This is a genomic window from Streptomyces sp. NPDC041796 (assembly GCF_055590785.1).
The window spans coordinates 341,243-398,913 of record NZ_JBVJAH010000005.1 but is presented as its reverse complement, the minus strand read 5'-3'; the positions used below and the strand labels follow the sequence as shown (position 1 = coordinate 398,913).

The 57,671-nt window shown below is 70.7% G+C and carries 45 protein-coding genes and 2 tRNA genes (2 of these 47 running past the window's edge); 13 read left to right on the top strand and 34 right to left on the bottom strand.

What is annotated here, in order from left to right:
• On the top strand, window positions 1–1,146 hold the 3' portion of the coding sequence (locus tag ACZ6C1_RS12615; protein ID WP_469240383.1) for a glycosyltransferase. 231 nt of this gene lie to the left of the window's left edge; the window shows 1,146 of its 1,377 coding nt (coding positions 232–1,377); the start codon falls outside the window, past its left edge; its stop codon occupies window positions 1,144–1,146.
• On the top strand, window positions 1,143–3,275 hold the full coding sequence (locus ACZ6C1_RS12610) for a glycosyltransferase family protein (RefSeq protein ID WP_469240250.1): 2,133 nt from the start codon (window positions 1,143–1,145) through the stop codon (window positions 3,273–3,275). The genes ACZ6C1_RS12615 and ACZ6C1_RS12610 overlap by 4 nt, the downstream gene beginning before the upstream one ends.
• Window positions 3,276–3,333: 58 nt before the next feature.
• Here the strand turns inward: ACZ6C1_RS12610 and galE are convergent, their stop codons facing one another.
• The 19 genes from galE to ACZ6C1_RS12515 form a co-directional block, all read right to left on the bottom strand.
• On the bottom strand, window positions 3,334–4,302 hold the full coding sequence (gene galE, locus ACZ6C1_RS12605) for a UDP-glucose 4-epimerase GalE (RefSeq protein ID WP_469240249.1): 969 nt from the start codon (window positions 4,300–4,302) through the stop codon (window positions 3,334–3,336).
• Between the two features lie 81 nt (window positions 4,303–4,383).
• On the bottom strand, window positions 4,384–5,667 hold the full coding sequence (locus tag ACZ6C1_RS12600) for a nucleotide sugar dehydrogenase (protein ID WP_469240248.1): 1,284 nt from the start codon (window positions 5,665–5,667) through the stop codon (window positions 4,384–4,386).
• Complete coding sequence (locus ACZ6C1_RS12595) at window positions 5,664–7,292, bottom strand: glycosyltransferase family 2 protein (protein WP_469240247.1); 1,629 nt, start codon at window positions 7,290–7,292, stop codon at window positions 5,664–5,666. Before ACZ6C1_RS12595 ends, ACZ6C1_RS12600 begins: the two co-directional genes overlap by 4 nt.
• Window positions 7,289–8,302, bottom strand: coding sequence for a Gfo/Idh/MocA family protein (locus ACZ6C1_RS12590; RefSeq protein ID WP_469240246.1), 1,014 nt, complete (start codon window positions 8,300–8,302; stop codon window positions 7,289–7,291). The genes ACZ6C1_RS12595 and ACZ6C1_RS12590 overlap by 4 nt, the downstream gene beginning before the upstream one ends.
• On the bottom strand, window positions 8,299–9,420 hold the full coding sequence (locus ACZ6C1_RS12585) for a DegT/DnrJ/EryC1/StrS family aminotransferase (RefSeq protein WP_469240245.1): 1,122 nt from the start codon (window positions 9,418–9,420) through the stop codon (window positions 8,299–8,301). The genes ACZ6C1_RS12590 and ACZ6C1_RS12585 overlap by 4 nt, the downstream gene beginning before the upstream one ends.
• A gap of 395 nt (window positions 9,421–9,815) precedes the next feature.
• Window positions 9,816–13,640: an Rne/Rng family ribonuclease gene (locus ACZ6C1_RS12580; protein ID WP_469240244.1), complete on the bottom strand. Its 3,825-nt coding sequence runs from the start codon at window positions 13,638–13,640 to the stop codon at window positions 9,816–9,818.
• 183 nt (window positions 13,641–13,823) lie between these two features.
• Window positions 13,824–14,606, bottom strand: coding sequence for a TIGR03936 family radical SAM-associated protein (locus ACZ6C1_RS12575; protein ID WP_469240243.1), 783 nt, complete (start codon window positions 14,604–14,606; stop codon window positions 13,824–13,826).
• A gap of 123 nt (window positions 14,607–14,729) precedes the next feature.
• Window positions 14,730–15,743, bottom strand: coding sequence for a hypothetical protein (locus tag ACZ6C1_RS12570; RefSeq protein ID WP_469240242.1), 1,014 nt, complete (start codon window positions 15,741–15,743; stop codon window positions 14,730–14,732).
• Between the two features lie 71 nt (window positions 15,744–15,814).
• Window positions 15,815–17,737, bottom strand: a complete 1,923-nt coding sequence (locus ACZ6C1_RS12565; protein ID WP_469240241.1) for a TIGR03960 family B12-binding radical SAM protein — start codon at window positions 17,735–17,737, stop codon at window positions 15,815–15,817.
• 59 nt (window positions 17,738–17,796) lie between these two features.
• Complete coding sequence (locus tag ACZ6C1_RS12560; RefSeq protein WP_469240240.1) at window positions 17,797–19,305, bottom strand: CYTH and CHAD domain-containing protein; 1,509 nt, start codon at window positions 19,303–19,305, stop codon at window positions 17,797–17,799.
• Window positions 19,306–19,343: 38 nt separating this feature from the next.
• Window positions 19,344–20,543 carry a rod shape-determining protein RodA gene (rodA, locus tag ACZ6C1_RS12555; protein ID WP_469240239.1) on the bottom strand — a complete coding sequence of 400 codons (1,200 nt, stop codon included), beginning with the start codon at window positions 20,541–20,543 and terminating at the stop codon, window positions 19,344–19,346.
• Between the two features lie 6 nt (window positions 20,544–20,549).
• Window positions 20,550–22,739, bottom strand: coding sequence for a penicillin-binding protein 2 (mrdA, locus tag ACZ6C1_RS12550; RefSeq protein ID WP_469240238.1), 2,190 nt, complete (start codon window positions 22,737–22,739; stop codon window positions 20,550–20,552).
• Window positions 22,740–22,758: 19 nt separating this feature from the next.
• On the bottom strand, window positions 22,759–23,424 hold the full coding sequence (gene mreD / locus ACZ6C1_RS12545; protein ID WP_469240237.1) for a rod shape-determining protein MreD: 666 nt from the start codon (window positions 23,422–23,424) through the stop codon (window positions 22,759–22,761).
• 2 nt (window positions 23,425–23,426) lie between these two features.
• Window positions 23,427–24,377: a rod shape-determining protein MreC gene (mreC, locus tag ACZ6C1_RS12540; RefSeq protein ID WP_469240236.1), complete on the bottom strand. Its 951-nt coding sequence runs from the start codon at window positions 24,375–24,377 to the stop codon at window positions 23,427–23,429.
• Between the two features lie 132 nt (window positions 24,378–24,509).
• Window positions 24,510–25,529: a rod shape-determining protein gene (locus tag ACZ6C1_RS12535; protein ID WP_073751217.1), complete on the bottom strand. Its 1,020-nt coding sequence runs from the start codon at window positions 25,527–25,529 to the stop codon at window positions 24,510–24,512.
• A gap of 263 nt (window positions 25,530–25,792) precedes the next feature.
• Window positions 25,793–26,206: a nucleoside-diphosphate kinase gene (ndk, locus tag ACZ6C1_RS12530; protein ID WP_469240235.1), complete on the bottom strand. Its 414-nt coding sequence runs from the start codon at window positions 26,204–26,206 to the stop codon at window positions 25,793–25,795.
• Between the two features lie 288 nt (window positions 26,207–26,494).
• Window positions 26,495–26,830 carry a DUF4233 domain-containing protein gene (locus ACZ6C1_RS12525; protein ID WP_469240234.1) on the bottom strand — a complete coding sequence of 112 codons (336 nt, stop codon included), beginning with the start codon at window positions 26,828–26,830 and terminating at the stop codon, window positions 26,495–26,497.
• Window positions 26,831–26,839: 9 nt separating this feature from the next.
• Window positions 26,840–28,348, bottom strand: a complete 1,509-nt coding sequence (gene folC / locus ACZ6C1_RS12520) for a bifunctional tetrahydrofolate synthase/dihydrofolate synthase (protein WP_469240233.1) — start codon at window positions 28,346–28,348, stop codon at window positions 26,840–26,842.
• A 93-nt stretch (window positions 28,349–28,441) separates the two neighbouring features.
• The gene (locus tag ACZ6C1_RS12515) at window positions 28,442–31,063 is read right to left on the bottom strand and encodes a valine--tRNA ligase (protein WP_469240232.1); all 2,622 of its coding nucleotides are present in this window, start codon (window positions 31,061–31,063) and stop codon (window positions 28,442–28,444) included.
• 137 nt (window positions 31,064–31,200) lie between these two features.
• On the opposite strand from ACZ6C1_RS12515, the gene ACZ6C1_RS12510 reads away from it, so the two are divergent.
• The gene (locus tag ACZ6C1_RS12510) at window positions 31,201–32,127 is read left to right on the top strand and encodes a hypothetical protein (RefSeq protein WP_469240231.1); all 927 of its coding nucleotides are present in this window, start codon (window positions 31,201–31,203) and stop codon (window positions 32,125–32,127) included.
• A 74-nt stretch (window positions 32,128–32,201) separates the two neighbouring features.
• Here ACZ6C1_RS12510 and clpX read toward each other — a convergent pair whose 3' ends face one another.
• The 5 genes from clpX to ACZ6C1_RS12485 form a co-directional block, all read right to left on the bottom strand.
• Window positions 32,202–33,485: an ATP-dependent Clp protease ATP-binding subunit ClpX gene (gene clpX / locus ACZ6C1_RS12505; RefSeq protein WP_073751205.1), complete on the bottom strand. Its 1,284-nt coding sequence runs from the start codon at window positions 33,483–33,485 to the stop codon at window positions 32,202–32,204.
• 136 nt (window positions 33,486–33,621) lie between these two features.
• Window positions 33,622–34,296 carry an ATP-dependent Clp protease proteolytic subunit gene (locus ACZ6C1_RS12500; RefSeq protein ID WP_344355836.1) on the bottom strand — a complete coding sequence of 225 codons (675 nt, stop codon included), beginning with the start codon at window positions 34,294–34,296 and terminating at the stop codon, window positions 33,622–33,624.
• A 45-nt stretch (window positions 34,297–34,341) separates the two neighbouring features.
• Window positions 34,342–34,959, bottom strand: a complete 618-nt coding sequence (locus ACZ6C1_RS12495) for an ATP-dependent Clp protease proteolytic subunit (RefSeq protein ID WP_469240230.1) — start codon at window positions 34,957–34,959, stop codon at window positions 34,342–34,344.
• Between the two features lie 252 nt (window positions 34,960–35,211).
• Window positions 35,212–36,597: a trigger factor gene (tig, locus tag ACZ6C1_RS12490; protein ID WP_469240229.1), complete on the bottom strand. Its 1,386-nt coding sequence runs from the start codon at window positions 36,595–36,597 to the stop codon at window positions 35,212–35,214.
• A gap of 175 nt (window positions 36,598–36,772) precedes the next feature.
• A tRNA-Pro gene (locus tag ACZ6C1_RS12485) sits at window positions 36,773–36,849 on the bottom strand.
• A gap of 133 nt (window positions 36,850–36,982) precedes the next feature.
• Here ACZ6C1_RS12485 and ACZ6C1_RS12480 point away from each other — a divergent pair.
• Window positions 36,983–37,056: transfer RNA gene (locus ACZ6C1_RS12480), tRNA-Gly, on the top strand.
• A 62-nt stretch (window positions 37,057–37,118) separates the two neighbouring features.
• On the opposite strand, the gene ACZ6C1_RS12475 is transcribed toward ACZ6C1_RS12480, so the two are convergent.
• Both ACZ6C1_RS12475 and ACZ6C1_RS12470 read right to left on the bottom strand, forming a co-directional pair.
• Window positions 37,119–37,484 carry a cupin domain-containing protein gene (locus ACZ6C1_RS12475; protein ID WP_469240228.1) on the bottom strand — a complete coding sequence of 122 codons (366 nt, stop codon included), beginning with the start codon at window positions 37,482–37,484 and terminating at the stop codon, window positions 37,119–37,121.
• 69 nt (window positions 37,485–37,553) lie between these two features.
• On the bottom strand, window positions 37,554–37,748 hold the full coding sequence (locus ACZ6C1_RS12470; protein WP_469240227.1) for a hypothetical protein: 195 nt from the start codon (window positions 37,746–37,748) through the stop codon (window positions 37,554–37,556).
• Window positions 37,749–38,146: 398 nt separating this feature from the next.
• Between ACZ6C1_RS12470 and ACZ6C1_RS12465 the strand changes: the two genes are divergently transcribed.
• Window positions 38,147–39,259, top strand: a complete 1,113-nt coding sequence (locus ACZ6C1_RS12465; RefSeq protein ID WP_469240226.1) for an acyltransferase family protein — start codon at window positions 38,147–38,149, stop codon at window positions 39,257–39,259.
• On the opposite strand, the gene ACZ6C1_RS12460 is transcribed toward ACZ6C1_RS12465, so the two are convergent.
• Entirely contained in the window at window positions 39,246–39,695 is a 450-nt protein-coding gene (locus ACZ6C1_RS12460; RefSeq protein WP_469240225.1) for an HD domain-containing protein, read from the bottom strand. The genes ACZ6C1_RS12465 and ACZ6C1_RS12460 overlap by 14 nt on opposite strands.
• Window positions 39,696–39,705: 10 nt before the next feature.
• On the bottom strand, window positions 39,706–40,851 hold the full coding sequence (locus ACZ6C1_RS12455; protein ID WP_469240224.1) for a SpoIIE family protein phosphatase: 1,146 nt from the start codon (window positions 40,849–40,851) through the stop codon (window positions 39,706–39,708).
• A gap of 106 nt (window positions 40,852–40,957) precedes the next feature.
• On the opposite strand from ACZ6C1_RS12455, the gene ACZ6C1_RS12450 reads away from it, so the two are divergent.
• A complete protein-coding gene (locus ACZ6C1_RS12450) occupies window positions 40,958–42,187 on the top strand; it encodes a GNAT family N-acetyltransferase (protein ID WP_469240223.1) in 1,230 nt (409 codons plus the stop codon).
• Here ACZ6C1_RS12450 and ACZ6C1_RS12445 read toward each other — a convergent pair.
• A complete protein-coding gene (locus ACZ6C1_RS12445; RefSeq protein ID WP_469240222.1) occupies window positions 42,175–42,984 on the bottom strand; it encodes an Fpg/Nei family DNA glycosylase in 810 nt (269 codons plus the stop codon). The genes ACZ6C1_RS12450 and ACZ6C1_RS12445 overlap by 13 nt on opposite strands.
• A gap of 394 nt (window positions 42,985–43,378) precedes the next feature.
• Window positions 43,379–43,867, bottom strand: a complete 489-nt coding sequence (locus tag ACZ6C1_RS12440) for a ribose-5-phosphate isomerase (RefSeq protein WP_469240221.1) — start codon at window positions 43,865–43,867, stop codon at window positions 43,379–43,381.
• 149 nt (window positions 43,868–44,016) lie between these two features.
• On the opposite strand from ACZ6C1_RS12440, the gene ACZ6C1_RS12435 reads away from it, so the two are divergent.
• Window positions 44,017–45,450 (top strand): amino acid permease, encoded by a 1,434-nt coding sequence (locus tag ACZ6C1_RS12435; protein ID WP_469240220.1) that lies wholly within the window; start codon window positions 44,017–44,019, stop codon window positions 45,448–45,450.
• Between the two features lie 112 nt (window positions 45,451–45,562).
• Here ACZ6C1_RS12435 and ACZ6C1_RS12430 read toward each other — a convergent pair whose 3' ends face one another.
• A complete protein-coding gene (locus tag ACZ6C1_RS12430) occupies window positions 45,563–46,147 on the bottom strand; it encodes a biotin transporter BioY (protein ID WP_469240219.1) in 585 nt (194 codons plus the stop codon).
• Between the two features lie 250 nt (window positions 46,148–46,397).
• On the opposite strand from ACZ6C1_RS12430, the gene ACZ6C1_RS12425 reads away from it, so the two are divergent.
• The 4 genes from ACZ6C1_RS12425 to ACZ6C1_RS12410 all read left to right on the top strand — a co-directional run bounded on the left by ACZ6C1_RS12425 (window position 46,398) and on the right by ACZ6C1_RS12410 (window position 51,275).
• Window positions 46,398–47,783: an amino acid permease gene (locus tag ACZ6C1_RS12425; RefSeq protein ID WP_469240218.1), complete on the top strand. Its 1,386-nt coding sequence runs from the start codon at window positions 46,398–46,400 to the stop codon at window positions 47,781–47,783.
• A 161-nt stretch (window positions 47,784–47,944) separates the two neighbouring features.
• On the top strand, window positions 47,945–49,354 hold the full coding sequence (locus ACZ6C1_RS12420; RefSeq protein ID WP_469240217.1) for an amino acid permease: 1,410 nt from the start codon (window positions 47,945–47,947) through the stop codon (window positions 49,352–49,354).
• Between the two features lie 145 nt (window positions 49,355–49,499).
• The gene (locus ACZ6C1_RS12415) at window positions 49,500–50,552 is read left to right on the top strand and encodes a glycerophosphodiester phosphodiesterase family protein (protein WP_469240216.1); all 1,053 of its coding nucleotides are present in this window, start codon (window positions 49,500–49,502) and stop codon (window positions 50,550–50,552) included.
• Window positions 50,553–50,630: 78 nt separating this feature from the next.
• Window positions 50,631–51,275, top strand: coding sequence for a superoxide dismutase (locus ACZ6C1_RS12410; protein WP_469240215.1), 645 nt, complete (start codon window positions 50,631–50,633; stop codon window positions 51,273–51,275).
• A gap of 121 nt (window positions 51,276–51,396) precedes the next feature.
• Here ACZ6C1_RS12410 and ACZ6C1_RS12405 read toward each other — a convergent pair whose 3' ends face one another.
• Window positions 51,397–52,038 carry a mycothiol-dependent nitroreductase Rv2466c family protein gene (locus tag ACZ6C1_RS12405; protein ID WP_469240214.1) on the bottom strand — a complete coding sequence of 214 codons (642 nt, stop codon included), beginning with the start codon at window positions 52,036–52,038 and terminating at the stop codon, window positions 51,397–51,399.
• A 149-nt stretch (window positions 52,039–52,187) separates the two neighbouring features.
• Between ACZ6C1_RS12405 and pepN the strand changes: the two genes are divergently transcribed.
• Complete coding sequence (pepN, locus tag ACZ6C1_RS12400; RefSeq protein WP_469240213.1) at window positions 52,188–54,737, top strand: aminopeptidase N; 2,550 nt, start codon at window positions 52,188–52,190, stop codon at window positions 54,735–54,737.
• A gap of 495 nt (window positions 54,738–55,232) precedes the next feature.
• Complete coding sequence (locus ACZ6C1_RS12395; RefSeq protein WP_469240212.1) at window positions 55,233–56,219, top strand: hypothetical protein; 987 nt, start codon at window positions 55,233–55,235, stop codon at window positions 56,217–56,219.
• A gap of 17 nt (window positions 56,220–56,236) precedes the next feature.
• Here the strand turns inward: ACZ6C1_RS12395 and ACZ6C1_RS12390 are convergent, their stop codons facing one another.
• Window positions 56,237–57,379, bottom strand: coding sequence for a serine hydrolase domain-containing protein (locus ACZ6C1_RS12390; protein WP_469240211.1), 1,143 nt, complete (start codon window positions 57,377–57,379; stop codon window positions 56,237–56,239).
• Window positions 57,380–57,470: 91 nt separating this feature from the next.
• On the bottom strand, window positions 57,471–57,671 hold the 3' end of the coding sequence (locus ACZ6C1_RS12385) for an NUDIX hydrolase (protein ID WP_469240210.1). 255 nt of this gene lie beyond the right edge of the window; the window shows 201 of its 456 coding nt (coding positions 256–456); its start codon lies beyond the right edge, outside the window; its stop codon occupies window positions 57,471–57,473.

Genomic DNA, 57,671 nt, shown 5'->3' with positions numbered 1-57,671 from the left:
CGTCTGTACAGCGAGGACCGCGCACTCAACCCGAACGGGTGGGTCACCCGGCTGCGCCGTCGTCAGATGGAGCCCTTCCCCGAGCCCAACTTCGGTGAGTGGCGCGAGGACCTGGAGAAGGCCGTCCTCCGCATCCACGGCGAGCACCCGGCCGACCTGCTGCTCGCCAGCTGCGTCCCCTACGTCAACCTCGCCGCGGCGTGGAAGCTGTGGGAGGAGGCGAAGGTCCCGTACGCGGTGGACTTCCGCGACGGCTGGTCCATCGACGTCATCGACGGCGTCGAGGCGTTCGCCCGCGACTCCGCCGAGGGCGTCTGGGAGCAGAAGATCCTCGACAACGCGCTCTCCCTGTGGGTCGTCAACGACCCGATCGCGGAGCACTACCGCACCCGCTACCCCGACTTCGCCGGCCGCGTCCACGTCGTGCGCAACGGCTACGACGCGGACAGCTCGCCGGGCAAGGCGCACCGCGCCAACCCCGAGGCGGGCCTCGCGTTCGGCTACCTCGGCACCGTCAACTTCACGGTCCCGCACCTGGAGACCGTGCTGAACGCCTGGCGCGCCGCCCGCGAGAAGGAACCGCTGCTGGCCAACGCCACCTTCGAGGTGCGCGGCCACATCGGCAACGGCTCCGGCCGCGAGGCCAACCGGCACGCCGAGGTCCTCAAGCAGGCCGAGGTCGACGGCGTACGCTTCGGCGGCCCCGCCGCCAAGGCCGAGGTGGCGTCCATCTACGCCCGCTGGGACGCGATGGTCCTCATCCTCATCGGCGGCCGTTACGTCACCTCCGGCAAGGTGTACGAGTACATGGCGACCGGCCTGCCGATCGTCTCGGCGCACGTCGTCGAGCACGACGCCTCCAACGTGCTGCGCGGCCACCCGCTGTGGACGGGTGCCGTCGGCATCGACGAGGAGGGACTGACCGAATCGTTCATCAAGGCCGCGCACATGGCGGTCGAGACGAGCGACGAGGTCCACGCCGAAGCCATGGCGCACGCCGACCAGTTCACCCGCGAGGCGCTGATGACCGCCGCCGTGAAGCAGCTGATCGACGACTACGCCGCGCTCAAGGCGGACGGGAAGGACACCGCGGACGCGGCCCCCCTCGCCGAGAACCAGATCGTCGCCGGAGGACCGTCCCTGTGACCCACGTCCTGTTCATCGCCAGCGTCCGGCCCCAGCTCGGCGTGTTCGCCGACTCGGTGCGCAAGTTCCGCACCGCGGGCGCGCAGACGTACCTCGCCGGTACGTTCCACCTCGAGCCGGTCGCCGAGGACCTCGCCGCCATGGACCTGGACGGCACGCTCCAGCTCCCGCGCAACCTCAACTTCCGCAGCACGGCGCTGCGCCGCAAGGCCCGTACGGCGCCCGGCGGCATGAAGGTGTGGATGCAGTGCCAGCGCGACAGCAAGCTGCGGCAGCTCGCCCGCAAGGCCGACGTCCTGGTGGCTCTCGACGCGGGCGCGGTCTACACGGTGTGGCGCCTGTCGCAGTACTACCGCGTCGAGGAGGCCCACTTCGGTCTGGCGCCGGCCCTGAAGGCCGTCGAACGGGTCAAGGCGAAGGGCTCCACCGGTGGCCGGGGCGTCCTGCCCCCGCTGGACGTCGTCAAGCAGAACGTCCGCCGTTCCGTGGACGGGCTGCCCGCCACGGTCATGCGGCACGCCACCGCGCGCCCGGTGATGCGCTCCACGGTCGGCGCCCGGATGTGGCGCACGGCCGTCACGGCGCCCGGTGTGCCGCCCAAGGTGCGCATCGCGACCTCCCGCTATGTGGCCGAGGGCATGCAGTGGGCGGGCCGCACCAGTGGCGCCGCGCTGGCGCTCGCCGCCGCCGCGTCGAAGCTCACCGACCTGGGGCTCAAGGCGCAGCTGCTGGACGAGGCGGTGATGAAGGAGCTCGGCAAGGGGCTGAACCCGCGCGACCTGGACAAGGCGGTCGCGGCCCAGCTCGCCCACGCCGACGCCCAGTTCGCCGAGGGCAACCACGAGAAGGCGTCCTTCGCGCTGGACCGCGCGCTGTTCCTGGGCTTCCACCGGGTGCTGCACATCGACCAGCTGTCCTCGCCGCTCGCCAAGGACGCGCAGGGCTTCGTCGCGCCGCTGTACCGCTCCAAGGTCATGGACGTCATGAAGCGCCCGCAGGGACGGAAGACCCCGGCGGCCCCGGCGCCCAAGGACCGTCCGCTGCGGCTGCTGGTCACCACCAGCGCCAACGACAACTTCCTGCACCACATCCTGGACCGGTACGGCAACCACGAGGGCGTGGAGCTGCGGTACCTGGACCTGGCGGCGCAGAAGGCGCTCAAGCGGATCGCGTGGGCGGGCCGCCGGGTGCTGGAGGACCGCCTGGCCGGCGGCACCAGCACGTACCAGGAGGAAGTCGAGCGGCTGATGCGGCCGTACCTGGACTGGGCGGACACGGTCTTCCTGGACTGGTCGGTGGGCCCGGCGGCGATGCTGACGACGATCGACCCGGGCGACACCCGGATCGTCGTCCGTCTGCACAGCTACGAGGCGTTCACGCGCTGGCCGCACATGACGGACTTCTCGCGGATCGACGACCTGATCTACGTCGCCCCGCACGTGAAGGACCTCGTGGAGTCGCTGGTGCCCATGCTGCGCGGGGACTCCGCGCCGCGCGCGCACCTCATCGACAACGCCATGGACCTGTCGGGCTTCGCCCGCCCGAAGTCGGCCGACGCCCGGTTCAACCTGGGCCTGGTGGGCATCAGCCAGGTCGCCAAGGACCCGATGTGGGCCGTTGACGTGCTGCGGCGGCTGCGGGAGAAGGACGAGCGCTACCGGCTGCTGCTGGTGGGCGGCGACATGAACCCGAAGACCAGCCGGGCGACGCGCGACTACCGCCGCCAGTTCGACAAGGAGATCGCCCCGCTCATCGAGGAAGGCGCCGTGCTGAAGCTCGGCCCGACCGACGACGTGCCGTCGGCGCTCGCCGACATCGGTGTGATCCTGTCGTCGTCGGTGCGCGAGGGCTGCCACGTGGGCCTGATGGAGGGCGCGGCGAGCGCCGCCGTCCCGGTCGCCCGTGACTGGCCGTTCTACGCGGGCAAGCCCAACAGTGCCCGCACGCTGTACCCGGAGGGCTGGGTCGTCGGCTCCACGGAGGAGGCCGCGAAGCGGATCCTGGAGACCACGGCGACCGAGGAGGCGTGGCAGAACGCCGGGAAGCTGGCGTCGGAGTACGCGCTGTCGACGTGGGACTGGCCGATCGTGAGCAAGGCCTTCGACAAGCTGTTCCTCGGCGAGGGCTAGACCGTACGGGAAAGGGCCCCGGGAGCGATCCCGGGGCCCTTCTCCGTTCCCGCGGTGGTCACGGGTGGCGCAGCTGCCAGCCCGCCCACGCGGACTCGACCATCTCCCGCACCCCGTACCGCGCGCTCCAGCCGAGCTCCTCGGCGATGCGGTCGGCGGAGGCCACCACCCGGGCCGGGTCGCCGGGACGGCGGTCGGTGACGAGCGGCTCGATGTCGGTGCGGCCGGTGACGTCCTGGATGATGCCGACCATCTCCGTGACGGAGACGCCCTCGCCGCGGCCGATGTTCAGGATCAGCGAGGCGTCCGGGTCGGCGGCCAGCCGGCGGGCGGCGGCGACGTGCGCGGAGGCGATGTCCTCGACGTGGATGTAGTCGCGGATGCAGGTGCCGTCGGGCGTCGGGTAGTCGTCGCCGAAGATCCGCGGCTGTTCGTCGGCCGTGAGGCGTTCGAACACCATCGGTACGAGGTTGAAGACACCGTCGTCGCCGAGCTCGGGGCTGGCCGCGCCCGCCACGTTGAAGTAGCGCAGGGAGGCGGTCGCCATCCCGTGCGTCCGGCCCGTCGCCGTGACCAGCCACTCGCCGGCCAGCTTGGTCTCGCCGTACGGGTTGATGGGCGCGCACGGCGTGGCCTCGGTGACCAGGTCCACGTCGGGCATGCCGTACACGGCGGCCGACGAGGAGAACAGGAACCGGGTCACCCCGGCCTCGACGGCGCCTTCCAGGAGCGTACGGAGGCCCTCGACGTTCTCGCGGTAGTAGTGCAGCGGCTTGGCGACGGACTCGGCGACCTGCTTCTTGCCCGCGATGTGCACGATGCCGGTGACGCCGTGCTCACGCAGCACACGGTCGACGACGTCCCGGTCCAGGACGGTGCCGACCTCCAGGGGGACGCCCTCGGGGAGCCGCTCGGGACGGCCGGTGCTCAGGTCGTCGAGCACGACGATCCGCTCACCGCCGTCGGCCATCGCCTTCACCACGTGGGAGCCGATGAATCCGGCGCCGCCAGTAATCAACCAGGTCATGGGGAAACCCTCTGCAAGGCGGCCCCGCCCCACGGGAGTGCGGGGCAGGGCCATGGTTCGTTACGTATGGGACCGGCCGGGTCAGCCGCCGATGACGACGCGGCGGACACCCTCCCAGCGGGCCGGGTCCGTGGTGCGGCGGCCGTCGACCAGGACGGTGACGTCCGGCAGGTCGGAGGCGGCCAGCTCCTTGTACTCGGCGTGGTCGGCCTGGAGGATCGCGGCGGTGACCTTCTCGCCCTGGTGCGGGGTGAGGCCGTGCGCGGCGAGCTCCTCGGCCGTGTACATCGGGTCGGAGACGTACGGGACGGCGCCGCGGGCCTTGAGGGCCTCGACGGTGCCGAAGACGCCGGAGAACGCGGTCTCCTTGACGCCGCCGCGGTAGGCGGCGCCCAGCACGAGCACGTTGACGTCCTTCAGGTCGCCGTAGGCGGCGGCCAGCAGGTCGACGGCGTACTCGGGCATCGCGGCGTTGGCCTCGCGGGCCGAGCGCACGACGGTGGCCTCCGGGTCGTTCCACAGGTACATCCGCGGGTAGATCGGGATGCAGTGGCCGCCGACGGCGATGCCCGGCTGGTGGATGTGGCTGTAGGGCTGGGAGTTGCAGGCCTCGATGACCTTCAGGACGTCGATGTTCTGCTTGTCGGCGAACCGGGCGAACTGGTTGGCCAGACCGATGTTGACGTCGCGGTAGGTGGTCTCGGCGAGCTTGGCGAGCTCGGAGGCCTCCGCGGTGCCCAGGTCCCACACGCCGTTGGCGCGGGGCAGGTCGTCGCGCTCGTCGAAGTCGAGGACCTGCTCGTAGAACTCGACGCCGTGCTTCGCCGACGCCTCGTCGATGCCGCCGACGAGCTTGGGGTAGCGGCGCAGGTCGGCGAAGACGCGGCCGGTGAGGACGCGCTCCGGGGAGAAGACCAGGTGGAAGTCCTCGCCCGCCTTCAGGCCGGAGCCCTCCTCCAGCATCGGCGCCCAGCGGGTGCGGGTCGTGCCGACCGGCAGGGTCGTCTCGTAGGAGACGAGGGTGCCCGGCTTGAGGCCCTTGGCGATGGCCTTCGTCGCGGAGTCCATCCAGCCGAAGTCGGGGGTGCCCTCGGCGTCCACGAACAGCGGGACGACGACCACGACGGCCTCGGACTGGGCGACGGCGGCCGCGGTGTCGGTGGTCGCGGACAGCAGACCGGCGTCGACGGTCTGCTTCAGCAGCCGGTCGAGGTCGTGCTCGCCGGGGAAGGGCTCGGTGCCGGCGTTGACCAGCTCGACGACCTTCTCGTTGACGTCGGCGCCGATGACCTTGTGGCCCTTGGCGGCGAACTGCACGGCGAGCGGCAGGCCGATCTTGCCGAGCGCGACTACACAGATATTCATCGGGTCAGTTTCCTCTTCACACGGGACATCAGTTGACGCAGTCGCTTGCCCACGCCGAGCGAGGGCTCCCAGAGCGGAGCCGTGGTGATCACCAGCCGCCCCTTGGGGTTGGCGTTGGCGGAGATCCGGTACGGGATCCTCTCCCGCCAGCGGCGGGCCAGGGGCAGCGGCCTGCCACGGACCGGCACGGGAATCTCGTACGTCGAGCCTGCCACGTCGGCGTACACGCGCACGCCGAGCTTGGCGCTCTTCGGTGTGACCGGGATACGGGCGGACAGCAGGGTGCCCTCGCCGTCCTCGGTCGGCTTGCGGGTGAACTCCCCGACTGGCGCGGGCAGTTCGTGGCCCATGGGGAGCCTTCGGGCGCCGGGCTTGTCGGCGCTCTTCGGCATGGCCTTGGTGGCGAGCCTCACGACGGCGGAGCCGGTGTCGCCGGTCAGCCCGAGCCGGACCGTCAGGTCGACGGCCATGTCGTCGCCGCTCTGGTGCCACTCGGCCGCGACCAGCGAGGTGCCCTCGGCCAGCCGCCCGGGGACGGCCTCGCCGATCACCTCGTACACCCGGTCCGGGAGCCCCACGGCGGGGTCGCGGAAACCGGGGTAGCGGACGAACGCCCGCCCGTCCTCCAGCAGCAGCGGCGGTGAGCCGTGCTCGGCCTCGTCCTCGATGGCCCGTACGAGCTCATCGACGGCACCCCGCCGGGCCAGGCTGATCCGCACCCGCCGCTTGACGTCCATCGAGTCGCGCAGCGCGTCGGTGAAGTACTCGTCCGCGAGCGCCGCGATGCCCGCGCACACCTCGGTCCGCGTCACCGCGTCCAGGCCCGGGAAGTCGTCCTGGATCAGCTTGGCGAGCTCCCAGGTGAAGTGGCGCTTGAGGACCGCGTCACGCTGCGGGCCCGCCTCGATCAGCGAGGCCGCGAAGTGCATGATCCGCTCGGTGCAGCGCAGCCGGGACAGGTGGTTCGCCCGGTAGGTGATGTTGCTGGCGTCGCCGCGCTTGACCGCGTAGTAGTACGTGTAGTCCGCCAGGACCGAGATCTTCGCGGCCCGTACGCACGCCTCCAGGGTGAACGGCTGGTCGGAGCCGACCGGCAGGTCCTCGGGGAAGCGCAGCTCGTACTTCTCCACCAGCTCGCGGCGGAAGAGCTTGGTGTTGGCCAGCGTGAACGGCAGGGCCGATTCGTACAGCGAGACGTCCGGGTCGCTCTTCTTGTAGAGCGCCTGGTGGACGTAACGGCCGTTGGTGCCCACCATCTTGCCGACGACGACGTCGGAGCCGTGCTCGTCGGCACAGGCCACCATGCGCTCCAGGGCCTCGCTGCCCAGGTAGTCGTCGGAGCCGATGAAGTACACATAACGACCGGTGGCCAGCTCCAGGGCCCGGTTGCTGGGAGCAGCCGGGCCACCGGAGTTGGCCTGATGGATCACCTTGACAGTGTTCGGGTACGTCTCCGCGAAGCGGTCCAGTTCCCGGCCACTGTCGTCGGTCGAGCCGTCGTCGACGGCCACGACCTCGAGCCGGTCCAGCCCGATGCTCTGCCCCACCAGCGAGTTCAGGCACTCGGTGAGGTACGGCATCGTGTTGTACACGGCTACCACGACGGTGACATCGGGTGTGGTCAACTGGCCACGTCCTCCGGGGTGAGCCGCACGGTGACACCGCGGTCGGCGGAGTCGATGACCGCCGCGGCCACCTCCACCGTACGCAGACCCTGGCGCAGCGTGCAGATGTCGTCACCCTTGCCGAGGACCGCGTCCCGGAACAGCTCGTGCTCGACGAGGAGCGGCTCGCGCTTCGGGATGGCGTACCGGATCATGTCGCCCTCGGAGACACCGCGGAACGCGCGGAGCGCCTCCCACTCGGTGGCGACGGCGGCGTTCGAGTAGAACGTCAGGTCGGCGGTGAGGGTGTCGGCGATGAAGCAGCCCTTCTCGCCGGTGACCGACGTGAAGCGTTCCTTCAGCGGGCTCAGCCAGTTGACGAGGTGGTTGACCATCGTCCCGTCGGAGAGCTGACCGACGGCGGAGACCATGTCCTCGTGCGGGCGGCCCGACTTGGACACCGTGTGCGCGGCGATCGACGTGTACTGCTGGCCGGTGACCCAGCCCGTCAGGTCGATGTCGTGGGTGGCGAGGTCCTTGACCACGCCGACGTCCGCGATGCGGTGCGGGAAGGGACCCTGGCGGCGGGTGACGACCTGGTAGACGTCGCCCAGCTCGCCGGCCTCCAGACGGGAACGCAGGGACCGCAGCGCCGGGTTGCAGCGCTCGATGTGGCCGACGCCGGCCACCAGGCCGCGCGTCTCGAACGCCTCGACGAGGCGGCGGGCACCGGCGACGGTGTCGGCGACCGGCTTCTCGATCAGCGCGTGAACACCGGCGTCGGCGAGCTTCAGGCCGACTTCCTCGTGCAGCGCGGTCGGGCAGGCCACGACGGCGTAGTCGATGCCCAGCGAGATCAGTTCCTCGACCGTGGACAGGACGGGAGCGCCCTGCGCCCAGCCGTTCTTGTCGCCCATCGGGTCGACGACGCCGACGAGGGTCACGCCGTCCAGCCCGGCGAGTACGCGGGCGTGGTGGCGTCCCATCGAGCCGAGGCCGATCAGACCGGCCCGCAGTCCAGCAGCAGTCACAGGTTCTCTCCCAGCGCGTTCACGGCGGTGACGATGCGCTCAAGGTCGTTCTGGGTCAGCGAGGGGTGCACGGGCAGCGAGACGACCTCGCCGGCGGCCTTCTCCGTCTCGGGCAGGTCCCAGTTCCGGCCGGCCTTCTGGTCCGGCTCCCAGTACGGCTTCAGCCGGTGGATCGGGGTCGGGTAGTAGACGGCGTTGCCGACGCCCGCCTCGGTGAGCTTCGCCATGGCGGCGTCGCGGTCACCGCCCTGCACCCGGATCGTGTACTGGTGGTAGATGTGGCGCGCGCCCTCGGCGACGATCGGCGTCACGATGCCGGGCGCGGTGATGTGCTCGCTCAGGTACGCGGCGTTGGCGATGCGCGTCTCGGTCCAGCCCTGCAGCTTGGACAGCTGGACGCGGCCGACGGCGGCGGCGACGTCCGTCATACGCATGTTGGCGCCGACGATCTCGTTGGCGTACCGCTGCTCCATGCCCTGGTTGCGCAGCAGGCGCAGGGTGCGGGCGACCTCGGCGTCGGCCGTGGAGATCATGCCGCCCTCGAGGCTGTGCATGTTCTTGGTCGGGTAGAAGCTGAACGTGCCGCCGGAGCCGAACGCGCCGACCGGGGTGCCGTGGAGAGCCGCGGCGTGCGCCTGGCAGGCGTCCTCGACGACCGCGAGCTTGTGCTTCCCGGCGATGGCCATGATCTTGTCCATGGCCGCCGGGTTGCCGTAGATGTGGACCGGCATGATCGCGGCGGTGCGCGGGGTGATGGCGGCCTCGACGGCGGCCGGGTCGATGTTGAAGCTGTCGGCCTCGATGTCGACGAAGACGACGTCGGCGCCGACGAGACGGACCGCGTTCGCCGAGGCGGCGAACGAGAAGGACGGGACGATCACCTCGTCACCCGGGCCGATGTTCAGCGCCATCAGAAGGAGGTGCAGCGCCGACGTACCGGAGTTGACGGCGACGCAGTGGCGGCCGTCGACCAGCTCGGAGAATCCCTCCTCGAAGGCGGCCACTTCGGGGCCCTGTACGACGCGGCCGCTGCGCAGTACGCGTACCGCGGCCTCGATCTCTTCTTCACCGATGACCGGGCGGGCAGCGGGGATGGGCTGCTCGTTGATGCTCGGCATGGACGTCCTCCTTGAACACCGCAAGAGCTCTTTGTGGCAGAGGTCTGAAGGGTGTTGCGGAGGCTAACAAGGCCGCGCTTACCCCTCCGGCGCGATGCCGACGCCCTACCGAGGAATGCTGGGACCGGTCTGTCCCTCAACCGGGTCGGTCACCGACCGTAGTCTTCGGGCGGGGCCCGCCCACGGCAGCGACCGGCGTCACATTATCAGGAATTTCCTAGTCAATTTCGGGGCCGTTAACCGTAGGAGGCATCGATTCCGAAACAAAATCCCGGTTCCGCCCCGGACTAATCCGGGGCGGAACGCGGAACGTTCAATCGACGCTCACCAACCGTTCAGCGGTGACTCGCCCTCCCCCGCCGTGACCGTGGTCACGGCGATCTCGGGCCGGCCGCCTACTGCTCGGCCGAGACGGTCTCCTTCGACGCCGACGTGGCCGACTTGGCGGTCTTCGCCGTCTTCGCCGTCTTCGCCGCCGACTTGGTGGCCGCCTTCTTCGCCGTCGTCTTCTTCGCCGTGGTCGTCTTCTTGGCAGCCGTCTTCTTGGTGGCCGCCTTCTTCGCCGTGGCCTTCTTGGCGGTCTTGCGAGCCGCGGTCTTCTTGGCCGGCGCCTCGGTCTCCGCGGCCTCCGCCTCCGGGGCCTGAGCCGGCTCGGGCTCCGGCGTGGAACCGCTGCTCACCACGATCACCGCGGCTTCCGCGCCACCCGCGGGGGAAGCGGCCGGTGCGGTGACCTTGCGGACCACCCGGCGGCGCGGACGCGGCGGGGCGGCCACGGGGGCCTCCTCGGCGACCGGCTGCTCCTGCACCGGCTGCTGCTCCTGCACCGGCTCGGCCGGGGCGGGCTCCGACTCGGCCGGGACGGGCTCGGACTGGGCCGGGACGGGCTCGGACTGGGCCGGGGCGGGCTCGGGCACCTCCTCGGTCACCACCGGCTTCGGCGGACCCGCCGGGGCGGTCGCCTTACGGGTGGCACGCCGACGGGTACGGCCCTGCGGAGCCTCGGCAGCCGGCGGAGCGGGTGCCTCCTCCGCCGCGGCCACGAGCGCCGGAGCGGCCTGCACCTCGACGGCCTCCGGGGCCACCTCGGCGACCCCGAGCTTCGGCTCGGGCTCCACGGCGGCCTTCGGCGCACCGGCCGGAGCCGTCGCCTTGCGGGACACCCGGCGGCGCGAACGCCCACGGCCCGCGGCCGCCTCGGCCTCCGCGACGCTGGAGTACAGCTCCTCGTCCGGACGGAACGGCTCCTCCACCGCCACCGGGGCGGCGACCTCCGCGGCGACCTCGGCCTCGGTCTCGGTCTCGGTCTCCGGCTCCGCCTCGGTGCCGGTGGTCTCCAGCTCGGCCTCGGCCTCGGCGGCACGGGCACGCTTCTTGGCGCGCTTGCCGCCGTTGCCACCGCCACCGGCGGAGGTCGGCTGCTCCATGTGGACGATCACGCCACGGCCGTTGCAGTGGACGCAGGTCTCGGAGAAGGACTCCAGCAGGCCCTGACCCACCCGCTTACGGGTCATCTGGACCAGGCCCAGCGAAGTGACCTCGGCGACCTGGTGCTTGGTCCGGTCCCGGCCCAGGCACTCCAGCAGGCGCCGCAGCACCAGGTCCCGGTTGGACTCCAGCACCATGTCGATGAAGTCGATGACGACGATGCCGCCCAGGTCGCGCAGCCGCAGCTGACGCACGATCTCCTCGGCCGCCTCCAGGTTGTTCCTGGTGACGGTCTCCTCGAGGTTGCCGCCCTGGCCGGTGAACTTGCCGGTGTTGACGTCGACGACGATCATCGCCTCGGTCTTGTCGATCACCAGCGAACCACCGGACGGCAGCCAGACCTTGCGGTCCAGCGCCTTCATCAGCTGCTCGTCGATCCGGTACGTCGCGAAGACGTCGACCTCCGACGTCCAGCGCTGCAGCCGGTCCGCCAGGTCGGGCGCGACGTGCGACACGTACCCGTGGATGGTCTTCCACGCCTCGTCGCCGCTGACGATCACCTTCGAGAAGTCCTCGTTGAAGATGTCGCGGACGACCCGGACGGTCATGTCGGGCTCACCGTAGAGGAGGGTCGGGGCGTTGCCGCTCTTCGCCTTCTTCTGGATGTCCTCCCACTGCGCCTGGAGACGCTCGACGTCACGGCGCAGCTCGTCCTCGCTCGCGCCCTCGGCGGCGGTGCGCACGATGACGCCCGCGTCCTCGGGGACGATCTTCTTGAGGATGGTCTTCAGACGGGCCCGCTCGGTGTCGGGCAGCTTGCGGCTGATACCGGTCATCGAGCCCTCGGGCACGTAGACCAGGTAGCGGCCGGGCAGCGAGACCTGGCTGGTGAGGCGGGCGCCCTTGTGGCCGATCGGGTCCTTCGTCACCTGGACGAGGACGGACTGGCCGGACTTGAGGGCGGTCTCGATACGGCGCGGCCCGTTGGCCATGCCGAGCGCCTCGAAGTTGACCTCACCGGCGTACAGGACGGCGTTGCGGCCCTTGCCGATGTCGACGAACGCGGCCTCCATGGACGGCAGCACGTTCTGGACCTTGCCCAGGTAGACGTTGCCGACGTAGCTGGTGGCCTGCTCCTTGTTGACGTAGTGCTCGACGAGCACGTTGTCCTCGAGGACGCCGATCTGGGTGCGCTCGCCGCTCTGGCGGACGACCATCACGCGCTCGACGGCCTCGCGGCGCGCCAGGAACTCCGCCTCGGTGATGATCGGCACCCGGCGGCGGCCCTGCTCGCGGCCCTCGCGGCGGCGCTGCTTCTTCGCCTCCAGACGGGTCGAGCCCTTGATGGACTGGACCTCGTCGGACGGCTCGGCCTTCTCCCGCGCGGGGCGCGGCTCACGGACCTTGACGACCGTACGGACGCCGTCCTCCTCGCCGGCCGTCTCGGCCTCGGCGCCCGCGTCACCGCTGCGGCGGCGACGACGACGGCGACGGCGCGAGCTGCTGGTACCGGCGGCGGACGGGGTGCCGGCCTCGTCCTCCTCGGCCTCGTCCCGCTCGTCCTCGGCTTCTTCCTCGGCGGCCTCCTCCTCGGCGCGGGCGGCCTCCTCGGCCTCCTCCGCCTCGGTGGCCTCACCACGGCGGCGACGGCGGCCACCACGACGGCGACGGCGCGACGGACGCTCGCCGAACTCGTCGGTCTCCTCGCCCTCGGCGGCTTCCGCCTCGGCCTCGGGCTCCTCCTCCTCGGCCTCGGGCTCCGGGGCGGGGCGCACCGGCTCGGCCTCGACGACCGGCTCGGCGGGCTCGCCCCGGCGACGGCGACGGCGACGGCCACCGGTCTCGGGCTGCTCGGCGACCGGAGCGGGGGCCTGCGCGGCGGTCTCGGTGACCTCCTCGACCTCCTCGGCCTCTTCCTGGACGGCTGCCTCGGCGGCGGCCGCGGCGGCGGCGGTCTCCGGGGTCTGGAACATCGGCTCGGTGAAGACCGGGGCCTGGAAGACGGGCACGGCGGGCCGCGCGGCACGGCGGCCGCGGGACTGCTCGGGCTTCTTGACCGGCTCGGCGGTGAACTGCGGGGCGGTGGCCCGGCGGCGCGTACGGCCGCGGGACGCGGCTTCCTCGGCGGCGGCGACCTCGGCCCCCGCCTCGTCGGAGGAGATCTGCGCGACGGTGTCGGCCGGCAGGCTCTCGCCCGCCTCGGCGACGCCGTCGTCCTCCGCCGCGACCTGAGCCTGCGGCGCGGTCGCCTTACGGGTGGCACGGCGGCGGGTACGACGCGGGGCTGCCTCGGGCTCCTCGGCGACCTCCTCGGCGGCCGGCGCCTGCGGCTCCTCGGCGGCCGGGGCCTGGGGCTCCTCGGCGACCTGGGGGGCACCCGCCGGAGCGGTCGCCTTACGGGTCGCACGGCGGCGCGGACGCGCCGGAGCGGCCTCCGGCTCCTGCACGGCCTCGGGCTCCTCGGCCACTTGGGCCTGCGGCTCCTCCGCGACCTGCGGGGCACCCGCCGGAGCGGTCGCCTTACGGGTCGCACGGCGGCGCGGACGCGCCGGAGCGGGCTCGGGGGCCTCGTTGGGCGCTTCGGCGAGGGAGGCGACATCGGCCACCTCGGCGGCGGGCGTCTCGACGACGACCTCGCCGGCCGGGGCGTCCCCGGCGCTCGCCGCGACCGGCGGGCCGGCCGGGCGCGATGCGGCCCGGCGACGGCGGCGCGGCGGCAGCGTGTCGCTGGGCGAGTTGTTCTCTTCGCTGTGGTTACCGGCGTTGGTGCCGGTTTCGTTCGGCTCGAGCATGCGGGCGGTTCTCCCGTCACGCTCCCGGGCGCCGCGTCTGGCGCGGCGCCGCACGGGAGCTGTTATGTCTGGCTCGCCGGTTCCGTACGCGTTGTACGTACGGCCTGGCGAAAGTCTCCTGTGGGTGTACGCGGCCCGACCCAGGTGGCTCCCGAGTGCCAGGGCCGCGCTACAACGACCGCCCTACGCGGAACCTGCACCTGTCGGCTCCGGGGCGGCGGCGAGTCCGGCGGCCTTTTGTGGGGCGGCCGTGACTGCCTCGCGGTCGGGCGCGAGCGGGTCGGTCACCGTGCCGGACTCCTCGTCGAAGAGCCCCTGCGCCAGCCTGGTCACCGCTGCGGGGACCGGCGGCGCCAGGTCGGCCACAGCTCGGAGACCGGACAGGACGTCGTCGGGTCGCACGGCAGGTGTCACGTGCCGAACAACCAGCCGCAGTATCGCACAGGGGCCCTGTCCAGGCCTATCAGACGGCGCAGAACCGGTTTCCAGACCCGCCACGGCGACCCGCGCGTCGAAGGTGCGCATCCCGTTCTTGGTCTTGCGCTGCACCTCGACGGCGTCGGCGGCGAGGAAGGCGGCGACGGCGCGCTCGGCCTCCTCCTCCGACACGCCCTCCAGGCGCAGCTCCCAGACGGACGCGGTCAGCCGGTCGGCGAGGCCGGACGTGCGGGCCTCGACGGCGTCGGTGATGTCGAGGCCGTCCGGCAGCGACTCGTCGAGCAGCTCGCGCAGCTTCTCCGGGTCGCGCGGCTCGGTGAGCGCGATCTCCAGGTACTCGGCCTCGGAGCCCGTACCGGTGGGGGCGGCATTGGCGTACGAGACCTTGGGGTGCGGCGTGAAGCCCGCCGAGTACGCCATGGGCACCTCGGCGCGGCGCAGCGCGCGCTCGAACGCACGCTGGAAGTCGCGGTGGCTGGTGAACCGGAGGCGGCCGCGCTTGGTGTAGCGCAGGCGGATGCGCTGCACTGCCGGTGCGGGCGGCGGGCCTTCGGGCTGTCGCTTGCCCAGTGGTTCTTCTCCTCGGTGCGGGGCGGGCGCGGTGGCGCTCCGCCCACGAAATTCGGGCGGCTCCCGGGGGTCCCGCCCGGCTCACCCCCGCTTTCGCAGGGAGATCTCGGGTGCGGGCGCCACGCCGGGCGCAGTCGTTGTACTACCCAGACTACGCGCCGGAGCTGCGGCCGGTTCCCCAGGCCGTCCCGCCGGGGGTCCGCCGACCAGCGCCCGCCACGCGTGCCGGCGGGCCCGGCGGACCGTCTCGGCGGCCGAGGCGAGCGCCGCCCGGGTGGCGCGGCCCGCCTCGACGGCGGCCTTGTGGACCGGGCGCCAGAGGTGGTCGCGCAGGGCGTGACCGACCGGCGTGCACACGTTCCGGTAGCACCAGGCGACCGGCCGGCCCACCAGGTTCCGGGCGAGCCACTTCAGCGCACGCCCCACGGCCCGCGAGACGTACCCGGCGACGCGCCACGCCATCACGATCGCGTCCCGGACCTCCCGCCCGACGACGACGAGCGCCCGCCCCACCGGGGTGAGCACCCACCGGTACAGCCACCGCGCGGGCGGGACGAGCACCCAGCGGTACAGCCACACCAGCGGGACGACGATCCCGTACCGGACGACGGGCACGACCACGTACCGCCACAGCGCCACCCACGGCCACACGAACAGTGCTTTCGCCAGCCAGGCGGCGCCGTGTCCGAGCGGTGTCAGCAGGTATCGATACAGCCATCGCGCCGGGGCCATGACCAGGGTCTCCCCCAGCCACACGAGCGCGTGCCCGAGCGGCGTGAGCACCCAGCGGTACAGCCATCCGGCGGGCTTCACGAGTCCGTACGTCACGAGCGCCCCGGCCAGCCACGCCAGCGCGCGGCCGAGGGGCGCCAGGACGTGCTTCCACAGCCACACCAGAGGGGTGACGCACAGCATGTACAGCGCCCGGCCGAGGGGGCGCAGCACCACCCGGTCGAGTGCCCGGCCGCACACGGTGAGGGCGTCCCAGGCGACGCGTACGGGAACGACGACGAGCAGCACCACGATCCGCACCGGGATCCGGATGGCGGCCGTGAGGCATCCCTCGGGTTCGTGCTGACGCTTGTCCAGGTCCATGCCCGGCAGGACGCGAACGGCCCGGCCCGGGGTTTCTCCCCGGGCCGGGCCGTTGCGCGGACGTTACATGATCACTTGACCACGGTCAGCGGCAGCAGCTTCTTGCCCGTCGGACCGATCTGGATGTGGGTGTCCATCTGCGGGCACACACCGCAGTCGAAGCACGGCGTCCAGCGGCAGTCCTCGACCTCGGTCTCGTCGAGCGCGTCCTGCCAGTCCTCCCAGAGCCAGTCCTTGTCGAGACCGGAGTCCAGGTGGTCCCAGGGCAGGACCTCCTCGTAGGTGCGCTCGCGGGTGGTGTACCAGTCGACGTCCACGCCGAACTCGGGCAGCGTCTTCTCCGCGCAGGCCATCCAGCGGTCGTAGGAGAAGTGCTCGCGCCAGCCGTCGAACCGGCCGCCGTCCTCGTAGACGGCGCGGATGACGGCGCCCACGCGGCGGTCGCCGCGGGAGAGCAGGCCCTCGACGATGCCGGGCTTGCCGTCGTGGTAGCGGAAGCCGATGGACCGGCCGTACTTCTTGTCGCCGCGGATCTTGTCGCGGAGCTTCTCCAGGCGGGCGTCGGTCTCCTCGGCGGACAGCTGCGGCGCCCACTGGAAGGGGGTGTGCGGCTTGGGCACGAAACCGCCGATGGAGACGGTGCAGCGGATGTCGTCCTGGCCGGAGACCTTGCGGCCCTCCGCGATGACGTTCATCGCCATGTCGGCGATCTGGAGGACGTCCTCGTCGGTCTCGGTGGGCAGGCCGCACATGAAGTACAGCTTCACCTGGCGCCAGCCGTTGCCGTACGCCGTGGAGACCGTGCGGATCAGATCCTCCTCCGAGACCATCTTGTTGATGACCTTGCGCATGCGCTCGGAGCCGCCCTCGGGGGCGAAGGTGAGACCGGACCGACGGCCGTTCCTGGTCAGCTCGTTGGCGAGGTCCACGTTGAACGCGTCCACCCGGGTCGAGGGGAGGGACAGGCCGACCTTGTCCTCCTCGTACCGGTCGGCGAGGCCCTTGGCGATGTCACCGATCTCGGAGTGGTCGGCGGAGGACAGCGACAGCAGGCCGACCTCCTCGAAGCCGGTCGCCTTGAGACCCTTCTCGACCATCTCGCCGATGCCGGTGATGCTTCGCTCCCGCACGGGGCGCGTGATCATGCCGGCCTGGCAGAAACGGCAGCCGCGGGTGCAGCCGCGGAAGATCTCGACGGACATCCGCTCGTGGACGGTCTCGGCGAGCGGGACGAGCGGCTGCTTGGGGTAGGGCCACTCGTCGAGGTCCATGACGGTGTGCTTGGACACACGCCACGGGACGCCCGACTTGTTCGGCACCACACGGCCGATACGGCCGTCGGGCAGGTACTCGACGTCGTAGAACGCCGGGATGTAGACCGAGCCGGTCTTCGCGAGCCGGAAGAGGACCTCCTCGCGTCCGCCGGGGCGGCCCTCCGCCTTCCAGGCGCGGATGATCTCGGTCATGTCGAGCACGGCCTGCTCGCCGTCACCGATGATCGCGGCGTCGATGAAGTCGGCGATCGGCTCCGGGTTGAAGGCCGCGTGGCCGCCCGCGAGCACGATCGGGTCGTCGAGCGTGCGGTCCTTGGACTCCAGCGGGATGCCCGCCAGGTCGAGCGCCGTGAGCATGTTGGTGTAGCCGAGCTCGGTGGAGAAGCTCAGGCCGAAGACGTCGAACGCCTTCACGGGCCGGTGGCTGTCCACCGTGAACTGCGGCACGTGGTGCTCGCGCATCAGCGCTTCGAGGTCGGGCCACACGCTGTACGTGCGCTCGGCCAGTACGCCCTCACGCTCGTTCAGTACCTCGTAAAGGATCATGACGCCCTGGTTGGGGAGTCCGACCTCGTAGGCGTCCGGGTACATGAGCGCCCAGCGCACGTCGCACTCGTCCCAGGGCTTGACGGTGGAGTTCAGCTCACCGCCGACGTACTGAATGGGCTTCTGCACGTGCGGGAGCAGAGCTTCGAGCTGTGGGAAGACCGACTCGGACATCAGAGACCTTCATGAGCTGGCAGGGGGCGACTCTCAAGCGTACCCCGGTGCGTGGAAGGTCAGAGCCGCCGCAGTTTCCCCGGCACCGCCCTCGCCCATACCTTGGGAAGCTCCCTTTCGCGCTCCGCCGCCCCGGCCTCCTCCTGGCCGTAGAGCAGCCCCCAGGTGAAGGCGCTCTCGCCCGCCAGGTGTGCCCGGATGGCGAGGTCGCGGAGGGTGTCGCGGGCGACGACGGCGTCCTGGTGGTCGCCGAGGACCTTCTGGACGGCCTTCACCCGTTTGACGAACCGCTTCGCGGGCTTCCCGAGCACGGGCGCGGCGGCCTCGGCGGCGTACCGGGCACGCTTGGCGGCCTTGCGGGCCTCGTGCATGGCGACGTCCCGGTCGTGGCCGGCGGGCAGGGCAAGCGCCCGGTCGATACGGGCGGCGAGCCGCTCGTGGTCCTTGAGGATCGCCCTGGGCAGGACCGCGGCGGCGTCCTTCCGAGCGGCGGGGCGCAGCGGCGGGTCGGCGAGCAGGGTGTGGAGGGCGTCCAGGAGGGCGGCGTAGCGGTCGCTGTCCAGGGCGGCGAGGGTGCGGGCGCGTGATGCGGCGCGGCCGGCGGCGGACCAGGCGCGGAGGCGTCCCCTGACCGGCCCGAGGAGCAGTGTGACGGGCAGGGTGTCGATGCGGGCGGTGAGCCGCTCGGCGAGGACCTCCTGGTCGCGGTCGACGCCCAGTTCGCGGGCCAGCCACCTCAGCTCGTCGGCGACGGGGCGGCTGGCGGCCGGGTCCAGGACCTTCCGGTACGTACGGAAGGCGCTGCGCAGACGGCGGGTGGCGACGCGCATCTGGTGGACGGAGTCGGGCAGGTCGCGGCGTACGGCGGCGTCGTAGGTGACCAGCTTGTCGGCCTGTTCGCGCAGGTGGGCGAGGATGCAGCCGCCGGCGGTGCCGTCCGGTTCGGGGGGCTGCGGTGGCCGCCACCCGGTGTCCTGGAGCGCCTTGGCGAGTTTGGACGCCGACCCGGCGGGCTCGAGCCCTTTCTTGCGGAGCCGTTTGTGCACGGCGTCGAGGAACGCGGGGTCGCCGTCGTCGGCCAGTTCGACCTCGATCTCGGTCCATTCGACGGTGCCGCCGTCCCCGCCGGTGAGCCGCTCGGCGCGGACCGTGTCGGTGCTCGCCTCGGCGAGCAGGGCGCCCTCGGCGTCGACGAGGTGGCGGACGTCGCGGCGGGAGCGGAGCCGTACCAGCGGGACGAGCGGGGCGCCCCGGGTCCTGGCGCGGACCAGCCCGGCCAGGGAGCTGGGCAGGTCGTCCTCCAGGGGCGCGCGCAGTTCGTCCCGTACCCCGGGGGCGACCGGCAGTTTGAGGTGCCAGCCCGCGTCCGTACCGCCGGTGCGGCGGCGCAGGGTGATGGACGCCTCGGCCAGGCGCAGGTCGTCGGTGTCGTAGTAGACGGCGTCCAGTTCGACGACGCCCCGGTCGAGGACCGCCGAGACACCGCGTACGCCCGTCAGGTCCGGGAGCCGGGTGCCGGGGCCGGCTTCGTACTTCCGCTCGATCTCGCGTTTCGCGTCCGCCCTCATTCGAATCTAAGTGCCCCCGACCGGCCGTTTCATGCGGTCTACGCGGTGAGTGGTCGTTGCACCCTGATCGACTGGAGCAGTCCGATCGCGACCCACACGGCGAACATCGACGATCCTCCGTAGGACACGAACGGCAGCGGCAGGCCCGCGACCGGCATGATGCCGAGGGTCATGCCGATGTTCTCGAAGGACTGGAACGCGAACCAGGCGATGATCCCGGCGGCGACGATCGTGCCGTACAGCTCGGTCGTCTCGCGGGCGATCCGGCAGGCGCGCCAGAGCACCACGCCGAGGAGCGCGATGATCGTGGCCCCGCCGAGGAAGCCGAGTTCCTCGCCGGCGACGGTGAAGATGAAGTCGGTCTGCTGTTCGGGAACGAACTGGCCGGTGGTCTGGTGGCCGTTGAAGAGCCCCGCCCCGTACAGGCCGCCGGAGCCGATGGCGATGCGTGCCTGGTTGGTGTTGTAGCCGGCGCCGGCCGGGTCGAGCTCGGGGTTGGCGAAGGCGGCGAACCGGTTGATCTGGTACTGGTCGAGCAGGCCGAGCGCGGCGACGAGCACCGCGCCCATGACGCCCGCGCCGATCAGCCCGAAGATCCACCGGTTGGACGCGCCGGAGGCGAGCAGCACGCCCAGCACGATGACGACCATGACCATCACCGAGCCGAGGTCGGGCATCAGCATCACGATGGCCATCGGTACGACGGCGAGCAGGAGGGACTTGGCGACCGTGCTGTGGTCGGGGTGGAGCTGGTCGCCCGCGTCGACCTTGGCGGCCAGCAGCATCGCCATGCCCAGGATGATCGTGATCTTCACGAATTCGGAGGGCTGGAGCGAGAACCCGCCGCCGATGACGATCCAGGCGTGCGCGCCGTTGATGGTGGCGCCGAGCGGGGTGAGGACCAGCAGCACGAGGACGACGGAGATGCCGTACAGCACCGGCACCGCACCGCGCAGGGTGCGGTGGCCGAGCCAGATGGTGCCGATCATCAGGGCGAACCCGATGCCGGTGTTGAGGATGTGGCGGAAGAGGAAGGCGTACGGGTCGCCCTGGGTGAGCTCGGTGCGGTTGCGGGTGGCGGACCACACCAGGAGCGAGCCGATGAAGGACAGCGCGATCGCGGAGAACAGCAGCGGCCAGTCGAGCCTGCGCATCATCGAGTCGCGGGCGGTGAGCTTCGACCAGGCGCCGCGGTCGGGCGCGTAGCGCGACACGGAGAAGTTGTTGGTTCCGGCCATCGTGGGTCAGTCCCTCCAGACGGGGGGCGGGCCCGCGAGTTGCTGTTCGCCGTCGCTCTGCTTGCCGGGCTCGACCTTCTGGGAGTTCGGGTCGTACGGCTTGACCGGCGGCGCGTCGATGGAACCGTCGGGCTGGACCTTGGGCAGCGCCGTCTGCGGCTTGGGCAGCAGGGCACGCTTGAGGTCCTGGTTGCCTGCGTCGTCCAGGCCGTAGATGGCGTCGTAGATGTTGCGTACGGCCGGGCCGGAGGCGCCGGAGCCCGTACCACCCTGGGAGATCGTCATCACGATCGTGAAGTCGTCGGTGTAGGTCGCGAACCACGAGGTGGTCTGCTTGCCGTAGACCTGGGCGGTGCCGGTCTTCGCCCGCATCGGGATCTTGTCCTGCGGCCAGCCGCCGAACCGCCAGGCGGCGGTACCGCCGGGCTCGACGACGGAACGCAGGCCCTTGTCGAGGTTGCTGACGGTCTCCGCGTCGACCGGCAGCCTGCCGTGGGGCCTGGGCTTGATCTCCTCGACCTTCTTGCCGTCGGGGCTGATCACGGCCTTGCCGAGGGTGGGCTTGAAGAGTGTGCCGCCGTTGCTGATCGCCGCGTAGGCGGTGGCCATCTGGATGGGCGTGACGAGTACGTCGCCCTGCCCGATGGCGTAGTTGATGCTGTCGAATGCCTTCAGCTGGTTGCCTTCGAGGCAGCTCTCGTACGCGATCTGCTCGACGTAGCTGCCGCCCTTCTTGCCCTGCTTGCACCAGGAGTCCTTGTTGGCCTCCCAGAAGGACTGCTTCCAGTGGCGGTCGGGGATGCGGCCCTTGACCTCGTTCGGCAGGTCGACGCCGGTCTCGGAGCCCAGCCCGAAGTCATGGGCGGTCCGGTAGAACCAGTCGTTGGCGTTCTTCTTCGGCTTGAGGCCGCCGTCGCGCTGCCACTCCTTGTGGCCGAGGGCGTAGAAGACGGTGTTGCAGGAGAACTTGAGGGCCTCGCCGAGGGAGATGGGCCCGTGCCCCTTGGACTCGAAGTTGGCGAAGCTCCGGCCGCCGAGGCTGTAGGAACTGCTGCAGTTGTAGCTGCCGTCGAAGGGGTAGCCGGCCCGGACGGCCGCGCTCGCCGACACGACCTTGAAGATGGAGCCGGCGGGTGCCTGCCCCTGGATGGCCCGGTTGAGCAGCGGATAGTTGGAGTTCTTGCCGGTGAGCTTGGCGTACTCCTTGCCGGAGATGCCGCCCACCCAGGCGTTGGGGTCGTAGTCGGGCTGCGAGGCCATCGCGACGACCCGGCCGGTCTTGGACTCCATGACGACGACGGCGCCCGCGTCGGCCTTGTACGGACGGCCGGTGATCTTGTCCGTCTCCTTGCGGACGGCCTTCATCGCCGCCTGCAGCTCGAACTCGGCGACGGCCTGGACCCGGGCGTCGATGCTGGTGACGACCGTGGAACCGGGCCTGCCCGGGTCGCTCTCCGCCTCACCGAGGACGCGGCCCAGGTTGTCGACCTCGTAGCGGGTGACGCCCGCCTTGCCGCGCAGCGCCTTGTCGTACGTGCGCTCCAGGCCGGAGCGGCCGACCTGGTCGGAGCGGAGGAACGGCGAGTCGGTGTCCTTGGCCTTCTCGAGCTCCTCGTCGGTGACGGGCGAGAGGTAGCCGAGGACCTGCGCGGCGCGGGCGCCGCCGGGCGCGGTGTAGCGGCGTACGGCGGTGGGTTCGGCGGTGATGCCGGGGAAGTCCTCGGCGCGTTCGCGGATCTGGAGGGCCTGCTGGGTGGTGGCCTCGGCGGTGACGGGGATGGGCTGGAAGGGCGAGCCGTTCCAACAGGGCTGGGGGGTCTCGGAGTCGCAGAGGCGGATCTTGTCCATGACCTCCTTGGGCTTCATGCCCAGGACCCCGGCCAGCCGGGTGAGGACGCCCTTGCCGTCGTCCTTCATCTTCAGCAGCTCGGTGCGGGAGGCGGAGACCACCAGGCGGGTCTCGTTGTCGGCGAGCGGCACGCCCCGGGCGTCGAGGATGGCGCCGCGCACGGCGGGCTGGACAACCTGCTGGACGTGGTTGTTCTTCGCCTCGTCGGTGTACTCCTTGCCCTGCCGGATCTGCAGGTACCAGAGCCGGCCGCCGAGGGTGAGGAGCAGGGAGAAGACCAGGACCTGGATGACGATGAGCCGGATCTGGACCCTGGGGGTCCGCCCGGTCTCGGGGATGTTGCTCATGACGCGGTTGCCCCCTCGGTCACAGTCGCTTGACGCCCTTGATGCGGCCGGCACGCGCCGCCCGGTTGCGGGCGGCCTTGATGCGCAGGACGCCGCGCTGTTCGCCGATCCTCAGCCCGGTGCCGTTCGCCATGAAGCCCGAGGCGACGTCGGCGCCGCCGCTGCCGGTTTCGGCGAGCGGGTCGTTCTCGGCGCGTCTCGCGAGCGCCATGATCAGCGGCACGGTGAAGGGGGCGAGCAGCAGGTCGTAGATCACGGCGGTGACCAGCAGGGAGACCAGGCCGACGTGGCGGGCGGCGGTGTCGCCGACCAGGGCACCGACACCCGCGTACAGCAGGGTCGAGCCGACGGCCGCCACGACCACCATGACCATCGGTCCGGTGGCGGAGCGCAGTTGGCCGTTCTCGGGCTTGGCGAGGCCGACGAGGTAGCCGATGACGCACAGGACCAGGGCGTACCGCCCGGCGGCGTGGTCGGCGGGCGGGGCGAGGTCGACGAGGAGCCCGGCGCCGAAGCCGATGAGGGCGCCGCTGACGTGCCCGTACACCAGGGCGAGGCCGACGACGACGAGCAGCAGGAGGTCGGGAACGGCGCCGGGGAGCTGGAGACGGGCCAGGATCGACACCTGGACGACCAGGGCCACGACGACCAGGGTCGTGGAGAGCAGGATCCGGTTGAAGCGCATGGTCACTCCCCCTCCGGCTGCCCGCTCGGGGCGCCGCTGGGTGCCCCGGTCGGGGACGGGGTCACCGTGACCGTGACGGTCGGCTCGGGCGTGGGCTTGGGCGGCAGGACGGTGTCGCGGGGGTCGGTGCGCGGGGCCTGGACGACGATGCCGACGATGTCGAGCTTGCTGAAGCCGACGTACGGGCGGACGAAGATGTTCCGGGTGAGGTTGCCGGTGGAGGGGTCCACACGGACGACCTCGCCGACCGGGACGCCGGGCACGAACGGCTTGTCGGCCTGGGAGCCGAAGGTGACCAGCCGGTCGCCGGGCTTGACCTTCGCCTTGCCGTTGAGGAGCTGCACGGACAGCGGGCGGTCCCCCTGGCCGGTGGCGAAGCCCAGTTCGTCGGACCTCTCCAGGCGGGTGCCGACGGTGAAGTCGGGGTCGCTGGCGAGGAGCACGGTGGCGGTGCCGGGTCCGACGGTGGTGACGCGGCCGACGAGCCCGTCCCCGTTGATGACCGTCATGTCCCGCTTGATGCCGTCGTCGGAGCCGGCGTCGATGGTCACCGTCCAGGAGAAGCCCTGGGCCGCTCCTATGGCGATGACCTCGGCCGCCTTGATGCCGTACTGACCGGCCCCGGCCTTCTTCAGCAGGTTGTCGAGTTCGCGTACGCGGCTGCGGTTGCGGTCGTCGCTGCCGAGTTTCGCCTTGAGCGCGGCGTTCTCCCGCTCCAGGGCCGCGATGCGGTTGTGGCGTTCGCCCGAGTCCCGTACGGCCGCGATGGCGTTGCCGACCGGGTTGACGGCGGACGCGACGCTGTTCTCGACCGGGCCGAAGACAGTGGCGGCTGCCCGTCTGGCGCCGTCGACGGGTGACTCCTCGCCGCCGCGGATGTCCACCGTGATCAGCGCGAACGCGACGGCGACCAGCAGCACCAGGAGCAGCCGGCTCTCTCGTGTGTCCCTCACGTGGGGCGGCCGTGCCCTTCCTCGTAGGAATCTCGTAGGAAATGTTTGTGCCGTTATACCAACCGGATCAACCGGATCAACGATCAGCCGTACGGGTCCGGCAGCACCCGTACGGCTGACCTGTGGGCCCCGCTATCTGCGCGGCTGGGCGTCCAGCACCTGCTGGAGCGCCTCGAACTCCTCCACGCACTTGCCGGAGCCGAGCGCCACGGAGTCCAGCGGGTCCTCGGCGATGTGGATCGGCATGCCGGTCTCCCGGCGCAGCCGCTCGTCGAGGCCGCGCAGCAGGGCGCCGCCGCCGGTGAGGACGATGCCCCGGTCCATGACGTCGCCCGAGAGCTCCGGCGGGCACTTGTCGAGGGTCGTCTTGACCGCGTCGACGATCGCGTTGACCGGCTCCTCGATGGCCTTGCGGACCTCGGCGGCCGAGATCACCACGGTCTTCGGCAGACCGGAGACCAGGTCCCGGCCCCGGATCTCGGTGTGCTCGTCGGTGTCGAGGTCGTACGCCGAACCAATGGTGATCTTGATCTGTTCGGCGGTCCGCTCACCGAGGAGGAGGCTGTACTCCTTCTTGATGTGCTGGATGATCGCGTTGTCCAGCTCGTCGCCGGCCACCCGAATGGACTGTGCCGTGACGATTCCGCCGAGCGAGATGACGGCGACCTCGGTGGTGCCGCCACCGATGTCGACGACCATGTTGCCGGTGGCCTCGTGGACCGGGAGGCCGGAGCCGATGGCGGCGGCCATGGGCTCCTCGATGATGTGCACCTGACGGGCGCCCGCCTGGGTGGACGCCTCGATGACGGCGCGGCGCTCGACGCCGGTGATGCCGGACGGCACACAGACGACGACCCGCGGGCGGGCGAGGTAGCGGCGCTTGTGGATCTTGAGGATGAAGTAGCGGAGCATGCGCTCCGTGATCTCGAAGTCGGCGATCACGCCGTCCTTCAATGGCCGGACCGCCACGATGTTGCCGGGCGTCCGGCCGATCATCTTCTTCGCTTCGGCGCCGACCGCCAGGATGCCGCCGGTGTTGGTGTTGATCGCGACGACGGACGGCTCGTTGAGGACGATGCCGCGACCCCTCACGTACACCAGCGTGTTGGCGGTCCCGAGGTCGACAGCCATGTCACGGCCGATGAACGACATTGAGTTCCCCTTGTTTCCCATGAGGATGCGTCGGGCCTTCCCAATTAGAGCGTTGACGGCTTCTCAGGTCGGCGAGGTGGGTGGTGTGGCGAGGAGTTTCACATCGTAGTCCCGCCTGCGCGGACACGGCGCGGTGGCCCGCCTCTGTATAGGTGACGAAGTGTCGGAGCGATGCGTTCCCGGTCGCGGCGTTCATATGCCGAAGGGCGACCGAAATTCCTTCGGTCGCCCCAGGTCATGAGCGCTGTTTGGCTGACAGCGGGTCAGGAAATGCCGGGGAAGAAAATCTTCAGTTCCCGAATGGCGGACTCCTCCGAGTCCGAGGCGTGAATCAGGTTCTCCCGGACGATGGTGCCGAAATCGCCACGGATGGACCCGGGTGCCGCGGCGATCGGGTCGGTCGGTCCCGCCAGCTGGCGTACGCCCTCGATGACCCGCTCACCCTCGACCACCAGTGCGACGACCGGCCCGGAGGACATGAACGCCACCAGCGGCTCGTAGAACGGCTTGCCCTTGTGCTCGCCGTAGTGCAGCTCCAGCGTGTCCTGGTCCAGGTGGCGCAGCTCCAGCGCGGTGATGGCCCAGCCGGCCTTGCGCTCGATACGACCGATGATCTCGCCGATCAGGCCGCGGCGTACCGCGTCGGGCTTGAGGAGGACGAGCGTGCGCTGGGTCATGTGTTACGGCTCCTTGCAGGCATACATGTGCGGTGAGCCGAGGCTACAGGGACCCCACGGCGGTACGGCACCGGGTCCCGCCTTGCGCCCGCGGGCAGTGCCCTCGCGGCCGGGCGGGGCGGGAGCGGGGCAGCCGGGCGGGGCCGTGTCCGTGGGTGCGCCCCCGCGGAGGGCTCGGGCCTCCTCAGGGGCGCCCGGTCATCGCGGCGCGGTGACGCCGGCCTCATGGGCGAGGCCCCCGCCAGGGGCCAGGGCAGAGCCACCGGGTTCGGGAGCCGCCCGGCGGGGCTACTGCGGCTGGGCCGCCCACTTCGCCTTGGCTTCGTCGATCTTGCGGCCGAAGTGGACCGAGGCCCACCACAGGCCCGCGAACACCGCGCCCAGGAAGAACATGACCGGCACGATGAAGCCGCTCACGATCAGCGCCACCTGGAGCGCCCAGCCGAGCTGGATCCCACCCGGCCGGGTGATCATGCCGCACAGCAGCACGCTCAAGGCCATGAGGACGCCGCACACCGTCCAGACGGTGCCCATCGTCAGGCTGTCGTCCTTCATGGCCACCAGTCCGGCGAAGCCGATCACGAAGAACTCGCCGATCAGCGTGGACGCGCAGAGCGTACGCATCAGAACACCTCAGCCCTTCCCGAGCAGCAGCCGGGCCTCGCCGACCGTGATCACCGAACCCGTCACGAGGACGCCCGCGCCCGCGAACTCGTCCTCCTCCTCCGCCAGCGTGATCGCCGCCTCCAGCGCGTCCGGCAGACGCGGCTCGACCACCACCCGCTCGTCGCCGAACACCTCGACGGCGATCGCGGCCAGCTCGTCCGCGTCCATCGCGCGGTGGCTGGAGTTCTGCGTGACGACGACCTCCGCGAAGATCGGCTCGAACGCCTCCAGCAGGCCCCGGACGTCCTTGTCGCCGCTCGTGCCGACGACACCGACCAGCCGGGAGAAGCCGAACGCCTCGCTGATGCCCTCCGCCGTGGCCCGCGCGCCCGCCGGGTTGTGCGCGGCGTCCAGCACCACCGTCGGGCTGCGCCGCACGACCTCCAGGCGACCCGGCGAGACCACCGAGGCGAACGCCCCGCGGATGCGGTCCACGTCCAGCGTCCGCGCCTCCTGGGCACCCACGCCGAAGAACGCCTCCACCGCCGCCAGCGCCACCGCCGCGTTGTGCGCCTGGTGCGCGCCGTACAGCGGCAGGAAGATCTCCTCGTACTCACCGCCGAGCCCGCGCAGCGTCAGCAGCTGCCCGCCCACCGCGACCTCGCGCGACACGACGCCGAACTCCATGCCCTCCCGGGCCACCGTCGCGTCGACCTCGACGGCCTTCTTCAGCATCACCTGCGCCGCGTCCACCGGCTGCTGCGCCAGGATGACGGTGGCGCCCTGCTTGATGATCCCGGCCTTCTCGCCGGCGATCTCGGCGTGCGTCGAGCCCAGCCGGTCCGTGTGGTCCAGGTCGATGGGGGTGACGACGGCGACGTCCCCGTCGATCACGTTCGTCGCGTCCCAGCTTCCGCCCATGCCGACCTCGACGACCGCCACGTCCACCGGCGCGTCGGCGAAGGCGGCGTACGCCATACCGGTGAGGACCTCGAAGAAGGAGAGCCGGTAGTCCTGGGACGAGTCGACCATCTCGATATACGGCTTGATGTCCTGGTACGTCTCGATGAACCGCTCGTGGCTGATCGGCACGCCGTCCAGGCTGATCCGCTCGGTGATCGACTGCACGTGCGGCGAGGTGTACCGCCCGGTGCGCAGGTCGAACGCGCCGAGCAGCGCCTCGATCATCCGGGCGGTGGAGGTCTTGCCGTTGGTCCCGGTGATGTGGATCGACGGGTACGCGCGCTGCGGCTCGCCCAGCACGTCCATCAGTGCCGCGATCCGCGTCACCGACGGCTCCAGCTTGGTCTCACCCCAACGGGTGGCCAGCTCCTGCTCCACCACCCGCAGCGTCTTGTCCACCTCCGGGTCGGAGGGCCGCGCGGGCACCGCCTCGGCGGCCGTCGGCGGACCGGCCTGCGCGCGCAACGTGCGGCTGCCGGCCTCGATCACCGCCAGGTCGGGGTCTCGGTCGGTCTCGGCTTCCACGATCTCGTCGAAGTCGTCGCTGTCGCTGGACGGGGGCTGCTCACTCACGGGCCCAGTCTACGGAGCCCCACCGACAGCGCCCGGACCGGTGCCACAACGGCGGGGGTGCGGGGCACACGCCCCACGCCCCCGCCGTTCGGGTTACGCCTCGGGGAGGCTCGCCAGCTGGTTCTGGATACGGGCGATGTCCTCGTCGGCCTTGGCCAGCCGCGTACGGATCTTGTCGACGACCTGGTCCGGGGCCTTCGCGAGGAACGCCTCGTTGCCCAGCTTGGCCTGGGCCTGCTGGCGCTCCTTCTCGGCCGCCGCCAGGTCCTTGGCGAGGCGCTTGCGCTCCGCCGCCACGTCGATGGTGCCCGACAGGTCGAGCGCGACCGTGGCGCCCGCGACCGGCAGGGAGGCGGTGGCGTGGAAGCCCTCGCCCTCCGGCTGGAGGCGCAGGAGCTGGCGGATGGCGGCCTCGTGCGGCGCCAGCGCCGTACCGGCCGTGTCGAGGCGGGCCGGGACCTTCTGGCCCGGCTGGAGGCCCTGGTCCGAACGGAAGCGGCGGACCTCGGTGACGACCCGCTGGACGAGCTCGATCTCGCGCTCGGCAGCCTCGTCACGGAAGCCGCTGTCCTTCGGCCAGTCGGCGATCACCAGGGACTCCCCGCCCGTGAGGGAGGTCCACAGCGTCTCGGTGACGAACGGGACCACCGGGTGCAGCAGCCGCAGTGTCACGTCGAGGACCTCGCCGAGGACGCGGGCCGAGACCTTGGCGGGCTCGCCGCCGCCGAAGAACGTCGTCTTCGACAGCTCGACGTACCAGTCGAAGACCTCGTCCCACGCGAAGTGGTACAGCGCGTCGGACAGCTTCGCGAACTGGAAGTCCTCGTAGTACGCGTCGACTTCGGCGACCGTGGCGTTGAGCCGCGACAGGATCCACCGGTCGGTGGCGGACATCTGCGACGGCTCGGGCAGCGGACCCTCCACCGTGGCGCCGTTCATCAGCGCGAAGCGGGTGGCGTTCCAGATCTTGTTGGCGAAGTTGCGGGACGCCTGGACCCAGTCCTCGCCGATCGGGACGTCGGTACCGGGGTTGGCGCCGCGGGCCAGGGTGAAGCGGACGGCGTCGGAGCCGTACGCGTCCATCCAGTCCAGCGGGTCGACGACGTTGCCGAAGGACTTCGACATCTTCTTGCCGCGCTCGTCACGGACGAGACCGGTCAGCGCGATGGTCTTGAACGGGACTTCGCCGTCCATCGCGTACAGGCCGAACATCATCATCCGGGCGACCCAGAAGAAGATGATGTCGTGGCCGGTGAGGAGGACGTCGGTGGCGTAGAACTTCTCCAGGTCCGGCGTCCGCTCCGGCCAGCCGAGCGTGGAGAACGGCCACAGACCGGACGAGAACCAGGTGTCCAGGACGTCGGTGTCCTGCGTCCAGCCTTCGCCGGTGGGCGCCTCGTCGTCCGGTCCGACGCAGACGACCTCGCCGTCCGGGCCGTACCAGACGGGGATGCGGTGGCCCCACCAGAGCTGGCGCGAGATGCACCAGTCGTGCATGTTGTCGACCCAGTCGAAGTACCGCTTCGACATGTCCTCCGGGTGGATCTTCACCCGGCCGTCGCGGACCGCGTCACCGGCGGCCTTCGCCAGCGGGCCGACCTTGACCCACCACTGCATCGACAGGCGCGGCTCGATGGTGGTCTTGCAGCGCGAGCAGTGGCCGACGGAGTGGACGTACGGCCGCTTCTCGGCGACGATCCGGCCCTGCGAGCGCAGCGCGCCGACGACGGCGCTGCGGGCCTCGAACCGGTCCAGGCCCTGGAAGGGGCCGTGGACGGTGAGGACACCGCGCTCGTCCATGATCGTCATGGACTCGAGGCCGTGGCGCTGGCCGATGGCGAAGTCGTTCGGGTCGTGGGCCGGGGTCACCTTGACGGCGCCGGTGCCGAACTCGGGGTCGACGTGGGTGTCCGCGACGACCGGGATCGTACGGTCGGTCAGCGGCAGCTTGATGCGCTTGCCGACGAGGTGCTTGTACCGCTCGTCGTCCGGGTGGACGGCGACCGCGGTGTCACCGAGCATCGTCTCGGCGCGGGTGGTCGCGACGACGAGGGTCTCGTCGCCCTCGCCGTACCGGATGGAGACGAGCTCGCCGTCGTCCTCCTGGTACTCCACCTCGATGTCGGAGATGGCGGTCAGGCAGCGCGGGCACCAGTTGATGATGCGCTCGGCACGGTAGATCAGCTCGTCGTCGTAGAGCCGCTTGAAGATGGTCTGGACGGCCTTGGACAGGCCCTCGTCCATGGTGAACCGCTCGCGCGACCAGTCGACGCCGTCGCCGAGGCGGCGCATCTGGCCGAGGATCTTGCCGCCGTACTCCTCCTTCCACTGCCAGACGCGCTCGACGAACTCCTCGCGCCCCAGGTCGTGGCGGGACTTGCCCTCCTCGGCGAGCTGCTGCTCGACCTTGTTCTGGGTGGCGATACCGGCGTGGTCCATGCCGGGCAGCCACAGCGCCTCGAAGCCCTGCATCCGCTTGCGGCGGGTCAGGGCGTCCATGAGCGTGTGCTGGAAGGCGTGGCCCAGGTGGAGGCTGCCGGTGACGTTCGGCGGCGGGATGACGATGGTGTACGGGGGCTTCTCGCTCTTCGCGTCGGCCGTGAAGTAACCGCGCTCTACCCAGCGCTCGTACAGCTTCCCCTCTACCTCGGCCGGCGCGTACTGGGTCGGCAGTTCGGGAACGGATGCTGGCTGCTGCTGAGTGTTCTCGGTCACGGGCCACAGTTTAGAGGTGTCACAGGCCCGTACTGAAACGGGAATGTTCCGTAACGGTGTGACCCCCGCCGTGCCGTGTGAGAGGGCTTTCGGCCAGGATGTGAGGAACGCATAAGCATCGGAGGGGGAACCCCTTAATGAGTTACAACCAGCCGGGCCCGTACGGCGGACAGCCCCAGCAGCCCGGACCGTACGGTCAGCCGGGTCCTTACGGCCAGCAGCCGCAGGCGCCCCAGCCCGGCTACGGCTACCCCCAGCAGGCCCCGCAGGGCGTGCCGCAGCAGGGTTACGGCCAGCCCCAGCAGCCCGGCCCCTACGGCCAGCCCCCGCAGCAGCCCCCCTACGGCGCGGGCCCCGGCGCCTACCCTCCGCCCCCGCCGCCGGCCCCCAAGAAGAAGACGGGCCTCATCATCGGCGCGGTCGCGGTGGTCGCGGCGATAGGCGTGGGCGCGTACTTCGTGTTCGGGGGCGGTGGCGGTTCCGTCGCGGACGACGGCAAGAAGTACAAGCTCACGACGCCCGAGACGGTTGCCGCCGAGTACAAGAAGGAGTCCGCCGACTCCAGCGCGGCGAGCGAGGACGACGTCAAGGATGCCGCCAAGTGGGGCGTGAAGAATCCTCAGAACGTCACCGGTTCGTACAAGGCCGGCACGGCCGCCACGGCGAAGCAGCTGCAGATAAGCGGCGTTTACGGGGAGATCGAGGACCCGGAGAAGGTCGTCGACGCGATGTTCGCGGAGATGAAGAAGAAGTCCTCCGAGGGAAGCTCCGACGGAGAGAACGTCAAGCTCGTCGGCAGCCCGCAGGAGTTCGAGCCCGCCGGGTTCGAGAACGGCGTGATGAAGTGCCAGGAAGCCGAGTACTCGATGCCCGAGGGCAGCGACACCGCCGGCGCGCCGAGCAGCTTCAAGATGCCGCTGTGCATCTGGGGTGACCACAGCACCCTGGCGTACGTCATCTCGACGGATCCGGCCGCCATCATGACCGGCCAGTCCACGCCCATGGACCAGGCCGCGGAGCTGACCGCGAAGGTCCGCAAGGACGTCCGCGTCGAAATCAAGTAACCCGGCGCGACACAGCAAAGGGCGCCCGCCCGGTTTCTGGAACCGGGCGGGCGCCCTCGTCGTGTGCGTGCCCGCTACGCGGACTTCTCGTGGCGGCCCGGGTCCTTGACGACCCTCGGGACCAGCGTCGGGTTGACGTTGTTGTGGACGACGTCCTCCGTGATGACCACGCGGGCCACGTCCTTGCGGGACGGGACCTCGTACATCACCGACATCAGGACCTCCTCCATGATGGCGCGCAGGCCGCGCGCTCCGGTGCCGCGGAGGATGGCCTGGTCGGCGATGGCTTCCAGGGCCGGGCGGTCGAAGTCCAGTTCCACACCGTCGAGTTCGAAGAGGCGCTGGTACTGCTTGACCAGTGCGTTGCGGGGCTCGACGAGGATCTTCAGGAGCGCCTCGCGGTCCAGGTTGTGGACCGAGGTGATGACGGGGAGCCGGCCGATGAACTCCGGGATCATCCCGAACTTCACCAGGTCCTCCGGCATGACCTCCTGGAACTGGTCGCTCGCCTCGATCTCGCGCTTCGAGCGGATCGTCGCGCCGAAGCCGATGCCCTTGGCGCCCGCCCGCGACTCGATGATCTTCTCCAGGCCGGCGAAGGCACCGCCCACGATGAACAGCACGTTCGTCGTGTCGATCTGGATGAACTCCTGGTGCGGGTGCTTGCGGCCGCCCTGCGGCGGAACCGACGCCGTGGTGCCCTCCAGGATCTTCAGCAGCGCCTGCTGAACACCCTCGCCCGACACGTCCCGGGTGATCGACGGGTTTTCGCTCTTACGGGCGACCTTGTCGATCTCGTCGATGTAGATGATGCCCGTCTCGGCCTTCTTGACGTCGTAGTCGGCGGCCTGGATGAGCTTCAGCAGGATGTTCTCGACGTCCTCGCCCACATAGCCCGCCTCCGTCAGCGCCGTCGCGTCGGCGATGGCGAAGGGGACGTTGAGCATCCGGGCCAGTGTCTGGGCCAGGAGCGTCTTGCCGGAGCCCGTGGGGCCCAGCAACAGGATGTTGGACTTGGCGAGTTCGATCGCGTCGTCCCGGCCCGCGCCGCCGCCGTTCTCGCCGGCCTGGACGCGCTTGTAGTGGTTGTACACCGCGACGGAGAGGGCCTTCTTGGCCGGCTCCTGGCCGACGACGTACCCCTCCAGGAACTCGTAGATCTCGCGCGGCTTGGGGAGTTCCTCCCAGCGGACCTCGCTCGTCTCCGCGAGCTCCTCTTCGATGATCTCGTTGCAGAGGTCGATGCACTCGTCGCAGATGTACACACCGGGGCCTGCGATGAGCTTCTTCACCTGCTTCTGGCTCTTTCCGCAGAACGAGCACTTGAGCAGGTCGCCGCCATCACCGATGCGTGCCACGAGGTGCTTCCCCTTCGCCTGGGAGCGGCTTGGTTCAGCCGGCTCCTGGTGCCTCATATCCGACGGTACCTTGCCGGGCCCGTGGTTCGGGCCCCCCTTGGCACGGTTCACACCGCGCCAAGGGAAGGTGGGGCCGTCAGGCTGCCGCCCCTGCGGTGCTCTTGCGGGTGGAGACGATCTGGTCCACCAGGCCGTACGCCAGGGCGTCCTCGGCCGTGAGGATCTTGTCGCGCTCGATGTCGTCGCGGATCTTCTCGATCGGCTGGGTGGAGTGCTTGGCCAGCATCTCCTCCAGCTGCGTCCGCATACGCAGGATCTCGTTGGCCGCGATCTCCAGGTCGGAGAGCTGCTCGCGGCCCGTACCGCCGGACGGCTGGTGGATCAGCACGCGGGCGTTGGGCAGGGCCATCCGCTTGCCGGGGGTACCGGCGGCCAGCAGGACGGCCGCGGCGGACGCCGCCTGGCCCATGCAGACCGTCTGGATGTCCGGCTTCACGAACTGCATCGTGTCGTAGATGGCCGTCAGCGCGGTGAAGGATCCACCGGGGCTGTTGATGTAGATGGAGATGTCGCGGTCCGGGTCCATCGACTCCAGGCACAGCAGCTGTGCCATGACGTCGTTCGCGGAGGCGTCGTCGATCTGCACGCCGAGGAAGATCACGCGCTCCTCGAAGAGCTTCGCGTACGGGTCGTACTCGCGCACGCCCTGGGAGGTGCGCTCGACGAATCGCGGGACGACGTACCGGTTGTCCACCTGCGGGCCGGTGTAGAGGCCGCTCGCGGAGAAGTTGCTCATGTGGGTGTTCACCATCCTGGTGGCGTTCGGCGGGGCTGGTGGGCGAGGGGCGGTCGGCGCTCAGGCGCCGGTGCCGCCACCGCCCGGAACGCCCGCGGCGGCAGACATGATGTCGTCGATCAGGCCGTACTCCTTGGCCTCCTCGGCAGTGAACCAGCGGTCGCGGTCACCGTCACGGATGATCGTCTCCACGGTCTGGCCGGAGTGGCGCGCGGTGATCTCGGCCATGCGCTTCTTGGTGCGCAGGAGGTACTCGGCCTGGATCTTGATGTCCGAGGCGGTGCCGCCGATGCCGGCGGAGCCCTGGTGCATCAGGATGTCGGTGTTCGGCAGCGCGAAGCGCTTGCCGGGGGTGCCGCCGGTGAGCAGGAACTGGCCCATGGAGGCCGCCATGCCCATACCGATGGTGACGACGTCGTTCGGGATGTACTGCATGGTGTCGTAGATGGCCATGCCGGCCGTCACCGAGCCACCCGGGCTGTTGATGTACAGGTAGATGTCCTTGTCCGGGTCGGCGGCAAGGAGCAGCATCTGCGAGGTGATCTTGTTCGCGATCTCGTCGTCGACCTGCTGGCCGAGGAAGATGATCCGCTCGCCGAGCAGCCGGTTGTAGACATGGTCGCCGAGGCCACCACCGATGGACGGCTCACCCGCGGCGTAAGGCATCAGATTCGTCACGTATCCACCTGCTCGTCTCTGACGGCTCCGGCCGTCTCAGCGTCTTACGTACTGGGGGCGGGTACTCCCCTGCCCTCGTATTCATGGACCCTAACGCGCTGGTCGGCGGGCGCCATCCCGGTTCCCGAACTGTTCGCTGGGAGCGCAAGGTAGTTGGGCCGGGGAGGGTCTGCGCCGGACCGTACGGCGACGGGCCCGATCGCACGCGGGTGCGGATCGGGCCCGTCGGACCGTTCATGCCGGGGCCGGTGGTCAGGCCTCGGTCTTGTCCTCGGACTCGTCGGACTCGTCGGAGGAGGCCTCGACCGTCTCGGCGGTCTCGTCCTCGTCGTCGTCAAGCTCGACGGGCTCACCGTTGGTGTCGACGACCTTGGCGGCCTCGACGACGACCGCGAGGGCCTTGCCGCGGGCGACCTCGCCGACGAGCATCGGCACCTGGCCGCCCTCGACGACGGCCTTGGCGAACTGGTCGGGGCTCATGCCGGAGGAGGCCGCACGCCGCATGAGGTGCTCGGTGAGCTCCTCCTGGTTGACGTTGAGCTTCTCCTGGTTGACCAGCTCGTCCAGGATGAACTGGGTCTTGATGCCCTTGACCGCCTGCTCGCGGGTCTCGGCCTCGAACTCCTCGACGGTCTTGCCCTGGAGCTCCAGGTACTTCTCGAGGGTCAGACCCATCTGGCCGAGCTGGTGGTGCTCGAGGTTGTGCTTGCGGGTGTTGACCTCGTCCTCGAGGAGCTTCTCGGGGATCGGCACCTCGGCCAGCTTCAGCAGCTCGTCCAGGACGCGCTCCTGGGCCTGGGTGGCCTGGTCGTACTGCTTCATGTTCTCGAGGCGCTTGCGGCTGTCCGCCTTCAGCTCCTCGAGGGTGTCGAACTCGGACGCCATCTGGGCGAAGTCGTCGTCGAGCTCGGGGAGCTCACGGGCGGCGACCTGGGTGACCTTGACGGTGACCTCGGCCTCCTTGCCCTCCGCGGAGCCACCCTTCAGCTCGGAGGTGAAGGTGGCCTCGCCACCGGCCTCCAGGCCGGTCACGGCCTCGTCGATGCCGTCGAGGAGCTCACCGGAGCCGATCGTGTACTGCACGCCGCTCGCGACACCGTCCGGCAGGACCTCGCCGTCGACCTTGGCCTCCAGGTCGATCGTGACGACGTCGCCCTCGGCGGCGGCGCGCTCGACCGGGTTGGTGGAGGCGAAGCGGTCGCGCAGCTGCTGCACGGACTTCTCGACGTCCTCGTCGGTGACCTCGACGGCGTCGACGGTGACCTCGATGCCGGAGTAGTCCGGGATCTCGATCGTCGGGCGGATGTCGACCTCGGCGGTGAAGGCCAGCAGCTCGCCGTCCTTCAGCTCGGTGATGTCGACCTCGGGCTGCCCCAGCGGGTTGACCTCGGCCTCGTTGACGGCCTCGGTGTAGAACTTCGGGAGGGCGTCGTTGACGGCCTCCTCCAGCACCGCACCACGGCCGAACCGCTGGTCGATGACACGAGCCGGGATCTTGCCCTTGCGGAAGCCCTTGACCGTGACCTGCTGGTTGATCTTCTTGTACGCCGCGTCGAGGCTGTCCTTGAGCTCCTCGAAGGGCACCTCGACAGTGAGCCGAACCCGGGTCGGGTTCAGGGTCTCCACGGCGCTCTTCACGGTTCGGTCTCCTTGGTGGCTGATTCTTGGATTCTGCCGATGCCGCTTGCGGGCGGTTCCGGCGGATTCGGCCCGGTCAGAGAGACACACGGGCACGCAGCTTGCATAGTAACCGCAAGCGGGATGAGGCCCACAATGTGATCTTGGTTGCGCGCATGATCCGGCGCGTCTGATGTGGTCGGGGTGGCGGGATTTGAACCCACGGCCTTCCGCTCCCAAAGCGGACGCGCTACCAAGCTGCGCCACACCCCGTCGCTGCGACACGTAGGGTACATGCCCCACGGCGGTGCGTCGGCACGTTCAAGGGGTGTGCGACGACCCGGCCCGACCCGCTACGATGACGATGCGTTCGTGCCGCGGTCCTTGGACCCGCGGTGCGTTTACTGCGGGCGTAGCTCAATGGTAGAGCCCTAGTCTTCCAAACTAGCTACGCGGGTTCGATTCCCGTCGCCCGCTCCATCCGGCCACGGCCCGGTGGGAGGCTCGGTGAGCTTCCCACCGGGCCGTTGTCGTGCGCCCGCTCACCCCATCTGCGCCTTCACGTGGTCGATGACCTCGGTGAACTTGTCCGTGGGTGAGATGTCCAGGAACTCGCAGTCCTCCAGCGCCTCGGGCGCGTGGCCCGGCGCCCAGTAGAAGGTCTGCCCCGCCTCGTAGTCGTCCTGGCCGTCCTGCGTGTGCATCCTCAGCCGGCCCTTGAACACATAGCCCCAGTGCGGGCACTGGCACAGGTCGTCCTTCATGCCCTTGAGCGCGGGACGCATGTCCGTACCCCGGGGAAGGGTGATGAAGGCGGCGGTCATGTCACCGCCGACCTCCCGCACCCGCAGTTCCACGCCGTCGCTCTGGATGGCGACGGGGGTCTCGTCGCGCGTCATTCCCGTCATGGGTCCTCCTCGACTGGCTCCCCTCCCTCCAGTCTGGGCTCCCGCATGACCGGCTGCGACCGGAGCCGATCAGAAACTGATCTGGTTGATCGTGCGCGCGATCGAGTCGAGGAAGCGCTGTATTGAGGGCGCCATCCCGGACGAGGCGAGGAAGAAGCCGAAAAGGACGGCGACTATCGCCGGGCCCGCCTTGAGGGAGCCGCCGCGGATCAACACCACCAGGATGATCGCCAACAGCAGCACCACGGACAGTGAAATGGCCACAACTGATCACACACCCTCGGTCGGTCCGCCTTGCCGGCCCCGGGGTGCGCGGCCCGGCGCCCCCCGTTCGCTCCATCGTGCCACCAACATCCCCACGTGGGAGGCCCGCTGACACATCGTTCACACGAGTACGCGCCGAGACCCTGGCCGGGCCGGGCGGCGGAAGGAAAAGCGGACTACGAATTCAATGTGATCGTTTCGCGACGCACACATATTGGTCACAACAAATTCGCAGCGTGCCCGGCAGGTAATTCTCCGCCGAAGACGCCGTAGCAATATGCACCATTTAAGCGGGATTAATTGGGGCATAGGGGGCGGTTGCGGGTGGTGTCAGAAACGAATGGAAGAGATTCCACCGGGTTTTACGAATTGGCGGAGGCGTGGCTAGGGTGCCTCAGATGTTCCAGGCTCCGCATGGAAATCAGCAGACCCTGCTCCCACCGGTCGGGGAGCCCGAGACCAGGACGAGCACCCGCGAGCGCGGGACGGACAGACCCGGCCGGGACGCGTTCTTCGACAACGCCAAGTACCTGGCGATCGTGCTCGTCGCCATGGCGCACGCCTGGGAGCCCGTCATGGACGGCAGCCGGGCGACCAGAGCGCTCTACATGTTCGTCTACACCTTCCACATGCCGGCGTTCATCCTGATCTCCGGGTACTTCTCGCGGAGCTTCACCGGTCGGCCCGACCAGCTGAAGCGACTGGTCAGCGGGCTCGTCGTGCCGTACGTGGTGTTCGAGGTGGCGTACTCGCTCTACCGGCGCTGGGCCGGTCACACCCCCGACCAGGCCCTCAGCCTGACCGACCCGATCTACCTCACCTGGTTCCTGGTCGCGCTGTTCGTCTGGCGGCTGTCCACGCCCCTGTGGCGCGCCCTCCGCCACCCGCTGCCCGTCGCCCTGGTCATCGCCGCGCTGGGCTCCCTCACCCCCGGCATCGGCCAGGACCTGGACCTCCAGCGGATCCTGCAGTTCCTGCCGTTCTTCGTGCTGGGCCTGTCGCTGAAGCCCGAGCACTTCGAGCTGGTCCGGCGGCGCGGCGTCCGGCCGGCGGCCGTGCCGGTCGCCCTCGGCGCCCTGGCGTTCACCTACTGGATCGCGCCGGACATCCGGATGAGCTGGTTCTACCGCTCCACCAGCGCCGAGGAGCTGGACGCGCCCTGGTGGGCGGGGCCGGTCATGACGTTCGCGCTCTTCGGCTGCGCCCTGGTACTGACGGTGGCCTTCCTCGCCTGGGTGCCGCGCCGGCGCACCTGGTTCACCGCCCTCGGCGCGGGCACCATCTGCGGCTACCTGCTGCACGGGTTCCTGGTGAAGGGCATGGACTACTGGGCGCTCGTTCCCGCCTACCGGCTCGACACACCCGGCGGGCGGATCGTCGTCACGCTGGTGGCCGCCGCCGCGGTGACCCTGATGTGCACCCCGCCCGTGCGACGGGCACTGCGGTGGGTGACCGAACCGGACATGGGCTGGGCCTTCCGCCGCGACGCGGCCCGCCTCAGCCGGCGCTGAGCCCCAGCAGCGCCCGTGTCCTCGCGTACTTGGCCGTCAGCCGGGCCCGGGTCGCCTCGTCCAGGACGGCGAGGCGCTCCGGGTCGGCGTTGTGCGCGAGGTCGGCCTCCTTGACGAGGCGGGCACCCTCCACGGCCAGGACGCGGGCGGTGTACGCCTCCAGGTCCTCGCCCGGCCGCTTGGTGAGCGCCAGCACCATGTCCTTGACGGACCGCGGCAGCCCGGCGTCCCGGAGCCAGTCCTCGGACAGCTTGTCGTCCTCCACGGCGTCGTGCAGCCACGCCGCGGCCACCTGCTCGTCGCTGCCGCCCCGGGCCCGAACCCCGTCGGCCACCGCCTGGAGGTGTTCGGCGTAGGGACGGCCCGCCTTGTCGGTCTGGCCGGCGTGGGCCTCCCGGGCGATCGCCTCGACCTCGACCAGTGTCAGATACGCCATGCGATGTCCCCTATGCGTCACGGGTGATGAGCAGCAGCGCCCGGTCGTCGTTGACGTCCTTGGCGCACGCTTCGATGAGGTGCCACGCCGCGCCCTCGAAGCTGGACGCCACATAGCGGTCGGCCTCGCCGGTGAGCCGGTCGATGCCCTCGGCGATGTCCCGGTCCGCCGCCTCCACCAGGCCGTCGGTGAACAGCATCAGGACGTCACCGGGCCGCAGGGAGCCCTTGACCGGATGGAACTCGGCGCCGTCGTACACGCCGAGCAGCGGGCCCTCCGCGGCCTTCTCCTCCCACCGGCCACTGCCCGCGTGCAGCTGGAGCGCCGGGAGGTGGCCCGCCGACAGCAGCTCGTAGTCGCCCGAGTCCAGGTCCAGCACCAAGTGGATCGAGGTGGCGAAGCCCTCGTCCCAGTCCTGGCGCAGCAGGTAGCCGTTGGCCGCCGGCAGGAAGCCGTGCGGCGGCAGTGAGCCCAGCAGCCCGCCGAAGGCGCCGGACAGCAGCAGGGCGCGGGAGCCCGCGTCCATGCCTTTGCCGGACACGTCGGTGAGGACGACCTCCAGGGTGCGCCCGCCGTGCGTGCGGGCCGCGACGACGAAGTCGCCCGAGAAGGACTGGCCGCCCGCCGGGCGCAGCGCCATCTCGTGGTGCCAGCCCTTGGGCAGCCGGGGCAGGGCGCTCTGCACCCGGATGCGTTCGCGCAGGTCGAACAGCATGGTCCCGCCGCGCCGCCACGGGACGCCGACCCGGGCCCGGAACTGGGCTATCAGCAGCCCGAAGAGTCCGCACGCGGCCACCACCAGAACCGTGCCGGGCGTGACCCGGGCGGCGCCCTCCGGGTAGGGGCCGAGGACGGCGGACTCGACGATCAGGGCGCCCGCGGCTGCCGCGTACAGGGCCAGCAGGCTCGCCGGGCGCAGCAGCAGGCCGCCCGCGACGATGGGCAGGACCAGCGCGGCCGGGGCGGCCCACACCGGGGTGGTGACGGTGAGGAGCGTGATCGCGGGGACGGTGAGCAGCAGGCCCACCAGGGCGATCCAGTCGGAGCCGTCACCACGGAAGTAGTCGACGCCGGATTTGCGCAAGCCGACCTTGACCCGGCGGGCGGACTTCCGCATCCGGGCCAGGTACGCGTCCACTCGTGCGCTACGGGCCATTGGCCTGGACCCTATCCACCCGGTGGGGCCCCGTGCAGGGGGACCCCTGCGACATTGCGTTCGAAATTGAGTCGCCCCGGCACCGGGCGCCTGATACGCATGGCATATGACGACAGAGTTACGTGTGCTCCGGTCAGCCGAATGGGACGCCTGGTACGGGCAGTTGGAGCTGGCCTTCGGCGGGGTGCCGGAGGCTCGGCAGGAACGGGAGCTGTGGGAGGCGCTCACCGAGCACGAGCGCTCGATCGGCGTCTGGGACGGCGACGTGTGCGTCGGTACGGCCGGGGCGTTCACGTTCCGGCTGTCCGTGCCGGGGGGCGCGCTGGTGCCCGCGGCGGGCGTGACGCTGGTGAGTGTGGCGTCGACGCACCGGCGGCGCGGGATCCTCAGGTCGATGATGCGGCGCCAGCTCGACGACGTGTTCGCGTGGGGCGAGCCGCTGGCCGTGCTGACGGCATCGGAACCGGCTATTTACGGGCGATTCGGGTACGGCATCGCCACCCGGCAGCTCCGTGCGGAGATCGATACGGATCGGGTGCGGCTGTCCGTACCGGAGGGGACGGATGACGTAGCCCTGCGGCTCGTCCCGCCCACGGAGGCGAGCGGGGCGTGCGAGGCCGTGTACGCGCGGCTGGTCGCCGGGCGGCCCGGGATGCTCGCCCGCCGCCCCGGCTGGGAGCGGCTGCCGCTGCTGGACCCGCCGGAAACCCGGGACGGCGCGTCACCGCTGCAGTGCGTGCTGGCCGAGCGGGACGGCGAGGCCGTGGGGTTCGCGCTGTACAGCACCAAGCCGGAGTGGGCGGCGGAGGGCCCGAAGGGCACGGTGCTGCTGCGGAGCATGGGCGCGCTGGACCCGGCGGCCTACGCGGCGGTGTGGCGGTTCCTGTGCGGGATCGACCTGATGTCGACGGTCCTGATCCACAACCGCCCGGTGGACGACCCGTGGCAGCACCTGGTGTCCGACATCCGGCGCTGCGGCGTGCGCGTCCGGGACGGGATGCACGTACGCCTGGTGGACGTGGGCGCGGCGCTGGAGGCCCGCACGTACCAGGCGCCGGTGGACGTGGTCCTGGAGGTGGACGACGCCTTCTGCCCGTGGAACACGGGGCGTTGGCGGCTGTCCGGTGACCCCAAGGGCGCGGTGTGTTCCCGTACGAACGACCCCGCGGACCTCGCCCTGTCGGTACGGGAGCTGGGCGCGGCGTACCTGGGCGGTACCTCGCTGGCGTCACTGGCCGGCGCGGGGCTGGTGCGGGAGCTGCGGCAGGGCGCGCTGGCCGAGGCGTCCCTGGCCTTCGGCTCCGCGGTCGCGCCCTGGCTGCCTCACGGCTTCTGACAGGTGGGGCACCAGAAGAGGTTGCGGGCGGCGAGACCGGCGGTGCGGATCTCGCCGCCGCAGATGTGGCAGGGCATGGCCGCCCGGCGGTAGACGTACACCTCACCGCCGTGGTCGTCCACGCGCGGCGGGCGGCCCATGGCCTCGGGGGTGTGCTCGGGACGCACCGTGTCGATGCGGTTGTTGCGCACGCCCTCGCGCATCAGCGCCACGAGGTCGGCCCATATCGCGTCCCACTCCGCCCGGGTGAGGTCCTTTCCCGCGCGGTAGGGATCGATGCCGTGCCGGAAGAGGACCTCTGCGCGGTAGACGTTGCCGACGCCCGCGATGACCTTCTGGTCCATGAGCAGGGCCGCGACGGTGGTGCGGCTCGCGGAGATACGCCGCCACGCCCTGTCCGGGTCGTCGCCGTCGCGCAGCGGGTCCGGCCCCAGGCGCTCGTGTATCGCCCGCTTCTCCGGCTCGGTGATCAGTGCGCAGGTGGTGGGCCCGCGCAGATCCATGTACGCCCCGGCGCCGGCGATCCGCAGCCGCACCGTGTCGGTGGGCGGCGGCGCGGGCGCGTCCCCGAACGCCACCTTGCCGAACAGCCCGAGGTGGATGTGCACCCAGCCGCTGTCCCGAAAACCGAGGAACAGGTGCTTGCCGTGCGCGTCGACGCCGTGGAGGACCTGCCCGTCGAGCAGCGCGGCGCTGTCGGAGAACTTGCCCTGGGGGCTGGTGACGCGGACGGGGTGCCCGCCGAAGCGGGCGAGGTGGTCCTCGGCGAGGCGGTGGATCGTATGCCCTTCGGGCATGGCTGGGCGTCTCCTCGTGTGTGAGTCCCGCACTCGGCGTACCGCCCGGGGTGGGGCTGTGCGGGGTCGCCCCCGCAGAGGTCGGCGGCAACGGAAGGGCTCCCTTGCGCGAGCCCTGAGGCCGCCGGCCTCGAGGAGGTGAGCCCGGAGGGGCCACGCCCCTCACCCACCGGGGGTGGCCGCAGGGCGGGGGGCCGCCCCGTGGGTCACCCGGTCAGGGGCGCCGCCCTGGTGCGAACCGCCGGAAGGCACCGCCCCGTCCCGTTGTGCCCACCCTCCCCCAAGCTCTCGGCTTCGCTCGAGCAGGGGGACCCCCGCCACCCTGCGGGACGACTGCCCACAACGGGGAGGGGCCCCGCGGGGTGGCTGCCCGCAGCGGGGGACCGGCGCCGGGTCAGTCCTGGTGGGGGTGGTGGGCCGGGATCGGGGGGAGCTCGCCGGTGGTCTCGTAGGCCGACAGCATCTCGATGCGGCGCGTGTGACGCTCCTCACCCGAGTACGGGGTGTTCAGGAAGGTCTCCACGAACGTGGTGGACTCCTCCACCGTGTGCATCCGGCCACCGATCGCGACGACGTTCGCGTTGTTGTGCTCGCGGCCGAGCGCGGCGGTCTGCTCGCTCCAGGCCAGCGCGGCCCTCACGCCCTTCACCTTGTTCGCGGCGATCTGCTCACCGTTGCCGGAGCCGCCGATGACGATGCCCAGGCTGTCGGGGTCCGCGGCGGTCTTCTCGGCCGCGCGGAGGCAGAACGGCGGGTAGTCGTCCTGGGCGTCGTAGATGTGGGGACCGCAGTCGACGGGCTCGTGGCCGTGGGCCTTGAGCCACTCGACGAGGTGGTTCTTGAGTTCGAAGCCGGCATGGTCGGAGCCGAGGTACACGCGCATGGGTCCGAGTGTGGCACGCGCGCGGTGCGGGACCGGTCATCGGGGCCCGCGTATCACGATCCGGAATCGGGTCTTTCGGTGCGTCCGGGTCTCGTGCTTGCATGCACGGGCTCGTAACCCGAGTACCGCACAGACGTTAGGAATCGTCCATGACGACGCAGCCGACCCTGCAGAAGGAAGGCGGAAGCACCGGGGAACCCGGTACTCCGCAGTCCTCCGACGGTCTCAAGGCCGGACTCAAGAACCGTCACCTTTCCATGATCGCCATCGGTGGAGTGATCGGCGCCGGCCTGTTCGTCGGGTCCTCCGGCGGCATCGCCAAGGCCGGCCCCGCGATCCTCGTGTCGTACATGCTCGTCGGCGCGATGGTCGTGTTCGTGATGCGCATGCTCGGCGAGATGGCCGCCGCGAGCCCGAACTCGGGCTCGTTCTCCGCGTACGCCGACCGCGCCCTCGGCCGCTGGGCGGGCTTCTCGATCGGCTGGCTGTACTGGTTCTTCTGGGTGGTGGTGCTGGCGGTCGAGGCGACCGCGGGCGCGGTCATCCTGGAGAGCTGGATACCGGCCGTGCCGCAGTGGGCCTGGGCGCTCATCGTGATGGTGGTGCTGACCGCCACCAACCTCGTCTCGGTCGCGTCGTACGGCGAGTTCGAGTTCTGGTTCGCGGGCATCAAGGTCGTCGCCATCGGTGCCTTCGTCGTGATCGGCCTGCTGGCCGTGTTCGGCTTCCTGCCGGGCTCCGACAACCCGGGGGCGGGCTTCGCGCACCTCACGGACGCCGGCGGCTTCATGCCGAACGGCGCGGGCGCCATCCTCACCGGTGTCCTGATGGTCGTCTTCTCCTTCATGGGCAGCGAGATCGTCACCCTGGCCGCCGGTGAGTCCGAGGACCCGCGCCGCGCGGTCACCAAGGCCACCAACAGCGTGATCTGGCGTATCGCCGTCTTCTACCTGGGCTCGATCTTCGTCGTCCTGACCCTCCTGCCCTGGAACGACAAGTCGATCGTCGACAAGGGCTCGTACGTCGCCGCCCTGGACTCCATCGGCATCCCGCACGCCGGCCAGATCATGAACGTGATCGTGCTGACGGCCGTGCTGTCCTGCCTGAACTCGGGCCTGTACACCGCCTCCCGCATGGCGTTCTCGCTGGGCGAGCGCGGTGACGCGCCGAAGGCCTTCGCCAAGGTCAACGCCAAGGGCGTGCCGACCGCCGCGATCCTGGGCTCCGTGGTCTTCGGCTTCGGCGCGGTCTGGGCGAACTACGCGTACAAGGACACGGTCTTCGACTTCCTGCTGAGCTCCTCCGGCGCCGTCGCCCTGTTCGTCTGGCTGGTGATCTGCTTCACCCAGCTCCGGATGCGCGGGATCCTGCTGCGCGAGGTGCCCGAGAAGCTGACGGTGAAGATGTGGCTCTTCCCGTACCTGACGTGGGCGACCGCCGCGATGATCACCTTCGTGCTGGGCTACATGGTCTACGACAAGGACAACCGCGAAGTGGTGCTGTCCTCGATCTTCGTCGCGGTCGTCGTGGTGACGATCGGCGTCGTGCTGGACCGGGCGCGCAAGAAGCAGCTCCGTACCTGACGGTTCCCGTCGGGTATCGCGAAAGGCTCTCCGTCCACACCGCGTGGACGGAGAGCCTTTCGCATGATCAACAGAAGCGACGTCGGCGGGAAGGACGTCAGCGGGGACGGCGTCAGCCCTTCCGGCCGATGACCTTCCACGCCGTGGGCAGCACGCCCATCGCCAGCGCCGCCTTGAGCGCGTCGCCGATCAGGAAGGGCGTCAGGCCCGCGGCCACCGCCTGCGGCAGGCTCATGCCGGTCGCCAGGGCCAGGTACGGCACGCCGACCGCGTAGATGATCAGGGAGCCGAGCGCCATGGTGCCCGCCATGCGCGGCACGGAGCGGTCGGCGCCCCGCCGGGCGAGGGCGCCCACGACGGTGGCGGCGAGCAGCATGCCGAGGATGTAGCCGAGGGACGGCATCGCGTACCCGGACGTGGCCTGGGCGAACCACGGCACGCCGGCCATCCCCGCCGCCGCGTACAGCGCGAGGGAGAGGAAGCCGAGGCGGGCGCCGAGGGCGGTGCCGACGAGCAGGGCGGCGAAGGTCTGTCCGGAGACCGGCACGGGCGAGCCGGGAACCGGCACGGCGATCTGGGCGGCGACACCGGTGAGCACGGCGCCTCCGGCGACGAGCGCGATGTCGCGGACTCGGCTCGCCGGAAGAAGGTCGGCGAGGACCACTCCGTGGCGGATGGGGGCGGCGGCGGTGCTCATCGGGACTCCGGCGGATGTAGGGCGGTTCGGAACAGGCTGACCGTAGCCCACGCGTGAACGCCCGATCACCGTCGGTCGACGACAAAGCCGTTGACCGGGCGTTGGTGGGGTTCACACAAAGAGCTCGGATACGCCACGATCGGCGTGATGCTCGTCACTAGGGATGCCGAGTGGACGGTCCCTTTTGCGCCGGGAGGGCGCGAGCGGAGAGACTGTGGGGTCCTTCCAAATACCTGAGAGTACGAGCGCCATGCACGACGCCCCGCCCACCCCGCTCGCCCCCGCGCCGGAACCCCTGTCGCACGGGCTGAAGCAGCGGCACCTGACGATGCTCGGCCTCGGCGGGGTGATCGGCGCCGGGCTGTTCGTCGGCTCGGGCGCCGGGATCGCGGTCGCGGGGCCGGGGATCGTCCTGTCGTACCTGATCGCCGGAGCGCTCGCGATGCTCGTCATGCGGATGCTCGGGGAGATGTCGGCGGCGATGCCGGCGTCCGGCGCCTTCTCGGTGCACGCGGAGCGGGCGCTGGGCCGGTGGGCCGGGTTCTCGGTCGGCTGGCTGTACTGGTTCCTGCTGGTGGTCGTGCTGGCCGTGGAGGCGACGGGCGCGGCCCGGATCGCGAACGGCTGGGTGCCGGGGGTCCCGCAGTGGACCTGGGTGCTGGTCTTCATGGTGGTGTTCACGGTCGCCAACCTGGCGGCGGTGAAGAACTTCGGTGAGTTCGAGTTCTGGTTCGCCGCGCTCAAGGTCGGCGCGATCGTGCTGTTCCTGGGCCTCGGGGTCCTGGCCATCGGCGGATGGCTGCCGGACACGGAGCCGGTGGGGCTCGCGAACCTGACCGGGCAGGGCGGTTTCCTTCCCAACGGCTGGGACGGGGTCGTCTCCGGGGTGCTCGCGGTGGTGTTCGCGTTCGGCGGCCTGGAGGTGGTGACGATCGCCGCCGCCGAGTCGGAGGACCCGGCCCGCAATGTGGCGCGCGCGGTGCGCAGCGCGGTGTGGCGCATCCTCTTCTTCTACGTCGGTTCGATGCTGGTCATCGTGACGTTGCTGCCGTGGACGTCGATGGAGCCGGGGCAGAGCCCGTACGTGGCCGTGCTGGACGCGATCGGTGTGCCGGGAGCCGGCCAGATCATGAACGTCGTGGTGTTCGTGGCGCTGCTGTCGGCGCTCAACGCGAACCTGTACGGCTCGTCCCGGATGGTCTTCTCGCTCGCGGAGCGGGGCGAGGCGCCGAAGGGGCTGCTCGCGGTGTCGGGCGGCGGGGTGCCGCGCCGGGCGGTGCTGGCGTCGGTGGCGTTCGGCTTCGTCTCCGTACTGCTCAACCTCAAGTGGCCGGACTCGGTCTTCCTCTACATGCTGAACGCGGTCGGGGCGGTGCTGCTGTTCGTCTGGAGCCTGATCGCGGTGTCACAGCTGCGCCTGCGGCGGCGTATCGAGCGCGAGGCGCCCGAGAAGCTGACGCTCCGGATGTGGGGCTTCCCGTGGCTGACGTGGGCGGCACTGGCGGCGATGGCGGCGGTCCTGGTGCTGATGCTGCTGGACGACGGTTCCCGGCCGCAGGTGCTGTGGTCGGGCGCGGCGACGGGAGCGGTGCTCGTGGTGGCGTGGGTAAGGGAGTTGCGCACCCGGCCGGTGTGATGATTATGTGAGTGCTCGTTCACATTGTGTGAGCACGGTGTCCGTATAGCGGGCAGTTGTTCCCTGTGAGCGGTGCGCCCGCCCAGACTGTGCCCCGGCCCGGACTCGTGGGCCGCACACGTACCTCCGCACCCGTCTCAGCTACGGAACAGGGCACGCCCATGTCTCGGACCACCGCGCCCGCCGAGTCGGCTCCGGTCGACTCGCCGCCGGGCGACGCGCCGCTCACGCACGGCCTCAAGCAACGCCACCTGTCGATGATCGCCCTCGGCGGCGTCATCGGCGCCGGACTGTTCGTCGGCTCGGGCCAGGCCATCGCCGCCGCCGGGCCGTCGATCGTCCTGGCGTACGCCATCTCCGGCACCCTCGTCATGCTCGTGATGCGCATGCTGGGCGAGATGTCGGCGGCCAACCCGGCCTCCGGCTCGTTCTCGGTGCACGCCGAGCGGGCCATCGGCCCGTGGGCGGGCTTCACGGCGGGCTGGTCCTTCTGGTTCCTGATGTGTGTGGCGGTCGGCCTGGAGGGCATGGGCGCCGCGCAGATCATGGTGGGCTGGTTCCCCGGCACCGCGGAGTGGGTCTGGGTGGCCCTGTTCATGACGCTGTTCTGCGCCACGAACCTGGCGGCCGTGAAGAACTTCGGTGAGTTCGAGTTCTGGTTCGCCGCGCTCAAGGTCGGCGCGATCGTCCTCTTCCTGGGCATCGGCGTCCTGGCCATCGCGGGCGTCCTGCCCGGCACGGACTCCCCCGGCGCCACCAACCTCACCGGCCACGGCGGCTTCATGCCCAACGGCACGGAGGGCCTGATCGTCGGTCTGCTCGCCTCGGTCTTCGCGTACGGCGGCCTGGAGACGGTCACCATCGCCGCCGCCGAGTCCGAGCACCCGGTCCAGGGCGTCGCCAAGGCCGTGCGTACGGCGATGTGGCGGATCGCGATCTTCTACGTCGGTTCGATGGCCGTCGTCGTGACGCTGCTGCCCTGGACGCACGAGTCGGTCGCCGAGAAGGGCCCGTACGTCGCCACCCTGGACTTCCTGGGCATCCCGGCCGCCGGTCAGATCATGAACGTGGTCGTGCTCGTCGCCCTGCTCTCCGCGATGAACGCCAACATCTACGGCGCCTCCCGCATGGCCTGCTCGCTGGTCGCCCGCGGCCAGGGCCCGAAGCTGCTCGGCCGGATCTCCGGCGGGGTGCCGCGCGTCGCGGTGCTGACGTCGTCGGTGTTCGGCTTCGTGTGCGTGCTGCTCAGCTACTGGCGGCCGGACGACCTCTTCGCCTGGCTGCTCAACATGATCGGCGCGATCATCCTGGTGGTGTGGTTCTTCATCGCCGTGTCGCAACTGGCGCTGCGCCGCCGGCTGGAGCGCGAGGCGCCCGAGAAGCTGGTCGTGAAGATGTGGCTGTACCCGTACCTGACCTGGGTGGCGCTCGCCGGCATGGCTGCGGTCTTCGTCCTGATGGCGCGTGAGCCGGACACCCGCGTGCAGCTCTACTACACGGGCGGCCTGACGCTGTGCCTGGCCGTCGTCGGTTTCGTCCGGCAGAAGCTCGTGGCGGCCAAGTCCGCCTGACCGGTCACCGTGGGGAGCCCTGGCGCGTCACGCGCCGGGGCTCCTCCTTTTGCGCGGTTCCGTGAGGTACGGGAGGTGAAAACCGCCCGCACGGGGCGTGAAGTGACCTGGGCGCGGCCCCGCCGTGGGCCTACCGTCCGGGCCCATGAGACGTCGCTCGGTACTCCTCGCGGCGGGCGCGACCGCCGCCGCCGGCTCCCTGTCCCCCGCTCCCGCCCTCGCCGGGCCCGCAGACGGGCCGCTCGTGATCGGCCACCGGGGCGCGGCCGGCTGGCGCCCCGAACACACGGCCGCCTCGTACACGCTCGCCGTCGAGACCGGCGCCGACTGGATCGAGCCGGACCTCGTCGCCACCCGCGACCACCACCTCGTGGTGCGCCACGAGAACGAGATCTCGGGCACCACGGACGTCGCCCGGCGCCCCGAGTTCGCGGGCCGCCGCACCACGAAGACCGTCGACGGGCGGGCCGTCACCGGCTGGTTCACCGAGGACTTCACCCTCGCGGAGCTGAAGACCCTCCGTGCGGTCGAGCGCCTGCCGCTCGTACGGAACCGGAACACCGTCTTCGACGGGCACCAGCAGGTGATGACCTTTCAGGAGGTCGTCGATCTGGCGCGCCGGCTGTCCCGCCGCCACGGCCGGACCGTCACGGTCTTCCCGGAGACCAAGCACCCGACCTACTTCCGCTCCCTCGGCCTGCCCCTGGAGCCGGTACTGGCCGACGCCGTACGCGAGAGCCGGCTCGGGCCCCGCGAGTGCGTGATCCAGTCCTTCGAGCCGTCCAGCCTGCTGCGGCTCGCCGGGGAGGGGCTGCGCGTCCCGCTGTGGCAGGCCCTCGGCACCAGCGGTGGCCCGTACGGGCACCCCATGACCTACCGGGACATGACGACCCCGTCCGGGCTGCGCGCGATCGCCGCGTACGCCCGGTGGATCGGCCCCGACAAGTCGTCCCTGGTGCCGCCCTCGCCCCTGCTCGCGGACGCCCACGCGGCGGGGCTGAAGGTCGGCGCGTACACCTTCCGGGCCGAGAACCGGTACCTGCCGGCCGAGCTGCGGCGCGGCACCGACCCGGACGCCTTCGGGGACGCCTTCGCCGAGTACGCCCACCATTTCGGCCTCGGGGTGGACGCCGTGGTGACGGACTTCCCGGACCTGGCGGTGATCGCCAGGGACTCGCGTCCTAGGACGAAGGACTGATCAACTCGACGACTTGCTGCTGTTAGCCTGCACTTGCATATAGTTCGCAATAAGCAGCAGCAGTCGGAGGGCTCGGACATGGCGATCTACACACTTCCTGAACTTCCGTACGACTACGCGGAGCTCGAGCCGGTCATCAACCCGCAGATCATCGAGCTGCACCACGACAAGCACCACGCGGCCTACGTCAAAGGCGCGAACGACACGCTGGAGCAGCTGGAAGAGGCCCGCGACAAGGAGCAGTGGGGCTCCATCAACGGCCTGGAGAAGAACCTCGCGTTCCACCTCTCCGGCCACATCCTGCACTCCATCTACTGGCACAACATGACGGGCAAGAAGAACGGCGGTGGCGGCGAGCCGCTGGCGGCGGACGGCGTGGGCGAACTCGCCGACGCGATCGCCGCGTCGTTCGGCTCCTTCGCCAAGTTCAAGACCCAGCTGTCCAAGGCCGCGGCGACCACCCAGGGCTCGGGCTGGGGCGTACTGGCCTACGAGCCGGTCAGCGGCCGCCTCATCGTCGAACAGGTCTACGACCACCAGGGCAACGTCGGCCAGGGCTCGGTGCCGATCCTGGTCTTCGACGCCTGGGAGCACGCCTTCTACCTGCAGTACAAGAACCAGAAGGTGGACTTCATCGAGGCCATGTGGGAGGTCGTCAACTGGCAGGACGTGGCCCGGCGCTACGCCGGCGCCAAGGAGCGCACGCCGCTGATCGCGCCCTGACGACGGCGCCGTGAAACGTCCTGCTCGTGATCGTCTTCTCAACCTTCACCGGGCAGGCGGATGGAGGAAGGCCCCCCGCGAGGACAGGACTCGCGGGGGGCCTTCTGTACGCGGGCGGGTGCTAGAGGTTGCTGAAATCGGGGCCCTGCGTACGGGTGCGCTTGATCTCGTAGAACCCGGGGATCGACGCCACCATCAGCGTGCCGTCCCACAGGCGGGCCGCCTCCTCGCCCTTCGGGGCGGGGGTGACCACCGGTCCGAAGAAGGCGATCTGCTCGCCGTCCGGGCCGGGCACCGCGATGACCGGGGTGCCGACCTCCTGGCCGACCTTGCTGATGCCCTCGTTGTGCGAGGCCCGCAGCTCGGCGTCGTAGGTGTCCTTGCCGGCGTACTCGGCGAGGGACACCGGCAGGCCGACGTCCTCCAGCGCCTCGCGGATCGCCGTGTGGGTCGGGCCCTCGCCCTTGTTGTGGAAACGGGTGCCGAGCGCGGTGTAGAGCTTGCCGACCACCTCGTCGCCGTGCAGCTGCTGGGCGGCGATGACGACCCGGACCGGTCCCCACGCCTGGGTCTCCAGCATCTCGCGGTACTCCGGCGGGACCTGGTCCAGCTTGTCCTCGTTGAGGACGGCGAGGCTCATCACGTGCCAGCGCACGTCGACCGGGCGGACCTTCTCGACCTCCAGCATCCAGCGGGAGGTCATCCACGCCCAGGGACACAGAGGGTCGAACCAGAAGTCGGCGGTGGTCCTGCTCTCGGACATGTCACTCCTCATGGTCTGCACTCGTGATCGGCCGTGCTCATCCCCGGTCCCAACGCGGGCGGCGGCCCGGTCATTCCCGCGTGCTGCCCGCGTCAGTGCCGCATGGGAGGATCGCTCCGGTACCAACGAGCCACGAAGGAGTGCCGCCCGTGCCCGGTGAGAATCTGTCCCGCGACGAGGCCCGTGAGCGGGCCGAGCTGCTGTCCGTCGACGGGTACGAGGTCGCCCTCGACCTGCGGTCCGCCGTCGGGGAGAGCGAGTCGGAGCGGCGCACGTTCCGTTCGCTGACGACCATCCGGTTCCGCCGTGTCGCGCCGGGGTCGGCGACGTTCGTGGACCTGATCGCCCCGTCGGTGAACGCGGTGACGCTCAACGGGCGGGAGCTGGACCCGGCGGCCGTCTTCGACGGGTCCCGGATCGCGCTGGACGGCCTGGCGGACGAGAACGTGCTGGTGGTGGACGCGCAGTGCGCGTACAGCCGGACCGGCGAGGGCCTGCACCGGTTCGTCGACCCGGAGGACGGCGAGGTCTACCTCTACACGCAGTACGAGCCGGCCGACGCGCGGCGCGTGTTCGCGAACTTCGAACAGCCCGACCTGAAAGCGCCGTTCCGGTTCGAGGTGACGGCTCCCGAGGGCTGGACGGTGTGGAGCAACGGCGCGGAGGAGTCGCGCGAGGGAGGCGTCTGGCGCTTCGCGGAGACCGCGCCGATCTCGACGTACATCACCTGTGTCGTGGCCGGTCCGTACCACCGCGTGACGGACACCTACCGGCGTGGTGAGCTGGAGATCCCGCTGGGCGCGATGTGCCGCAGGAGCCTGGCGAAGCACTTCGACGCGGACGACGTCTTCCTGGTCACCAAGCAGGGCTTCGACTTCTTCCACGACAACTTCGCCTACCCCTACCCCTTCGGGAAGTACGACCAGGCTTTCGTGCCCGAGTACAACCTGGGCGCCATGGAGAACCCGGGCATGGTGACCTTCCGCGAGGAGTACATCTACCGCGGCAAGGTGACGCAGGCGGCGTACGAGCGCCGGGCGAACGTCGTCCTGCACGAGATGGCGCACATGTGGTTCGGCGACCTGGTCACCATGAAGTGGTGGGACGACCTGTGGCTGAAGGAGTCCTTCGCGGACTTCATGGGTTCCTTCTCGCTGGCCGAGGCCACCCGCTTCACCAACAGCTGGGTGACCTTCGCCAACAGCCGCAAGGCATGGGCGTACCGGGCGGACCAGCTTCCCTCGACGCATCCGGTCACGGCCGACATCCGTGACCTGGAGGACGCCAAGCTGAACTTCGACGGGATCACGTACGCCAAGGGCGCCGCGGTGCTCAAGCAGTTGGTGGCCTACGCGGGCCGGGACGCGTTCATGGAGGGCGCCCGCCGGTACTTCAAGCGGCACGCGTACGGGAACACGCGCCTGGGCGACCTGCTGTCGGTGCTGGAGGAGACGTCGGGGCGCGACATGAAGGCCTGGTCCCGGTCCTGGCTGGAGACGTCGGGCGTCAACGTCCTCGCGCCGGTCGTCTCGTACGACGCGGACGGCCGCGTGTCCGAGCTCGCCGTGCTCCAGGAGGGCGGGGAGCTGCGGCCGCACCGGGTGGCGGTGGGCCTGTACCGGCTGTCGCCGGAGGGCGAGCTGGTGCGGTACGCCCGTGCCGAGGTGGACGTCACGGGTGAGCGGACCGTGGTGGAGGAGCTGGCGGGGGCGGAACGCCCGGCGCTGGTGCTGGTCAACGACGACGACCTCACCTACTGCAAGGTCCGCTTCGACGAGGCCTCCCTCGACACGCTGCGGGCCCACCTGGGCGACCTGAAGGACCCGCTCGCGCGGGCGCTGTGCTGGTCGGCGCTGTGGAACCTGACGCGGGACGCGCTGCTGCCGGCGCGGGACTTCGTGTCCCTGGTGCTGACGTTCGCCGGGCGCGAGTCCGAGATCGGGGTGCTGCAGATGCTGCACGCCTGGGCGCGGACCGCGCTGGTCCACTACGCGGCGCCCCAGTGGCGCGAGGAGGGCGGCAGGCTGCTGGCCGAGGGCGCCCTCGCGGAGCTGCGTGCCGCGGAGCCGGGCAGTGAGCACCAGCTGACATGGGCGCGGTTCTTCGCGGCGACGGCCACGGGTGCCGCCGACTTCGCCCTCCTGGAGGGGCTGCTGGACGGCACGGCGAAGATCGACGGCCTGGACGTGGACCAGGAGCTGCGCTGGTCGTTCCTGGAGGCGCTGGCCGCGCACGGCCGCGCGGACGAGGCGGTGATCGGGGCGGAGCTGGCGCGCGACGACACCGCGTCCGGCAAGCGCCACCAGGTGCGCTGCCTGGCGGCCCGCCCGTCGGAGGCGGTCAAGGCGCAGGCCTGGGCGCAGGTCGTCGAGTCGGACGCCCTGTCGAACGCGCTGGTGGAGGCGACGATCGCGGGCTTCGGCCAGGCGTCGCAGCGGGCGCTGGTCGCTCCGTACGCGCCGAAGTACTTCGACGCGATCGAGCGCGTGTGGGCCGAGCGGTCCATCCAGATCGGCATGGACGTGGTGCGGGGCCTGTTCCCGTCCCTCCAGGACGACCCCTCGACCCTGGAGGCCACCGACGCGTGGCTCGCCGCCCATGAGTCGGCCGCCCCCGCGCTGCGCCGCCTGGTCCTGGAGTCCCGCGACGACCTGGCCCGCGCCCTTCGCGCCCAGGCCCGCGACGCGTCGGCGGGCTGACGCCCGGAGGGCCCGGCCGGAACCCACGGCCGGACGCCCCGGCTCCCGGCCGCGGCGAGCCCGCCGGGAGGCACGGTGAACCCCGGCCGGGAGTCACGGTGAACCCCGGCAGGGAGTCACGGTGCCGCCCCGGCTCGGGGCCGAGGCCGGGCGCCCCGGCGGCTCTCGGCGGTTCTCGGCGGTTCACCGGCGGATCTTCGGGCGGGTGCCCCGTGCGGAGGCATGACGTGCCTCCGTACGGGGATGCTTCCGGCCATCGGGTGGGCGCCGGGTCGTGGCGGGGCGCCGGCGCGGTGGTGGGCGGACGTGCGGCTCGGGCGCCTGTTCCCCGGGCGGACACGGGTGCGGGCGGGAGGCCGCCGCCCAGGTCGGAGGCGTGATCGGGGCCCCTGATCGGCAGTCGAACGCACGTACTTTAGGACGGGGATGTCCCGGATTGTCGACGGACCTGTAACAGCGGTTAGCGGCCGGTCAGTTGGCGGGAAACCCCCGGGCATGACGAACACCCCGCTCTCCCCCCGCCCCCTGTCCCACCTGGCCGCCGACCGGCGGCGCGTGCTGTCCGCCGCGCAGTTGCGCGCGCACGGCGTGTCCGCCGCCGAGGCCGACGCGCAGTGCCGGGCAGGCGGGCCCTGGCAGCAGCTCCTGCCGGGGGTGTACCTGCTGCACCCCGGCCCGCCCACCAGCGAGGAGCGGCTGCACGCCGCGCTGCTGTACGCCGACCGGCGCCCGCAGCCGTCCGACGCGATGATCACCGGGCTCGCCGCGCTGGCGCTGTACCGGTTCACCGCCGCCCCGCCGCTGCCGTCGCTGGACCGCGTCGACGTCCTGGTCCCCCGCACCCGGCGGCTGCGGTCCACGGGGTACGTACGGGTGGTGCGTGCGCAGGAGCTGCCGAAGCCGGTGGAGGTGACCGGTGTGGCCGTCGCCCCGGTGGCCCGCGCGCTGGCGGACGCCGTCGCGCAGCTCGGCGACGCCCACACCGTACGCCGGCTGCTGACCGAGGCCGTGCGTGCCGGCCACTGCGAACCGGCGGCGGTGGTGCGGGAGTTGAACCGGTTGCGACTGCTGGTGCGGCCGCACGTCGTGGACGCCGTCGACTCGCTGCTCGCCGAGGGTCGGGCGCTGGCCGAGGACCGGCTGTACGAGATGGTGCGGACGCACGGCCTGCCGGAGCCCCTGTGGAACGTCGACCTCCGGCTGCCGGGGGGCCCGCACCTGGGTGGTGTGGACGCGTACTGGCCGGACCATGCCGTCGCCGTCGAGCTCGACACCCGTTCCCCGCGCCAGCACGACGACACGGTGTGGACGGAGTACACCCGCAAGCGCGAGCACATGGAGCGGCTCGGCATCACCGTCGTCCACATCACACCCCGGAAGCTGCGGGACGCCCTGGTACAGCAGGCGGTCGTAGTGCGTACCGCGCTGATGGCGGCCGGGGACCGCGCCCCGGCCGCCTATGTGGTCGTCCTGCCACGGTAGGCCGGACGCCCGCCGGTTCAGCCGCAGAACTCGGCCTCGACGACCGCCTGGGTGTCTCCCGCCCAGTCGCCGTTGACGTTCGACGTGAGCGAGTGCCTGCCGTCCCGCGTGGCCACCATGTCCGAACCGGAGCCGTGGATCCCGCCGCTGTGGCCCCACACCTCCTTGCCGCAGCTCAGCTTCCGCACCATCACGCCCAGGCCGTACCGCGCGGACGGCATGTCCTCGCCCACGGCGACCGTGGTGGTCATCTCCTTCATCTGCCGGTGCGGCAGCAGCTCGCCCTTGAGCAGTGCCCTGACGAAACGCTGGAGGTCGGCGGAGTCGGAGATCATCTCGCCCGCGGCCCAGGCGATGGAGGGGTTCAGCTCCGTGACGTCGTGGACGGTCGCACCGGGCTCCGCGGAGAGGGTGGAGTACGCCCGGCCGCTCGGCCGGGGCATCTTCGGGTCGGTGCCGGGCACGCTGGTGGCGCGCAGTCCGAGCGGCTTCAGGATGCGGCGTTCGATCTCCTTCCCGTAGGGCCGCCCGGTGACCTTCTCGATGACCATGCCGGCCAGCAGGTAATTGGTGTTGGAGTAGCGCCAGTCGGTGCCGGGGGCGAAGTCCGGCTCGTGCCGCATGGCGATGTCCACCAGTTGGCGCGGGGTCCAGGTGTCGTAGCGGTGTTCCAGGAAGCGGGGGCCGAAGACCTTCTCCTGGAACCCCGGGTCGACGGTGACGTCGTAGACGCCGCTGGTGTGGTTGAGCAGTTGGCGGATGGTGATCTTCCGGCCGTCGTGGCCGTTGCCCCGGACGACGCCGGGCAGCCGGCGCTCGACCGTGTCGTCGAGGTCCAGTCTGCCCTCGGCCTCCAGTTGCAGCACGACCGTGGCGACGAAGGTCTTGGTGATGGAGCCGACGCGGTAGCGGTCCTGCGGCAGACGCGGGCGGCCGGTGGTGCGGTCGGCGACGCCCGCGGTGCCGTTCCAGGTGCCGTGCCGGTCCTGCGCCTGGGCGAGCGCGCCGGGGAGGCCGGCCCGGACGAGGGCGTCGACGGCCTCCTGGGTGGGCCGGTGCCGGTCCGCGGTCCTCTCCCCGGCCAGGGCGGGAGCGGTGAAGGCGGTGGCGGTGAGCGCTGCCGCCAGCACCACGGCGGACAGTGTCTTCCGTACGGACATGCCGGAGTTCCCCTCTGCGCGACGTGTGGTCACGGGGCAGGACTCGGACGGTGTCGGGCGCGTTGCCCGGTCCGGAAGCGTTGAGCGTGTTTCAGCCGTTGTGCGTGAGGCGTCCGGCGGCGGGCCGTTCACGCCACAGCCGCAGTCCGACGTCGACGACTCCGACGCGTACGAGGGAGGGGACGTCCTCCAGCGGGTGCCAGGCGGCCAGGTCGGTCGAGCCGCCCACCTCGGGGCGCATGTCGCCACCGGTGATCCGGCCCTCGTAGAGGATGCGCAGGCCCTGGAAGTC

Bases quoted from the DNA above. Each gene is read 5' to 3' on its own strand.
- mrdA (WP_469240238.1), bottom strand. From the start codon at position 22,739: ATGAGCAACATCCCCGAGACCGGGCGGACCCCCAGGGTCCAGATCCGG.
- ACZ6C1_RS12460 (WP_469240225.1), bottom strand. From the start codon at position 39,695: ATGGCGTATCTGACACTGGTCGAGGTCGAGGCGATCGCCCGGGAGGCC.
- ACZ6C1_RS12395 (WP_469240212.1), top strand. From the start codon at position 55,233: ATGACGAACACCCCGCTCTCCCCCCGCCCCCTGTCCCACCTGGCCGCC.
- ACZ6C1_RS12440 (WP_469240221.1), bottom strand. From the start codon at position 43,867: ATGCGCGTGTACCTCGGCTCCGACCATGCCGGCTTCGAACTCAAGAAC.
- ACZ6C1_RS12510 (WP_469240231.1), top strand. From the start codon at position 31,201: ATGAGTTACAACCAGCCGGGCCCGTACGGCGGACAGCCCCAGCAGCCC.
- ACZ6C1_RS12415 (WP_469240216.1), top strand. From the start codon at position 49,500: ATGAGACGTCGCTCGGTACTCCTCGCGGCGGGCGCGACCGCCGCCGCC.
- ACZ6C1_RS12585 (WP_469240245.1), bottom strand. From the start codon at position 9,420: ATGCCGAGCATCAACGAGCAGCCCATCCCCGCTGCCCGCCCGGTCATC.
- ACZ6C1_RS12420 (WP_469240217.1), top strand. From the start codon at position 47,945: ATGTCTCGGACCACCGCGCCCGCCGAGTCGGCTCCGGTCGACTCGCCG.
- mreD (WP_469240237.1), bottom strand. From the start codon at position 23,424: ATGCGCTTCAACCGGATCCTGCTCTCCACGACCCTGGTCGTCGTGGCC.
- ACZ6C1_RS12560 (WP_469240240.1), bottom strand. From the start codon at position 19,305: ATGAGGGCGGACGCGAAACGCGAGATCGAGCGGAAGTACGAAGCCGGC.
- ACZ6C1_RS12450 (WP_469240223.1), top strand. From the start codon at position 40,958: ATGACGACAGAGTTACGTGTGCTCCGGTCAGCCGAATGGGACGCCTGG.
- ACZ6C1_RS12425 (WP_469240218.1), top strand. From the start codon at position 46,398: ATGCACGACGCCCCGCCCACCCCGCTCGCCCCCGCGCCGGAACCCCTG.
- ACZ6C1_RS12405 (WP_469240214.1), bottom strand. From the start codon at position 52,038: ATGTCCGAGAGCAGGACCACCGCCGACTTCTGGTTCGACCCTCTGTGT.
- rodA (WP_469240239.1), bottom strand. From the start codon at position 20,543: ATGGCCGGAACCAACAACTTCTCCGTGTCGCGCTACGCGCCCGACCGC.
- ACZ6C1_RS12580 (WP_469240244.1), bottom strand. From the start codon at position 13,640: ATGCTCGAGCCGAACGAAACCGGCACCAACGCCGGTAACCACAGCGAA.
- ACZ6C1_RS12455 (WP_469240224.1), bottom strand. From the start codon at position 40,851: ATGGCCCGTAGCGCACGAGTGGACGCGTACCTGGCCCGGATGCGGAAG.
- ACZ6C1_RS12500 (WP_344355836.1), bottom strand. From the start codon at position 34,296: ATGGTGAACACCCACATGAGCAACTTCTCCGCGAGCGGCCTCTACACC.
- ACZ6C1_RS12390 (WP_469240211.1), bottom strand. From the start codon at position 57,379: ATGTCCGTACGGAAGACACTGTCCGCCGTGGTGCTGGCGGCAGCGCTC.
- ACZ6C1_RS12525 (WP_469240234.1), bottom strand. From the start codon at position 26,830: ATGCGTACGCTCTGCGCGTCCACGCTGATCGGCGAGTTCTTCGTGATC.
- ACZ6C1_RS12435 (WP_469240220.1), top strand. From the start codon at position 44,017: ATGACGACGCAGCCGACCCTGCAGAAGGAAGGCGGAAGCACCGGGGAA.
- ACZ6C1_RS12565 (WP_469240241.1), bottom strand. From the start codon at position 17,737: ATGTCCGAGTCGGTCTTCCCACAGCTCGAAGCTCTGCTCCCGCACGTG.
- ACZ6C1_RS12570 (WP_469240242.1), bottom strand. From the start codon at position 15,743: ATGGACCTGGACAAGCGTCAGCACGAACCCGAGGGATGCCTCACGGCC.
- galE (WP_469240249.1), bottom strand. From the start codon at position 4,302: ATGACCTGGTTGATTACTGGCGGCGCCGGATTCATCGGCTCCCACGTG.
- ACZ6C1_RS12465 (WP_469240226.1), top strand. From the start codon at position 38,147: ATGTTCCAGGCTCCGCATGGAAATCAGCAGACCCTGCTCCCACCGGTC.
- ACZ6C1_RS12410 (WP_469240215.1), top strand. From the start codon at position 50,631: ATGGCGATCTACACACTTCCTGAACTTCCGTACGACTACGCGGAGCTC.
- ACZ6C1_RS12535 (WP_073751217.1), bottom strand. From the start codon at position 25,529: ATGTCGTTCATCGGCCGTGACATGGCTGTCGACCTCGGGACCGCCAAC.
- ACZ6C1_RS12445 (WP_469240222.1), bottom strand. From the start codon at position 42,984: ATGCCCGAAGGGCATACGATCCACCGCCTCGCCGAGGACCACCTCGCC.
- ACZ6C1_RS12475 (WP_469240228.1), bottom strand. From the start codon at position 37,484: ATGACGGGAATGACGCGCGACGAGACCCCCGTCGCCATCCAGAGCGAC.
- ACZ6C1_RS12430 (WP_469240219.1), bottom strand. From the start codon at position 46,147: ATGAGCACCGCCGCCGCCCCCATCCGCCACGGAGTGGTCCTCGCCGAC.
- ACZ6C1_RS12600 (WP_469240248.1), bottom strand. From the start codon at position 5,667: ATGAATATCTGTGTAGTCGCGCTCGGCAAGATCGGCCTGCCGCTCGCC.
- ndk (WP_469240235.1), bottom strand. From the start codon at position 26,206: ATGACCCAGCGCACGCTCGTCCTCCTCAAGCCCGACGCGGTACGCCGC.